Here is a 57,671-nt window from a genome sequence, read left to right on the forward strand (position 1 = left end):
AGGCGGGGGGGGGGGGGTTCCTGGGCTCGTGTTGGGCGAGGAGGCGGTTGGGGGCGGGGGGGGGCCGCGGGGCCCGGGGGGGGGGGGGCGGGGGGCGGCCCCGAACCGCTCGGCCCCTGCGCTTACTTGACCGCTCCCGCCATCACGCCCGAGACGAACTGCCGCTGGAAGGCGAAGAACACGGCCAGCGGGATCACCATGGAGATGAACGCCCCGGGTGCCAGGACGTCGATGTTGTTGCCGAACTGGCGTACCTGCGTCTGGAGGGCGACCGTGATCGGCTGCGTACCGGACTTGGTGAACACCAGCGCGACCAGCATGTCGTTCCACACCCACAGGAACTGGAAGATGCCCAGGCTCGCGATCGCGGGCCCGCCCAGTGGCATCACCACGCGGGCGAACAGCCGCAGTTCACCGGCGCCGTCGAGGCGGGCCGCCTCCAGCAGTTCGCGGGGGATCTCCGCGAAGAAGTTCCGCAGCAGGAACACCGCGAACGGCAGGCCGAACCCCGTGTGGAACAGGATCACCCCGAAGATCGTGCCGAACAGGCCGATGTTGCCGAACAGTTCGGCGATCGGGATGAGCGCGACCTGCACCGGCACGACCAGCAGGCCGACCACGGCCAGGAACCACCAGTCCCGGCCGGGGAACTCCATCCAGGCGAAGGCGTAGCCCGCCAGCGAGCCGACCACGACCACCAGGACCGTCGCCGGCACGGTGATCAGGACCGTGTTCACCAGGGAGTCGGTGATGTCGCCGTTCTCCAGCAGGTTCCGGTAGCTGCCGAAGGTGAGCTGCGCGGGCTTGCTGAAGACGGTCCACCAACCGCTCGCGCTCATGTCCTCCGGCGCGCGCAGCGACGACAGCAGCAGGCCGATCGTCGGGACCAGCCAGAACAGGCCCACCACGATCAGGAAGACCCTCAGCGCGCCACCGCTCACGGCCTCCGCCAGCCGCGACCCCAGGGACGGCTTCGCCTTCACGGCCTCGGGAACGGGCACCGCCTTCGTCGGACTCCCGGTCTGCGCCGTCATCGCCGCACCTCCCGCCGAAGCCTGCGCATGTTGCTGTGCTCGTCCCGGGGGCGACCCCCGGACCCCCGGCGGACAGCCGGACGCGCCGTCATCGCCGCACCTCCCGCCGAAGCCTGCGCATGTTGAACAGCATCACCGGGATGACCAGCAGCAGGAGGAACACCGCGATGGCGCTGGCGATGCCGGGTTGTCCCTCGGAGAAGCCCTTGCGGTACAGCTCCAGGGCCAGGACGTTGGCGTCGTCCTGGGAGGAGCCTGGGGCGATGATGAAGACCAGGTCGAAGATCTTCAGCACGTTGATCATCAGGGTGACCGCGACGACCGCGAGCACGGGTGCCAGCAGCGGCACGGTGACCCGGCGGAACACCTGCCACTCGTTGGCGCCGTCGACCCGGGCCGCCTCCAGCAGTTCCCTGGGCACGCCCGCGAGCCCCGCGGCGATCAGCACCATCGCGAACCCGGCCCACATCCACACGTACGCGCCGATGATGGCCGGAGTGACCAGCGACGGGCCCAGCCAGTCCACCCCGTTGTACGGCGCCTTGAAGTTGCTCGCCGGGAGCCGGAGTTGAGCACCGTCCGCCTGCGCGGGCAGCGTGAACGTGCCGTCGTCGGCGGCCTTCGCCGAGGCGACCACCTTGCCGTCCTTGACCGCCTCGATCCGCATCCCGGCATAGCCGAACTCCGACGGGTCGACCGCGCCGAGCTTCCCGACGCCCTTGCCGCGTGTGAAGTCCTGCCAGGCGGTGCCGGTGATCCTCCCCGGCTGCGGCTCGGCCCGCACGGCCCGCTTCGCACTCTTCGGCATCTGGTCGGGGGCGACGCCGACGAGGGGGAGGGCCACCGACTCGCCGGTGCGGACCGTGGCCGAGGTGATGAAGCCGCCCTGGTCCGGCTTCAGCGGCGAGTCGCGGCCCGGGTGGGCCTTCGGGAACGCCGAGGACTGCGCGAAGGTGTCGTGCACGCCGACCCACACCGCGTTGGCGACGCCCCGGTCCGGGTCCTGGTCGTAGACCAGCCGGAAGATGATCCCGGCCGCCAGCATGGAGATCGCCATCGGCATGAAGACGACCAGCTTGAACGCCGTTCCCCAGCGCACCCGTTCGGTCAGCACCGCGAAGACCAGACCGAGCGCGGTGGCGACGGACGGCGCGAACACCATCCAGATGACGTTGTTCTTCAGCGCGGTGCGGATGCCGTCGTCGGTGAACAGGGCCTTGTAGTTGTCGAACCCGGCGAAGCCGTCGCCCGAGGCGTTGAAGAAGCTGCGGACGACCGAGTACCCGATGGGGTAGACCACGAGCGCGCCGAGCAGCACCAGGGCGGGCAGCAGGAACAGGGCCGCCACGGTCCTGCGGGTGCCGGTCACGCTCTTGCGACGACGGGGCGCGGCGGGACCCGCTGAGGCTCCCGCCGCGGTGGCCGGCGCCATCGCCGGATCAGCTCCCGCCGCCGTACGCCGCCGCCGCGTCCTTCTCCAGCCTCGCCTGGGTGCCCGCGACGTCCGAGGGGTTCTTCAGGAAGTCCTGGAGTTCCTTCCACTCGCCCTTGCCGGGCGTGCCGCCGAAGGCCTGCGGGGCCTGGTCGGACATGTCGAAGCGGAAGTCGTCGCCCGAGTCGATCAACGCCTTGGCGATCTTCCGCTGGACCTCGTTCGGATACGCCGAGTCCGGCACGTTCTTGTTGGGCGACAGGTAGCCGCCGAGCTTCGCCTGGATCGTCGCCGCGTCCGCCGAGGCCAGGAAGGTCACCAGGGCCTGGGCCGCCTTGGAGTCCTTCAGGATCACGGCCGCGTCGCCGCCGGAGACCACCGGCGGGGTGGAGCCCACGGCCGGGAACGGGAACACCTTCGCGTCCGTGCCCACCTCGGCCTTGGTCTCACCGATGTTGACCTGGGCGAAGTCGCCCTCGTAGACCATGCCGGCCTTCGGCTGGTCGCCGCCGGTGAACGTCTGGGTCACCGAGGCCGGGAACTCGGTCTGGAGCGCGCCGTTCGGGCCGCCCGCGATGTAGTCCTTCTTGGACCAGATCTGGGCGAGCGTGGTGAGGGCGTCCTTGACGGACGGGTCCGTCCACTTGATCTTGTGCTGGGCGAGCTGGTCGTACTTCTCCGGGCCCGCCTGGGAGAGGTAGACGTTCTCGAACCAGTCGGTGAGGGTCCAGCCGTCGGCGCCGCCCACGGAGAACGGGGTGACCCCGGAGTCGTAGACCTGCTGCGCGGTGCTCAGGAGGTCCTTCCAGGTCTTGGGCTCGCTCGCGCCCGCGTTCTCGAAGACCTTGGCGTTGTACCAGATCAGCGACTTGTTGGCGGCCTTGTAGTAGGCGCCGTACTGCGTGCCGTCGACCTTGCCGATGTCCTGCCAGCCCTGCGAGTAGTTCCTGGCGAGCTGCGCCTGGGCCTCGGGGCCCAGCGGCGTGGCCCACTTCTTGTCCACGGCCTGCTTGATGGCGCCGGGCTGCGGGAGCAGTGCCACGTCCGGCGGCTGGCCGCCCGCGATCTTGGAGCCTAGGAAGTTGATGATCGGGTCCTGGGCGGGGACGAAGGTGACCTTGGCGCCGGTGCGTTTCTCGAACTCGGCGAGAACCTGTTTGAAGTTCTTCTGCTCGCCGCCGGTCCAGACGGCGGCCACCTCCAGCGTCGCGCCGTCCAGCTTGGGGAGGGTGACGGCGGCGCCGGGCTTCGTGCCCCTGCTGCTCTGGTCGTCGCCGCTCTTCTTGTCGTCGCTTCCGCCGCACGCGGTGAGGGAGAGGGCCAGGGCTCCCGCGGCGACGGCCGCGGCGGTCCTGGCGGCCCTGTGGCTGAGGATGGTGCTGCTCGTGCTGCGCATGACTGCCCCGTTCTCCGTTCCTCGTCGAACGTCCGAGCGCTGTCCCGTGGGCTCTGGTGTACGCCGGGGTCCTGGAGTCGGCAAGGGCGCCCACGGTGTCAACCGGGCGATCGTGACCACGTCGTGACTCCAAGTCAGATCCTGATCACGGCAGCGGGGGCGGACTGCGGCAACGGCAGGCAGCGGGGCCTGATTACAGCAACGAGGGAACGCGGGCCGCCGACACCTCCCGCGCGGCGCGCTCCAACGCGCTTGCCAGCAGGGCGAGATCCGTCGGTCCGTTGCCCAACTCCCGTACCGAGCGCCGGGTGGGCGGGTCGCCCATGCGGTGCCACTCCAGGGGGACGACCGTGGGGCGCTGGGTCGCGGTGCGGGGAATGCGGCCCGTGACGCGGCCGCCCTGGAACGCCGTCACCCGGCCGTCCGCGCAGGCCAGCCGACCGCGTCCGGGCGCCGGCTCGTCCGGCCCCGGGGCCGGTGCGTCCAGTGCGACCCGCAGCGCGGCCCGGCGCGCCGGTTCGGTCTGCGCCGTACGGCCGCCGGGCGTGGTGGCCGCCACCAGGTGCACGCCGAGCCGCTCGCCCTCCCGGGCCACCGCCTCCAGCGCGCGGATCACCGACCCGGCCGAGGGCCGGCCGGGCGAACCGAGCGAGGGCGAGACCAGGGCGTCCAGGTCGTCGACGACCACCACCAGGCGGGGCAGCGGCGGTGCGGCCTCCGCCTGCCGGCGGGCGGAGGCGGGCCGCAGCCGCATGGTCGAACTGGGCGGGCTGTCGAGATCCCCCGTGTCACCGGCGTTGCCGGCGGCGCCCGTTGCGGTGTGCCCCGGGGCGAATGCGCCGTGGGCGGTCGCGGTGCGCTGGGCGGCGCGGGCCGGGTCCGGGCCGGGCGTGCCCGCGCCGGTCGGTGCCGTGTGGGCCGGGCCCGCGCCGATGGGGCCTGTGGGGGTGCGTCCCGGCTCGAACGTGCCGCGGGTCGCCGTCGCTCGCTGCGGGGCGCGGGCGGTGCCCGAGCCGGCCGCGCCCGCGCCGGTCGGAGCCGCGTAGGTCGGGGCGGGGCCGGGCGTGCCGTGCGGCTGCGGTGCGCGTTGGGGGACGATGCGGCCGGAGACCTCGCGCCGGGTGTGCCACTCGGTGAAGTCCGTCAGCCCCACCAGCTCGGCCCGGCGTTTCAGCTCGGCACTCAGCGACTGGGCGAACTCCCGCATGCGGACGGGGTCGTTGGCGGTGAGGTGGGTGGTCACGTGCGGCACGTCCGTGCAGACCCGCAGGCCGTCGCCGTGCCCGCCGCCCGCGCCGGTGCCGTCCCGGCCGTCCACCAGCACGATGCCGAGGCGGTCGGGCCGCTCGGCGGCGGCGAGCGAGGCGACGACGGATCGCAGCAGTTCCGTACGGCCGCTGCCCGCCGGTCCCTCGACCAGCAGGTGCGGTCCTTCGGCCACGAGGTCGGCGCAGACCGGTCCGCGCGGACCGGCGCCCAGTATCGCCCAGGCCCGCCCGCCCAGGGCCGCCGTGTCGTCGGCCGCGTCCGCCCAGCGGGCCTGGAGCGAGGCCGGGGTGGCCCGGGCCAGCCCCAGCTCGTCCAGCAACCGCGCCGACAGGGGCAGCGGCGCCGACACCCGGGCCGGCCGGCCCGCTCCGGACCCGTCCGTCCGCAGGGGCGCCAGGGCCCGCGCGAAACGCTCGGCCCAGGCGAGGGACACCGCGTCGACGACGGCGACGGTGCCGGGGGGTATGGGGGTGCGGTGCGGGGCCCGTGCCGCCGGGGTCCCGGCGGGTGCTTCGGCGCGCGGTGCGCGGAGGGGGTCGTCCGGGTGCCGCCGGATCCGCTCGGGTCCGCTGTCCGGCTGGGCCGCGGCCGGGTGTCCCGCGACGCGCATCAGCCGCAGCGCCGTCGCCACGTCGCCGCTGAGCAGGGCGACGGCTCCGCACTCCCCGAACGCCGGTGACACCGCGCACGCCGCCTCGTAGGTGTCCGTCACCGGGGACGCGGGTGAGGCGGGCGTCGTCTCGGCGAGACACACCACGTGTATCCCGGCCCGGGGACCCTCGTGCGCGAGGCGTGCCACCGCCTCGCGGACCGCCGGGCCGCCCGGGTCGCCGTCCACGACCACCACCGTGTACGGCCCCGCGAAGCCCCGCTCGTCCGCCGGATCGTCGTCCCGCGCCCAGGAGGGCCGCCGGGCGCCGGCGGGCGCGTCCTGCGCCCGGTGGTCGCCGACCGTGGGGTCCGCCCCGGAAGCGGGGTCGCCGCCCGGTTGGTCCGCGGTGTGGTCCTCGACGCGCCGGAGGAGTTCGTCCGTGCGGGCCGCTGCCTGCTCGTGGTCGTGGGCGAGCAGGAGGCGGCAGTCCTGGCCGTGGGCCGGGCGGACGTGCGGCAGCCAGCCGAGCCAGGACCACTCGGCGGTGCGCTCCTCCACCGGGCGGGCGCGGTCGGCGCTGAGCAGCACGATCTCGAGCGTGTCCGGGGAGTGCGCCGCGGCGAGCTGGGCGAGCACCGCGCGGGCCAGTCCCGACAGGCGGGCGCGCGGTCCGGCCAGGCCCAGTGCCCCCACCTCGCGCAGGTCGGCGGTGACCGGGACCGCGGGCAGCAGCCCCGAGCCGTCGGGGGCCGGCCGGTCGGCCGTGCCGAGCCGTACGGTGAGCGCCTCGGGGTGGCCCGCCCCGCGCTCCCACAGCCGCGGTCCCGGACCCAGGGCCGCGAGCAGCAGTGCCGCCGGGTCCGGCCAGGTCTCCGGCTGCTGCGGCGTCGTGCGCCACGCGGGCGCGTCCTGCGCGCGCAGGTCCGCCCCCGTGCCGTCGTACGTCCCACGCCGGTCGGCCGCCTGTTCGCCGCGCCCGCCGGTCAGCCGCCGCGCCCACGCCCCGAGCCCGCCGCGCCGGCGCAGGACCTGCGGCACGCCGGTGCCGCCGTCGGCCGTGATGGCGAAGGGCACGGGCGGCTGCGCCTGCGCGCTGTGGGTGCCCTCGCCGCTCTCGATCCGGGGCGCGCCGGCCTGCGCGGGGACCGCGGGGGGCTCGACGGTTCCCGGCGCCCCGGTTCCCGGCGGGTGCGGTGCGCATGTTCCCCGGTGGGCCACGGTCGGGCCGGTGGCATCGCCGTACGCGCGCGTGGCCGCCCCGTGCGCGCCGCTGCCGTCGCCGTCGCCCACGCCGTCCCGTACGCGCTCGTGTGCGGTGGTCTCGTGTGCGGTGGTGTCCGGTGCGGGCGCGCCCCCGGAGGGGAGCCGCACATGGCCCTCCCCGTCGGGTGTCGTCCGTACGCGGGCGTCCCGTCCCGCGGCCGGTGTCAGGCGCAGGGCCGACTCGCCGATGCGCAGCAGCGCCCCGGGGGCGAAACGGACAGGGCGGGACCCGACGGGCCTGCCGCCCAGCACCGTGCCGTTGGTGGAGCCCAGGTCCGCGACCGAGACGCCGCCGTCGGGGGCGACCGTCACCGCGCAGTGCACGCGCGAGACGTCGGGGTCGTCCAGCGGCACGTCGGCGTCGGCGGAACGGCCCACCGTGATCTGCCCGCCGTGCAGCAGGTGCACCCCGCCCGCGTCCGGCCCCGCGACCACGTGCAGCTGGGTCGGGGCGTCGTCGAGCTCGGGGTGGGGCTCGGGGTCGGCGGGGGAGCCCAGGGACAGCACCGCGCCGTCGAGCAGCGGGGGCTCGCCGAGCGTGCAGCGCTGGGCGTCCAGCCGCTCCGCGCCCGCGTACAGCACCACGGGGCCCGCGCCCGGCTCCCGGCCGCCGGACGCGCCCCGCTCCCGGCCGCCCCGCTCCGACGCCGACGTCCCCTCGCCGGAGACCGCCGCGGCCAGTGCCGCCGCCACCGCGGCCAGAGCGGTGCCGGCGGGCGCCGTGACCAGGACGTCGCAGCTCGCGGCGCGGCTTCGCGCCGGTGGGTGGCCGCCCGGCTCCTGCGAGGCCGGGACCGTGGGGGAGGGCGGGCCCAGCGGATCTACGACGGTCAGCCGGATCTGCATCGCCGTCAGCGGTCCCTTCTGCGCGGGCGCCCGCGACCGGCGTGGGGCGAAACCGCCCCGCGGTCCCCCACCGCGGACTTTCCCCCACCACCGCACGAGCACGTCGGCCAGTTGTGGAGGCATCCTCGCACCTACCACTGACACCGCGCCCGTCGCCCACCGGCAAGTGATCTTGATTGGTCGGCTCTGCCCGCAAAAGTTCCCGGCCGATGCCCGGCGAATGTCCGCTCGATGCCTGCTTGGGATCGTTCATGTCCGTACCGGGCAACCAACCGACCCGAGCCGAGCGTCTTTCCGTCGAACATGTACGGGGCCCCGTGCGTACGTCGCCGTGGAAGGAACCGGCGCGGGCGCGGGCGGCGGCACCGGGCGCGGCAGCTCGACCGCCCGGCACCGCGGAGGACGGCACTAAAGTGGGTCGGAACACCCGCGCGGCGGGTCGCAGCACCCGCGGGACGCCCCAGAAGCGCGGGTTCAGGCAAGCAAGCAACAGGGAGCGCATGACGTGCGGCCGGTAGGCAGCAAGTACCTCCTGGAGGAGCCGCTCGGACGCGGTGCCACCGGGACCGTCTGGCGAGCCCGCCAGAGGGAGGCGGCGGGCGCGGAGGCAGCCGTGCCCGGGCAGCCCGGTGAGACCGTCGCCATCAAGGTCCTCAAGGAGGAGCTGGCGAACGACTCCGACATCGTGATGCGGTTCCTGCGGGAGCGGTCCGTCCTGCTCCGGCTGACCCACCCGAACATCGTGCGGGTGCGCGACCTGGTGGTCGAGGGTGATCTGCTGGCGCTGGTCATGGACCTCGTCGACGGCCCCGACCTGCACCGCTACCTGCGTGAGAACGGCCCCTTCACACCCGTGGCCGCCGCTCTGCTCACCGCGCAGATCGCCGACGCGCTCGCCGCGAGCCACGCCGACGGGGTCGTGCACCGCGACCTGAAGCCGGCCAACGTCCTGCTGAGGCAGGACGGCGGGCAGATGCACCCGATGCTGACCGACTTCGGCATCGCCCGTCTGGCCGATTCGCCCGGACTCACCCGCACCCACGAGTTCGTCGGCACGCCCGCGTACGTCGCGCCCGAGTCCGCCGAGGGCCGCCCGCAGACCTCCGCGGTCGACGTCTACGGCGCCGGAATCCTGCTGTACGAGCTGGTCACCGGCCGTCCGCCGTTCTCCGGCGGATCGGCGCTGGAGGTCCTGCACCAGCATCTGAGCGCCGAACCGCGCCGCCCGTCCACCGTCCCCGAACCGCTGTGGACGGTCATCGAACGCTGCCTGAGCAAGAACCCCGACGGACGGCCCAGCGCCGAGAACCTCGCCCGGGGGCTGCGCGTCGTCGCCGACGGCGTGGGCGTGCACGCGAGCCCCGCGCAGATCGCCGCCGCGGAGGCCGTGGGGGCGCTGCTGGCACCCGACCCGGCGCCCGCGACCGTGCCCGCCCCCGACGTGCCCGGCGCCGCCGACCCCACGCAGGTGCTGCCGCAGGGCGCGGCCTCGTACGACCCGAACGCCGCGACCAGCTTCCTGCCGCACACGGGTGGCGCGTCCGGCGCGGCCGATCCGACCACCGTGCTGCCCGCTCACGGCGGCGACTCCACGCGGGTGATGCCGCCGATGCCGCAGGGGGCGCCGGGCGACATGAACGGCGCCGGCGGCGGGCCGTACGGGGACCAGCAGCCCGAGCAGCCGCACCCCTGGCAGAACCAGCTGCGCGCCGCCCGCGACCGCAACGAGCAGACGCAGGTCCAGTACCTGGACCCCGGCGAGGACCCGCTGCGCCGCCGCCCCCAGCGGCAGGTCGCCCGGCCCCAGCAGCAGCCGCAGCGTCAGCAGGCGCCGCCCGGTCGCGGCTATCAGCAGCAACAGCCGCAGCGGTACGCGCCCCAGCCCCAGCCCCAGCGGTACGCGCCGCCCGCCCAGCCGGAGCCCCGGCGGCCGGTGCGCGAGCCGAGGCCGCCGCGGCAGCGCAGCGCGAACCCGATGAAGATCCCCGGTCTCGGCTGCCTCAAGGGCTGCCTGTTCACGATCATCATCCTGGTGGTGGCCGGCTGGCTCGTCTGGGAACTGACGCCGTTGCAGGACTGGATCGGGACCGGCAAGGGCTACTGGGAGCAGCTGAGCTCCTGGGCCGGCGCGGTGAGCGACTGGGTCAAGAACCTGGGCGGCGACGGCAGCGGCAGTGGCAACTAGGCGCGGGTCTGGGGATTTGTCGACAGTCGGCGGGTGAATTCCGGCTCTGTGGTGAGGGTTGGCTCGCCGGACGCGTAGCTTTGTCGGCAACACGCGTCTGTAGGAGCAGTCTTGGCACGGAAGATCGGTAGCCGGTACACCGCCAACCAGATCCTGGGGCGGGGCAGCGCCGGCACGGTGTGGTTCGGCGAAGGACCCGACGGCCCCGTCGCCGTCAAGCTGCTGCGCGAGGACCTCGCGTCCGACCAGGAACTCGTGGGCCGCTTCGTACAGGAGCGGACCGCGCTGCTGGGCCTGGAGCACCCGAACGTGGTCTCCGTACGGGACCTGGTGGTCGACGGCAACGACCTGGCCCTCGTCATGGACCTGGTCCGCGGTACGGACCTGCGCACCCGGCTGGAGCGGGAGCGACGGCTGGCGCCCGAGGCGGCCGTGGCGATCGTGGCCGATGTGGCGGACGGGCTTGCCGCGGCGCACGCGGCCGGGGTCGTGCACCGGGACGTCAAGCCGGAGAACGTGCTGCTGGACATGGAGGGGCCGCTCGGCCCCGGTGGTGCGCACCCGGCGCTGCTGACCGACTTCGGTGTGGCCAAACTCATCGACTCGCCCAAGCGGACCCGGGCGACGAAGATCATCGGGACGCCGGACTATCTCGCGCCGGAGATCGTGGAGGGGCTCCCCCCGCGGGCCGCCGTGGACATCTACGCGCTCGCCACGGTCCTGTACGAGCTGCTGGCGGGCTTCACGCCGTTCGGCGGCGGGCATCCGGGCGCGGTGCTGCGCCGGCACGTCACGGAGACGGTGGCGCCGCTGCCGGGCATCCCGGACGAGCTGTGGCGGCTGATCGTGCAGTGCCTGGCCAAGGCGCCGGCGTCGCGGCTGCGGGCCTCGGAGCTGGGTGCCCGGCTCAGGGAGCTCCAGCCGATGCTCGCGGGGATGCCGCCGCTGGACGTGGACGAGCCTGGTGCGGAGCCTTCGCAGGAGGCGGGCGAGGAGTCGTCGTCCGACAGGTCGGCGGATCCGGCCGGGGGCGGGGCCGCGGGCGGGGCCGTGGAGCGGGTACGGCGACGGGGAGCGGTCCCGTTGGTGCCCGGGGCGAAGCCGGACTCCAACCGGGACACGCACACGTCGATGCGGGTGCCCGCGCCGGACGAGCTGGCGGGGGGTGCGCGGGGGACGGCGCGGGTGCCGCGGGCGGCGGGTGCGCCGCGGCCCGGTTCCGCCGCGCGTCACCGGGCCGCGGCGCGGCGGCGGCGGGTGACGCTGGGAGTCGCGGGGGTGGTGGTCGCGGGGGTGCTCGGGGCGGGGGTGTGGTGGGCGTCGTCGGGGGACGGGACGGATGTGGCGCCGGGGGCGCCTGGGCAGTCGGCGTCTCCGTGACGCGTTGATTTCGGTTTCCGGGACTTGTGTCCCGGACCCGGGTTCGGGGCTGCGCCCCGCTTCGCCCGCCCGCCCGTCTCGGTGGGTGGGTTCCGTCCGTGGGGCTCCGCCCCAGACCCCGGCGGGGGCTTCGCCCCCTGCGCCCCCGGTTTCCCGCCCGCCCGCCCGTCTCGGTGGGTGAGGAGGGGATCGGGAGGGGTGCGCCGTGGGGATGGGTGGGTCCGGAGGGCGGGGCGTCCGGTTGCGGTGGGTCCCAGTGGGCGGAGGTGCCCGGCAGCGGTGGGTTGCGGAGGAGGGGAGCGCCGGTTGTGGTGGGCCCTGAGGGTCGGGGCGCCCGGTAGTAGTGGGGCCTGAGGGGCCGCGGTGGCCCCAGCGGGCGGGGGTGTGCGGCGTTTGTCGCTTGGCGGAGCCGTTACGCTGGATGCGTGGCAGTCGTCGATGTATCCGAAGAGCTGAAGTCCCTCTCCTCGACCATGGAGTCGATCGAGGCCGTTCTGGACCTCGACAAGATGAGGGCAGACATCGCCGTGCTCGAGGAGCAGGCGGCCGTGCCCTCTCTGTGGGACAACCCCGACGAGGCGCAGAAGATCACCAGCCGGCTCTCCCACCTCCAGGCGGAGGTCAGGAAGGCGGAGGCCCTGCGCGGCAGGATCGACGATCTCGGTGTGCTCTTCGAGCTCGCCGAGGCCGAGGACGACCCGGACACCCGAAACGAGGCCGAGGCCGAGCTCGTCGACGTCAAGAAGGCGTTGGACGAGATGGAGGTCCGGACGCTGCTCTCCGGTGAGTACGACTCCCGCGAGGCGCTCGTGAACATCCGGGCCGAGGCCGGCGGCGTCGACGCCGCCGACTTCGCCGAGCGGCTCCAGCGCATGTACCTGCGCTGGGCCGAGCAGCACGGCTACAAGACCGAGATCTACGAGACGTCGTACGCCGAAGAGGCCGGCATCAAGTCGACCACCTTCGCCGTGCAGGTGCCCTACGCCTACGGCACCCTCTCCGTCGAGCAGGGCACCCACCGCCTGGTGCGCATCTCGCCCTTCGACAACCAGGGGCGCCGGCAGACCTCCTTCGCCGGTGTCGAGATCCTGCCCGTCGTCGAGCAGACCGACCACATCGACATCGACGAGTCCGAGCTGCGTGTCGACGTCTACCGCTCCTCCGGGCCCGGCGGCCAGGGTGTGAACACGACGGACTCCGCGGTCCGCCTCACGCACATCCCGACCGGCATCGTGGTCTCCTGCCAGAACGAGCGCTCGCAGATCCAGAACAAGGCCACGGCCATGAACGTCCTCCAGGCGAAGCTGCTCGAGCGGCGCCGCCAGGAGGAGCAGGCCAAGATGGACGCCCTCAAGGGCGACGGCGGCAACTCCTGGGGCAACCAGATGCGCTCCTACGTCCTGCACCCGTACCAGATGGTCAAGGACCTGCGCACCGAGCACGAGGTCGGCAACCCCGAGGCCGTGTTCAACGGCGAGATCGACGGGTTCCTGGAGGCCGGAATTCGCTGGCGCAAGCAGCAGGAACAGGGCAAGTAGCAGCCCGGGACACCGCAAGCAGACTCTTTGTCGACAAGGCAACTGCCGCTCTTCCAGCGGCAGTTGCCTTTTCTATTGCCCGATGTCCGGGTTTTACGTCACGCTCACATACTTCAACCACGTGCAAACAGCGCACAGTTGGACATCGCGCCCGCAACGACCTTGACGGTCCTTCAAAAAGCGGCAAAGGTGAAACGTGGCATGCGTATTTCTGGGGCGCATGTGAACCGGGGGGATCCGCAATGCGCCAACCACCCCCGTTGATCACTGCCCCGCGCGCCGCTCGAAGACGATTCAGCTACTGGGGGTAGCAACCATATGACGAAGAAGACGCGGGTTCGTGTCGCGCGCATCGCGGCCGGTGCCGTGATCGCCGCCGGCGCCTCGCTGACCGCCGCGGGCGCGGCCTCGGCCCTCGACCTCGGTGTCAGTGCCGGCGTCGGCAGCGGTGGCATCAACGCGAGCGTGACGTTGGACGACGAAGACCCGACCGACCCTTGCGACGTCGTCGGCGTCTGTGAGGGCGAGACCGGCGGTAATGAGACCGGCGGTAATGAGACCGGCGGTAACGGGACCGGCGGTAATGAGACCGGCGGTAATGAGACCGGCGGTAACGGGACCGGGGGTAACGAGACCGGCGGTAACGGGACCGGGGGTAACGAGACCGGCGGTAACGGGACCGGGGGTAACGAGACCGGGGGTAACGAGACCGGCGGCGGCAACGGTGGTTCCACCGGTGGCAACGGTGGCAACAACGGCGGTTCGACTGGCGGCAACGGTGGTTCCACCGGTGGCAACGGTGGCAACAACGGCGGTTCGACTGGCGGCAACGGCGGCTCCACTGGCGGCAACGGTGGCTCCACCGGTGGCAACGGCGGCGGCAACGGCGGTTCCACCGGTGGCACCACCCCCAACGGCGGCGGCAACAACACCGTCCCGCAGGAGCAGGGCTCCTCGGCCCTGACCGAGACCGGCTCGGACAGCAACCCGTCCGCGCAGGGCAACGGCCAGGAGCTCGCCGAGACCGGTGCCGCGGAGACCACGTTCCTGCTGGTCGGCGCGGCCACGATGATCGCCGGCGGCATCGGCTTCCGGTTCCTGCCGCGTCTGATGGAGGGCCGCGGCGGCGCCGCTGCCTGAGCGTGGCGAGCGACGTACGCACGGTAGGTACACGCGCGCGTACGGCTGAGTGAACGACGAGGGGCCCGGAGCGGCAAGCTCCGGGCCCCTTCGCGTCTCGCGTCCTCGGGATGCGTCCTACACCGTCTGGTGGGCCAGCAGCGCCACCGCGGCGATCAGCACCACCAGCAGCGCGATCAGCGCCGTGGGGTTCAGCCCCGCGAAGAAGTTCTCCTGCTGCAGCCGCTCGCGGTTCGCCCGGCACACGGGGCACCGGCCCTCGCTCACGGGCGCCGCGCAGTTCGCGCACACCAGCCGGTCGTACGTCATCCGCTCGCCCTCCTTGCACCGGTTCCACTCTGTCAACGCCCACGCGCGCGCGAACGTTCCCTCCCCACCATGCCAGGTTCGCCGGGACGGCGCGCGGGTCGCTCCGCAAGCACGAACCTTGTGCCAACTCCGCGAGAATATGCCCCGCACAAAAACACACAACCCACACCCAACCCTGACCGGCGACTGCGCACCCCTCCCCGGTTCGCGTAAGGTCACGCTCATCTACCCCCGGCGATCCGTGGTGCATCCGTGATCCGATTCGACAATGTCTCCAAGGTCTACCCCAAGCAGACCCGCCCGGCCCTCAGGGATGTCTCCCTGGAGGTGGAGAAGGGCGAGTTCGTGTTCCTCGTGGGGTCCTCCGGCTCCGGAAAGTCCACCTTCCTGCGGCTGATCCTCCGCGAGGAGCGGTGCAGCCACGGCCAGGTGCACATCCTGGGCAAGGACCTCGCGCGCGTCTCCAACTGGAAGGTCCCGCAGATCCGCCGCCAGCTGGGCACGGTCTTCCAGGACTTCCGCCTCCTGCCCAACAAGACGGTCGCCGAGAACGTCGCCTTCGCTCAGGAGGTCATCGGCAAGTCCAAGGGCGAGATCCGCAAGTCCGTGCCGCAGGTGCTCGACCTCGTCGGGCTCGGCGGCAAGGAGGACCGCAGGCCCGGCGAGCTGTCCGGCGGTGAGCAGCAGCGCGTCGCCATCGCCCGCGCCTTCGTCAACCGGCCCAAGCTGCTCATCTGCGACGAGCCCACCGGCAACCTCGACCCGCAGACCTCCGTCGGCATCATGAAGCTGCTCGACCGCATCAACCGGACGGGCACCACCGTGGTGATGGCGACCCACGACCAGAACATCGTGGACCAGATGCGCAAGCGCGTCATCGAGCTGGAGAAGGGCCGTCTCGTCCGCGACCAGGCGCGCGGCGTCTACGGCTACCAGCACTGACCAGTCCACGACGGAAAGGCTTGACCAGACGCCATGCGCGCCCAGTTCGTCCTGTCGGAGATCGGTGTCGGTCTCCGTCGCAATCTGACGATGACCTTCGCCGTCGTCGTCTCCGTCGCCCTGTCGCTCGCCCTGTTCGGCGGGTCGCTCCTGATGAGCGACCAGGTCAACAACATGAAGGGCTACTGGTACGACAAGATCAACGTCTCGATCTACCTCTGCAACAAGAGCAACGCCCAGAGCGACCCCAACTGCGCCAAGGGCGCGGTCACCGAGGACCAGAAGAAGACGATCCTCACCGACCTGAACAAGATGTCGGTGGTGCAGAAGGTCACCTACGAGTCCCAGGACGAGGCGTACAAGCACTACAAGGAGCAGTTCGGCGACACCCCGCTGGCCAGCACCATCACGCCGGACCAGATGCAGGAGTCGTACCGGATCAAGCTGAAGAACCCCGAGCAGTACAAGGTCATCGCGAGCGCCTTCAACGGGCGTGACGGGGTGCAGTCCGTGCAGGACCAGAAGGGCATCCTGGACAACCTCTTCGGGCTGCTGAACGGCATGAACTGGGCCGCGCGCGCGGTGATGTCGCTGATGCTGGTCGTCGCGCTGATGCTGATCGTCAACACCGTGCGCGTCTCGGCCTTCAGCCGCAGGCGTGAGACCGGGATCATGCGCCTGGTGGGCGCCTCCGGCTTCTACATCCAGGCGCCGTTCATCATGGAGGCGGCGGTCGCCGGGCTGATCGGCGGCGGGGTCGCCTGCGGATTCCTGGTGACCGCGCGGTACTTCATCATCGACCACGGTCTCGCCCTGTCGGAGAAGCTGAATCTGATCAACTTCATCGGCTGGGACGCGGTGCTGACGAAGCTGCCGCTCATCCTCGCGACAAGTGTGCTGATGCCGGCGTTGGCCGCGTTCTTCGCGCTGCGCAAGTACCTGAAGGTGTGACGCACGCCAAAGAGGTCGTACGGTCGAGCAACCGTACGGCCTCGGGGCGTTGTCCTAGACTCACCGCCATGTCGGGCCGTGACCTGTTCCGTCAGCCCCGCCGCGGCCGCGCCGGGGCCGCCCTGACATTGGTCTTCGCGAGCGTGCTGGTGGCGGGCGCGGCGACGGGCTCCCTGCCCGGCCACGACGACCGCAAGTCCCAGGCGGGTGAGGCTGGTTCGGCCGTGCCCGTGGGCCGGCCCGAGGAAGTGACCCGGGCGGCGGCCGAGGCCATGGCCGTCGGCGAGTCCCCCATGCAGGCCGCCGCACGTGCCGTCAGCCGCAGCGGCGACCGCTGGGGAGCCGTCTACTCCCGCGGCGAGTACGAGGAGTTCCAGGAGTCCCTGGACGGCCAGTACACCGGCGTTGGACTGTCGACGCGGCGCCGCCGGGACGGCCGGGTCGAGGTGGCGAAGGTCCGGGCGGGCTCGCCCGCGGCGGCCGCCGGCATCCGCCGGGGCGACCGGCTGCGCAGCGTCGACGGCGAGCGGACCGACGGGCTGCCGGTGACCGACGTGGTCGCGTTGCTGCGGGGCGATGCCGACGACGCGCCCGCCGGCACCGCCGTCACCCTGGGCCTGCAACGCGGCAAGCGCGTGTGGACCCGGACGCTCCGCCGGGCCCGTCTGTCGACGGACCCGGTCACGGTACGGCGCTCGGCGGGCGGCGTGACCGTCATCAAGATCGCCGCATTCACGAAGGGCGTGGGCGACACGGTCCGCACCGCCGTACGCCGCTCCCCGGCCGCCGAGGGGATCGTCCTCGACCTGCGCGGCAACTCCGGCGGCCTGGTCACCGAGGCCGTCACCACCGCCTCCGCCTTGCTCGACGGCGGCCTGGTCGCCACCTACGACGTCGACGGCGACCAGCGCGCCCTGCACGCCGGCTCCGGCGGGGACACCACCCGGCCTCTGGTCGTACTCGTCGACGGCGGCACGATGAGCGCGGCCGAACTGCTCACCGGCGCCCTCCAGGACCGCGGCCGCGCGGTCGTCGTGGGCTCCCGCACCTTCGGCAAGGGGTCGGTGCAGATGCCGAGCAGGCTGCCCGACGGCTCGGTCGCCGAGCTCACGGTCGGGCACTACCGCACCCCTGGCGGGCACGCGGTGGACGGCCACGGCATCACCCCGGACCTGGACGCCGGGCAGGACGCGCTGCGGCGCGCGCAGACGGTTCTGACGGGTCTGGGCGAGGCGTCCTAGCCCGGCCGGGCACGCCCTTTAATACGTTTCCCGCACACCCCCTCCGTAGTGCGAAAATGGGGGGCACTATGGCTAAGGAAAAAGGGCGCAAGCTGATCGCGCAGAACAAGAAGGCGCGGCACGACTACCTCATCATCGACACCTACGAGGCCGGTCTGGTGCTGATGGGGACCGAGGTGAAGTCGCTGCGTCAGGGGCGGGCGTCGCTGGTCGACGGGTTCGTGCAGCTCGACGGGCACGAGGCGTGGCTGCACAACGTGCACGTGCCCGAGTACAGCCAGGGCACCTGGACCAACCACAGCGCCCGCCGCAAGCGGAAGCTGCTGCTGCACCGGGAGGAGATCGACAAGCTGGAGTCGAAGTCCCAGGAGACGGGTCACACGATCGTGCCCCTCGCGCTGTACTTCAAGGACGGCCGGGCCAAGGTCGAGATCGCGCTGGCGAAGGGCAAGAAGGAGTACGACAAGCGGCAGACGCTCCGCGAGAAGCAGGACCGCCGCGAGACGGACCGCGCGGTGGCGGCGGCGCGGCGCAAGCAGCGGGCGTAGCGGCAGGCCCGGGACGCGGGGAATGCGCTGGCACGGACCTGCGTTGGTCACGTACGATGGAACCAGCACCGCGAGGCCGGTGCGGATCTCCTCTCCGGAGGGGTTTTGAAAAAACAACATGGGGATGATCGGTTTCGACAGCGGCTGTCGAAGCAGGGGAAGCGTGTCGAGGAAGCGGCCATGATCTCGTAAACCACAGGCCGAAAAAATAATCGCCAACACCAAGCGCGATTCCTCCCAGCAGGCCTTCGCCCTCGCTGCCTGATCTCAGGTAGCAGAGCGAGCCTCCTACTAAGGGAGTGTCAGCCCGGGGCTGTTCCCGACCCGGATCCTGGCATCAGCTAGGGGACTAAACCTTGATCCCGGTCACGGGGTGAAGAGGGAAACCAAACAGTGACTGAGCCCGTCGGAGACTTGTCCGCGTGATCTTCGGGGCTGAGAAAAGCGAAGCGGACTGCACACGGAGAAGCCCTGATTCTGCACCGTTGGACGCGGGTTCGATTCCCGCCATCTCCACGATCGGGAGGCTCCCGAGCCTCCTTCACCCATGTGGGAAAGGCCCCGTCGCTTTCGAGCGGCGGGGCCTTTCCCGTTGCGTGGGCAGGTCCCTGTCGCTTTCGGCTGACGGGGTTCCTGCCGCCGAGGGCCGTGGTGGTGTCAGAACAGGGGCAGGGTGGCTGTCACGGAGAAGGTCCGGTCCTTCGTGGTGACGTGCAGGGTTCCGCCGAGGGCGATGACTCGGCCTCTGAGGCCGGCCAGGCCCGTGCCGCGGCCGGGCGCCGTGGAGGGTGGGGGCGGGCCGGTGGGGGCACCGTCGTTGCGGACGGTCAGACGGATGTCGTCCGGGTCGGCGTGGAGCTCGATCTCGCAGAACGTGGCACGGCTGTGTTCCAGCAGATTGCCCACCGCCTCGTGGAGCACCGACCGCAGGCACTTCGTCACCGCGTCGTCCAGTTCGAGGCGCGGTGGCAGCGAGGCGTGCACCCCTATCCCGGAGGTGGTCAGCAGCCGCTGTGCCCGGGCCAGCTCGTCGGCCAGGGACCGGGTTGCCCCGGGGCTGCTGATGAGCCGTACGTCCTCCTGCGTCCGCCGGGCCAGCTCGGCGACCTCGGTGAGCGCCGCCCTGGCGGACTCGGCGGAGGCGTCCGCGCGCAGGGTGTTCTCCGCCCGCACCACGATGGCCACCAGTGACGAGCCCACCAGATCGTGCAGGTCCTGGCGCATACGCGCCTGGGCACGCTGCTCGGCGAGCCGGGCCGTCTGTTCCTTGCTGCCGTGCAACCGGGAGGAGAGCAGGGCGAGATGGGTGACCGCGAAGACGGTGCTCGCCGTGATCGCCGCACTGAGCAGAGCGACCAGTGAACCGCGACTGCTGTCGACCACGCCCGTGTGAATGAGCAACGGCCCGCTGGCGACGACCGCCAGGGCGACGGGAACGGAGTTGGCGGGGGGCAGGGTGAGCAGTACGGCGCCGGCGAGGAAGCCGAGCAGAGTGAACCACCGGTGCTGGAAGACCACCAACGGCATGTAGGTGAGCGCGGCCTGCACCAGCAGCAGGCCCCACCTCCAGCGGTACGGCAGTCGGTAGGGCGGGGGTGCGTATTGGCCGAGCAGAACGGCGGGCGTCAGCACCAGCACGGTCAGACCGGCGGCAACGGTGCGTCTGTGGAACGGCGAGGCGGCGACATCCAGCGCCACCAGCCCCAGTGATCCGACCACCAGCACGACCAACGCGCCTAACGCGACCCGTGCTCCCGGTGGAGCCGTCACGCCGCGTACTGTCCCGTTCCGCATACTCGCCCCGTCCTTCCAAGATCATCGACGATTGATTATGGATCGGCCCGACAGGGGCGATCGAACCCACCGAGAGGTCTCACAGAGTCTCTGACCTGCCCATTTGGGCGTCTTCGCAACCTCTTCGCAACTTGTGAACTCTTCACTTCTTCGGCTGCGGCATCCCTGTTTTGATCACATCTGGGTCATGTTCACACCAACAAAGGATGACTGAACGTGTCAGAACGAACACGCCCGACCGGCGAGTGGGAGGGGTCGGCCGTCGCCTCGCAGAGACGCAGACGGCTGTTGCCCCGGATAGCCGTCCTGACGGCCATGGTGCTTGCGGCGGAGACGGCGGTAGTGGTCGCCAATACCGGCCAAGCGGTGGCGGTCAACCGCGAGGAGATACAGCAGACAGCCGCCAAGGCCACATTCAAGAGCCCCGATACCGCTGCGGACATCCCCTCTGCGAAGATTGCGGCTCGGCTCCACGGCAAGCGGGTCGAGGCGCTCTCGGAGCGTACCGAGACCTCGACGACCTGGGTGAACAAGGATGGTTCGCTCACCACTGAACTCGCCGCCGGGCCCGTCCGGTTCATGGACGACGATACGGGAGAGTGGCGCGAGGTCGACCTGGACCTGGTCCAGGTCGCCGACGGGGCCGTCGTGCCCAAGGCCCACCCGGGCGGGCTGCGCCTGTCCGGCAGGTCCGGGACCCCGGCGAAGTCACTGAAAGCCGCTCAGCAGGCCCAAGCCACCGACCTGGTGACCTTGGGCGAAGGCGATCAGCAGATCACGTTGCAATGGAAGGGCGGGCTGCCGCAGCCGAAGCTGGACGGTACGCGGGCGGAGTACGCCGATGCCATACCGGGTGCGGACGTGGTCGTGGAGGCCACCCGGACCGGCTTCGAGCAGTACGTCGAGCTCAAGCAGCGTCCCGGGACCGGTGACGCGGGCGGCTACTCCTACACGCTGCCGTTGAAGGCCAGGGGCCTGAAGGCGAAGCAACTCGCCGACGGCAGCGTGCTGTTCACCGACAAGAAGAACAAGAAGCGGGCTGTCATGCCCGCGCCGGTGATGTGGGACGCCACCGTCGACGAGCGCTCCGGTGAGCACACCCGCACGGCCAGGGTCGGCCTGAAGGTGGTCCAGAAGGGCGCCTCCGTCGACCTGGTGATCACCCCGGACGCCGAGTTCCTCGCCGACCCGGACACCACGTACCCGGTCACCATCGACCCGTCCACCTCCTCGCTGTCCAACGTCTTCGACACCTACGTGCAGCAGGGAGTGACGGTCGACCAGTCGACCGACACCGAACTGGACTGGGGCAACCCGGGCACCAAGAACGCCGACGGCACCCCGCGCACCGCGCAGACCTTCATCTCCTGGAACACCACGCCGATCCAGGACGCGCTGGTCCTGGACGCGAAGCTGTCGCTGTACAACTTCCACTCGGGCAACACCGACTGCAAGGCGTACCCGTGGGAGGTGTGGTCCTCCCCCGCCGCCTCCACCTCCAGCCGGTGGACCAACCGCCCGACGATGACGGCCCTGAAGGCCACCTCCACCGAGACCCGCGGCAACCCGTCGTGCACCAGCACCCAGCCCGCGGGCTGGATCAACGCCAATGTGACCACGCTGGTGCAGGAGTGGGCCTCGGCCAAGGCCACCCGCGGCCACATGGGTATCCAAGCCACGAGCGAAGCGGTCGTGGCCCAGTGGAAGCGCGTCAACTCCGCCAACGCCGCCTCCAACCCGCCGAAGCTGGTGGTGAACTACAACTACCGGCCGCGCACCGGCACGAAGCAGGAGGCCGGCCCGCCGTACTTCTCCTACGGCGGCGACTACGTCGTCAACACCACCACGCCCACCCTGCGGGACACCTTCGTCGACGCCGACGGCGACAAGGTCAACGGCACCTTCCAGATCTTCGACTCCGCCACCAACGCCCAGGTCGGCAACGTCCTGGTGTCCAAGTACGTGCCCTCCGGGCAGGTCGCCTCGGTGACCGTCCCGGCCGGGGTGCTCGCGGACGGCAAGACCTACAAGTTCCGCACCAGCCCCTACGACGGCACGCACTACAACACCGGCTGGTCGGCCTGGAAGACCTTCACGGTCGACACCAAGGCACCGTCCGCCCCGACGAAGATCGTCTCCACGGACTACCCGTCGGACAAGTGGGTCAAGGGCACCGGCCAGGTCGGCACGTTCACCGTCACCCCGCCCGCCGGCGGTGACCACAACTGGCTGGAATGGTCACTGGACGGCGTCACCTGGACCAAGGTGACCACGAGCGGCTCCAGCGCGAACAAGGCGATCAGCATCGCCCCGCCGAAGGACGGCACCCACACGCTGCAGGTGCGGGCCGTGGACAAGGCGGACAACAAGTCCGAGGCGGCCGAGTACACCTTCCACGCGGGCCCCGGCGGCTTCATCCAGCCCAACGACGGCGAACGCACCGCACGCCGGCTCCCGCTCGTCGCGGAGGCCGAAGGCACCAAGTACGACAAGGTGTCCTTCTTCTGGCGGCGCTCCGAGGCCGACAACTGGGTGGAGATCCCCGCCGGTCACGTGACCTCCGGCGGCACCCCGCTGACCGCGTGGCCCGTTGCGCTGACCAACGGCAAGAACGCGCAGCTGGTCTGGAACGCCACCGACACCGTCGACCCCGACGGCACGGTGCAGATCAAGGCCGACTTCACCGGCCCGGGCAACGCCTCCGGCAGCACCGAGCCGCTGACCGTCGTCGTCGACCGCAACGCTGACGGCGCCGCGAGCCAGGGCGTGGGTCCTGGCACGGTGAACATGCTGACCGGCGACTTCGGCCTGTCGGCCACGGATGCCTCCGCGTTCGACATGTCCGTCACGCGTACCGCCTCGTCCCGCACACCGGACAAGGGCGCCACCCAGGAGGGACAGGCGCCGATCTTCGGCAAGGAATGGGTGTCGGGTGCGACCGCCGAGCTGACGGACTCCGACTACTCCCACATCCGCAGGATCTCCGACACGGCCGTGGCCGTGGTCGACTCCGAAGGTGAGGAGACCCACTTCACCGCGAACGCGGCCAAGTCGGGCTGGATTCCGGAGCCGGGTTCGGAGGACCTGACCCTCAAGGGCAGTGTCAGCGGCAGCTTCACGCTCTCCGACACCGAGGGCACGGTCACGGAGTTCACCAAGCCCGATCCGACCGTGCCGACCTGGCAGGTCTCCAGCACCCTGCTGGACGGGCTGACCAACTCCACCACCACGGTGATCTCGCAGAAGACCACCTACAACGGCAAGGCCGTCGCCCGGCCCAAGTGGGTCATCGCACCCACCTCGGCCGCGACCGCCGCGGACTGCACGGCCGATCCGGCCACCAAGGGCTGCCGGGTCCTGGAATACCTGTACCCGCTGACCACCACCGCCACGGACACCGCGTTCGGCGATGTGGTGGGTCAGGTCCAGTCCATCCGCCTGTGGGCCACCGAGCCCGGCGCGGCCACCTCCAAGGTCCTCGCCATCCAGTCGTACGCGTACGACGGGCAGGGGCGGCTGCGCGAGACCTGGAACCCGCGCATCTCTCCCGCACTCAAGACCGAGTACGAGTACGACAGCGCGGGCCGCGTCGTCAAGTTCACCTCGCCCGGCGAACTGCCCTGGACCTTCACCTACGGCAAGGCGGGCAACGCCGCGACCGCCGGTGACGGCATGCTGCTCAAGGCGACCCGTGCGGGGCTGAAGCAGGGCACCGCCGATGTGGGGGAGGGCACGGCCGCCACCAGCATCGTCTACGACGTGCCGCTGACCGGCACCGCCGCCCCGAACAAGATGGGCGCCTCGGATGTGAAGGCATGGGGCCAGCTCGACGCGCCGACGGACGCGACCGCGGTCTTCCCGGCCGACGCCGTGCCGTCCTCGCACTCCGGCGGCTCGCTGACCGCCGCCGCCTACAAGCGGGCCGAGGTGCACTACCTGGGCGTATCCGGCCGTGAGGTCAACTCCGCCACCCCCGGCGGGCACATCTCCACCACCGAATACGACCGCTTCGGCAACACCGTCCGTGAACTGACCGCCACCAATCGGGCCGTCGCCCTGGGACTGAGCACTGACGACAAGGCCACCCAGGCCGATCTCGGCATCACTCAGCTCACCGGCGCCGAGCGCGGCGACCTGCTGGCGACTCGCTCCGTCTACAACGAGAACGGAACCCGAGTACTGGAGGAGTTCGGCCCGCTGCGCAGGACCGACCTCACCGCCGATCTGAAGCAGGGCACCACCTTGCTGGTCTCCGCGGGCACTTCGGTCACCGCCCGGACGTGGACGGTCAACGAGTACGACGCGGGCCGGCCCACAGACGGCACGGCCAAGGTCAAGGACCAGATCACCAAGGTCACCGTCGGCGCCCAGGTGCGCGAACACCCCTCCGTCCAGGGCGAGACCCGGGTCACCCAGACCGTCTACGACTGGGTCAAGGGCCTGCCGACCAAGACGATCAAGGATCCGGGTGGTCTGGCGATCACCGAGACCACGGAGTACGACGCCCAGGGGCGTACCGTCAAGCAGCTCCTGCCCGGCGCGACGGGCACGGACGCGGCAACCCGCGTGACCACGTACTGGTCCGCGACCGGCACCGGCGCCTGCGCCGGCCGCCCGGAGTGGGCCGACCTGGTCTGCTCGGTCGGACCCGCCGGCGCGATCACCGGTGGCGGCTCCAATCCGACAGGGCTGCCGACCACCACCACCGAGTACGACTGGTGGGGCAACGCGGCCAAGGTCACCGAGACCGCCAACGGCGTCACCCGTACGACGACCACGACCTACGACGCCGCGGGCCGGCCGACCAAGACCACCGTCACCGGCGGGCTCGGCCAGGCTGTACCGGACGCCACCACCGAGTACGACCCGAACAACGGCAAGGTGACCAAGACCACCTCGCCCACCGGCGGCACGATCACCAAGGCGTACGACAAGCTCGGCCGCCAGATCGCCTACACCGACGCCGACGGCGGCAGGACCACCACCGAGTACGACCTGCTCGACCGGCCGGTCAAGTCGACGGACACGGTGCCGTCGACGGTCACCTACACCTACGACACGGCCATCGAGCCGCGCGGTCTGGTCACCAAGACCAGCGACTCGATCGCCGGCACCTTCCAGGCGACGTACGACGCCGCCGGGGCCGTGGTGACCGAGAAGCTGCCCGGCGGCTACACCGTCAAGCAGACGAACGATCCCTCGGGTTCCGCCGTCGACCGCACGTACACCCGTGACAGCGACGGCACCATCGTCTACTCGGACACGGTGACCGAGTCCATCCACGGCCAGGTCACCACCCACGCCGGCTGGTCCGACCAGACCTACGGCTACGACGCCACGGGCCGCCTCACCACGGTCGAGGACACCACCGAGACGGTCTGCACGCGCCGCAGCTACGCCTTCGACGCGCGCACCAACCGCAAGTCCCTGACCACGGCGACGGGTACGCCCGGCACCGACTGCCCCACCAGTGGAGGCACCGCCGCCAACTCCACGTACGACAGCGCCGACCGGCTGGTGAACTCCGGGTACACCTACGACGCGTTCGGCCGCACGACCGCTCTGCCGGGCAGCACCATCGGCTACTACGCCAACGACCTCGCGTACCAGCAGGTCTCCGGCGGAAAGCGCCAGACCTGGCAGCTCGACGCGGCCCTGCGGTTCCGCTCGTGGAAGGTGGAGACGGGCAGCGGCTCGACCTGGACACAGAACGCGTCCAAGCTCAACCACTACGACGGCGACGGCGACAGCCCGCGCTGGATCGTGGAGGACACCGCCACGGGAGCCCTGACCCGCAACGTCGACGGGGCCTCCGGCGACCTGGCCGCGACCACCACCAAAACCGGCGACACGGTACTGCAACTCACCACCATCCACGGCGATGTGGCGCTCCAGCTCCCGCTGGACGCGGGCAAGGCGCCGGTCGCCCTGGACTCGGACGAGTACGGCAACCCGCGCCCGGGCCTGGAGCCCACACGCTACAACTGGCTCGGCGCCAAGCAGCGCTCGTCGGAGACCCTGACCGGCCTGACCCTGATGGGCGTACGCCTCTACGACCCCGCCACCGGCCGCTTTCTCTCCCTCGATCCGGTCTACGGCGGCAACGCCAACGCCTACGAGTACACCCACGCCGACCCGCTCAACCGGTACGACCTCGACGGCAAGTTCAGCTGGAAGAAGGCCTGGCGAAAGGGCAAACGGTTCGTCAAGGAGAATCGTGTGATCCTGGCTTCCGTGGGTGCGGGCATCGGCTGCGGATTGGCCATCCCGGCGACCATGGGCGGGGCACTCGCGGGATGCGCCTTCCTGGCTGGCGGGATTGCCGGAGGAGCAGCCAAATGGGCAGGGAATCGTAAAGCATCACGACGCGACATCGCGGTTGCAGCTGTAAAGGGCGGCTTCGGCTATGGCGGTGGTGGAATGGCCATGGGCATGGTCGGGAGAACCGCTGGAAAGAAAGTCATAGGTAAACTCCTTTCTTGGAAGTTTCCAGGAACTGGTACGCGCGCCAAGGTGAAGCCGCATTCTCACCGGCGTCGGTGATGACGTGTTAGCCTGACAGGTAAATTCAGGCGAGGAAGATCGAAATCCGGCGTCCGCACCTCGTGTTGGTCGCCGGATTTCGACCTCTTTGTCTGGTGTGATATCGGGAGGAAATGATGTTCAAAGATGGCTCGATTCTACTTTTTTCCTTTGGGGTCTTGAGTTTTGCTGCAGGAGTAGTGTTCGGCGTGGCAGAGGGTAGGTATGCGGCCATGCCCATTTTCGCCGTCTCGGCAGCGGTGTTTGCGGCAGCTTGGCTTTACGAACGCCGTCGCCAAAGCATTGTCAGCCAGATTGAGTCACATGAGACCGAGCGATAAGAATCTCAGCGGTTGCAACTGAACCTGGATCCACCGTGTAATCCTGGGCCGGGACTGAGGCTGGAACGAGGAAGTGCCGTGTGGCCGGCAGCCCCCGGTGGTGCTGGGCGGCGACGAATTCGGCAACGCCCCCGTCGGCCAGGAGGCGGCCCTGACCCTGATGGGCTCCCGTCCGTACAACCCCGCGACGGGCCGCTTCCTGACAGAACTGGCCGCCCGAGCGGGCGGCCAGTTCTGGGAGCAGGAATTCACATGGCAAATCAAGCAAAGCGTACATCGCGGGCGATGTTCTGGTCCGGCGTCAACGTTTTTGCGCTGGGTATCACGGCAGCCGCTCATCGCCCAAGCGCTGCCGGCCGGCTTCGGAGTCCGGCGGGCGCTCGGTGGCCGAACCCGGCCCCCTGGTACTAGCAGCTCCTCGTCGACCGCGCCTGTCGGCCCGGCACAATTGATCGGTGATCAAAGTGCTGGTGGTCGAGGACCACGCGGTCGTGCGGTCCGGGCTGGTGGCGCTGCTCTCGAGCGAGTTGGGGATGCAGGTCGTCGGTCAGGCCGCCGATGGTGAGGCCGCACTGGTCGAGGCCGAGAGGCTTCGGCCCGATGTGGTCCTCCTCGACATCGACCTGCCTGCCATGGATGGCATCGCCGTTGCCGCAGCGCTCGCCGAACAGCTGCCGGAATGCCGCGTTCTGATGCTCACGGCGCTGGACCGCCCCGGGCATCTGAGTCGTGCCATGAGCGCGGGAGCTTCCGGCTACCTCCTCAAGAGCGCGACCCCCACCGAGACCGCGGACGCGATTCGCCGGGTCGCCGCGGGTGGGCGAGTGATCGACCCGCGGATGCGGGGCGGCCGGGTCGACGAGGTCAGCCCTCTGACCGAGCGGGAGGCCGAGGTGTTGCGGCTGGCGTCCTCGGGTGCGCACGCCCGCGAGATCGCCGCCGACCTCTTCCTGAGCTTGGGCACGGTGCGCAACCGGCTCTCGTCCGCGGTCGGCAAGCTCCACGCGCGTACCCTCGTCGACGCCGTCCGCATCGCCGAAGGCCACGGCTGGCTGTAGGCCTGTGCGGTTCACCTCTCACACAGAAATCGGGAACTCCACTCCATGCTCAGCTACTGGCTCGCGACCGTACGTCGTGCCGCTGTGGCCATCGTCATCCCGGGCGTCGCCCTGGGCGCCTTCATGGCTGGTGTCACGATCTGGGAAGATCCGAGCGCCTGGGCGGACGGGCTGCTCCAGGGGACGCTCGGATGCCTCGTGTTGAGCGCTTTCATGGTCGTCGTGCTCCCCACAACGAACACGTGGCACGCCGCGCGCGCGGTCTCGCGCCATGGCCTGACGCTGTCCGCCGAGGCCGTGCCCTTGCCGTGCACCGCGGAGATCCGCGTGCCGATACGTCCCGGCACCACCGCCTACCAGCTCACCGACAGCGTGCTGCACGCCCTCAAGCAGCTCCCGGCCCCCGAGATCGACGAGGTCAAGGAATTCACCCACGGCAAGCTCACCCTCATCTGCAGGAAATCGCTGAGGCTCCCGGTGAGGTTCCACCTCTCCATCACGACGGACCGGGACACCGCGACCGTGACGATGGACGCCCGCCCCACCGCCACTTGGAAAATCCTTGACGACGCCGCCAGCTGGACCGTCCTCAAGGTCTTCGAGCCGCATGTCAGCAAGGCGGTTCACGACGAGGCGGGCGGCATGAGCGCGACGTGAGCGCGGCCCCTTCTCCCGCAGGTGCGTGAAGATTTCACTTCTCGGGCTCCGCACCGCGTGATGGGATTCAAAGTCGACCGAATCTGCGCCCGCCGCCCATCGGGTGTGGCGCGGCAGGCGTGCACAGGAGTTGGGGAGCGCGCGGGTTCGATGGCGGGGCGGCGGAGTACGGCAGGGCGAGCAAGGGCGGAGATGGTCGCGTTCTACGCCTTGGCCGTACTGGTGCACGGTTCGGCCGTGGCAGGTGTGCTGCGTGGCGGGCCGTGGACGCTCATGTGGTTCCTGCCGGCCATGCTGGGTTCACTGGTGGCGGTCTGGTTCGTCCGTCATGGGATCCGGTGGGGAACGTCGGCGGCAACGTGCGCGGCGGACGAGGAAGAGCAGCGCGAAGACGACGTCGACCAGCGGTGACATCACTTCTCTGCGCTTGCTCCCGCATCGAGTTCGAGCTCGAACCACACCGTCTTGCCGATGCCGCCGGGGCGCGGCTCGGCGCCCCAGTCGTCCGCCAGTGCCTCCACGAGGGCGAGGCCCCGGCCCGACTCGTCCTCCGGTGACGCCTCTCGGGGCATGGGCAGGACGTCGTTGGCGTCCGTGACCGAGATGTGCAGGCGGCCGTCGTCGCTCAGTACGCAGCGCGCCCGGATCTCCCGGCCGGGCGCCTTCGCGTGGCGGTAGGCGTTCGTCATCAGCTCGCTGAGCAGGAGTACCGCCGTCTCCGTCACCCCGTCGGGGAGCTTCCAGGACGTCGCCTGTTCGCGCAGGAGCAGGCGGGCGCGGCCCACGCTGCGGGCGTGGCGGGGGAAGCGGAACTCGATGTCCTGGGGGAGCGCGGTGGGAGAGCGGTGCGGCGTCGGCATACGGGCTGGTTCCTTGCGTGTGATTCTCCGTCGTTCGGCGGGAAAATGCTGCTGGCCTGTGCCTAGCCTCGGAAGTATCGGGTCGGGTACGCAGCGTGGCTGTACACGCTGCGGCGGCGGGAGGCGGGTGAGGGAGCGTGGCACCGGGGGAGTCCCAGCAGGCGCAGCAGAACTGGCGTTACTGCGGTGGGCAGATCAAGCTGTGGCGGGAGGAGGCCCAGGTCACCCGGCAGGCCCTGGCCGAAGAGGCCGGATACGACTACGAGTACGTCAAGTCGATGGAGTGCGGGCGGCGTCGGCCGACGCTGCGGTTGTTGCAAGTCGCTGATCAACTGTGCCGGGCGCGTGGGAAGTTGGTCGCCGCGCATGAGTTCCTGAAACCCGAGCCGTTTCCCCAACGGACGCAGCAGTACGTGCTGGTGGAGGCCGAGGCCATCACCGTCCAGTGGTACGAGCCCCTGTTGATTCCTGGCCTGCTCCAGACTCCCGAGTATGCACGAGCGCTGATCAGCAGCAACTGCCCTCCCCTGGACGAGGAGACGGTGGACGAGCGGGTCGCAGCCCGGCTGAAGCGGCAGGAGAAGCTGACCAGCAAGCCGCCCACGCACTTCAGTTTCGTGGTCCACGAGGCCGCGTTGCGCTCGGCCGTCGGCGGCCGGGACGTCATGCGCAACCAGTGCCAGCACCTGCTGGAGGTCGGCAAGCGGCGTCACCTGTCGATTCAGGTACTCCCGTTCTGCACCGCTCCCACGGCTGCGCTCAGCGGGCCGATGGTGCTGGTGGAGACCGCCGATCACGAGCGCTACGCCTTTGTCGACGGGCAGTCGACGGGCGCCCTTTACTCTGACGGAAACAAGCTCAGTACATTGACTCAGCGCTATGGCATGATCCGCATGCAGGCGCTTAGTGTGGAGGAGTCTGCCCAGTTCACCAGGAAGGTGGCGGAGGAGCTGTGAGCGACGAACTGTCATGGTTCAAGTCGAGTTATAGCGACTCCGAAGGCAGCGCCTGCGTCGAAGTCGCCGCCTCTCCCCGCACCATCCACGTCCGTGACTCCAAACTCGGCGGTGACAGCCCGCGCTTCGCGGTGAACGCCGACGCCTGGTCAGAGTTCCTCGCGTACGCCGCTCACTGAGATCAGCAGCGCGATCGCCGCCGCCGTCACCGGGACCGCGTAACCCGCTGTCGCCGAGACGTGCTCGACCATCCAGCCACCGGTCGCGCTGCCGCAGGCGATGCCGCCGAGCAGGCCCGTCACCGCGAGGGTCATGCCCTCGTTGAGGCGGCCCTCGGGGGAGCGCCGCTGGACCAGGGTCATGTTGGTGACCATGGTGGGCGCCGTCGCCGTACCCGCGACGAGCAGCGCCGCGGACAGCGCGAGCAGGGAACCGGTCAGCGCGGCGGCCAGCAGCGGCAGGGTCATGAGGGCCGTCATCGCCGCCACGCACCACGGCAGTCGCCGTCCGGCCGGGCCCGCCGGTCGCAGGGCCCCGTACACCAGCCCGGCCACGCACGAACCGGCCGCCTGGAGGCCGAGTGCCACGCCTGCCACCGACCGATGACCCTGCTCGTCCGCGAACGCCACGGTGACGACCTCCATCGCGCCGAACACCGCGCCCATGGCGAGGCACACAGCGAGCTGGCCCGGCATACCGGGGGCGCGCAGAGGCGCCCGCGCGGGAGTGCGGGGACTCGGCGGCGGCTCGGTCGAGCGCTGGGCGGTGAACAGAAGGATGCCGGTCAGCAGGAGTACGGCGCCGACCAGCGTGCCGGACTCAGGGAAGAACGTCCCGGTGAGGAAGGCCGCGAGGACCGGGCCGAGCATGAAGCACAACTCGTCCGCGGCCTGTTCGAAGGAGTTGGCGGTATGCAGGGCCTCGGGGTCGGACCGCAGCAGGTGCGCCCAGCGGGCACGGGACATTCCGCCGGTGTTGGGTGTGGTCGCGGTGGCGGCGTACGCGGCGAACAGGGTCCAGTCGGGGGCGTCGTAGCGCACGCACAGCAGGAGGGCCAGGCTGCCCAGGACCGCGCAGACGGTGGCGGGCACGGCGATCCGGGCCTGCCCGTACCGGTCCACCAGCCGGGCGACCCAGGGGGCGGTCGCCGCGGTCGCCGCGAGGCCGGTGGCGGTGACGGCGCCGGCCAGCGCGTACGAGCCGCGCGCACCGGCGATCATGACGACCGCGCTCACGCCGAACATGCCCGACGGCAGCCGGGCTATCAGGTTCCCGGCGGTGAAGGCGCGAGTGCCGGGGAGGGCGAACAGACGGCGGTAGGGGGCGAGTAGGGAGGCGCGACCTTCCCCGGAGGGCGGCGCGGGGGCCGAGGTGGCGGACGGGACAGGGGTTTTCGGCATGCCGTCACCGTCGCCCCTGCGCTGAGCTGCGGTCCAACACCTGATCGGATGCGATTGACGTACCTGCGTTGTAAGTTCGGCCGGTGCCTGCCGAACCCGGACCGCCGTCCCTCTTCGCCGAGGGGATCGCCCCCCGCCTGCTGCGTGCCTTCGTCACCGTCGCCGAGGAACTGCACTTCACGCGCGCCGCCGCACGGCTGTACGTCGCGCAGCAGGCCCTCAGCCGGGATATCCGCCGACTGGAGCGGGAGTTGGGCGCCGTGCTGTTCGTACGGACCACCCGGCAGGTCACGCTGACCGCCGAGGGCGCCCGGCTCCTGCCGTACGCCCGCCGGGTGCTCCAGGCGCAGCGCGCGCTGCTCGACGCCTTCGGCCGGGGTGAGCCGGAACGGCCGCTGCTGGTCGACGTCAACAGCCCGGGGCTGTTCGGGGAGCGGGTGCTGGAGCGGGCGCGGTCCCGGGTCCCGCACCTCGAACTGATGACCCGCTTCGAGAGCGGTCTGACCGGTGCCGCCGCCGAGATCCTGGCCGGCCGTCTCGACGCGTCGTTCGGACGGTTCGCCGGGCTCGATCCCGTGGTCCGGCGGGGACTGCTGCACCAGCCCGTGCGGTACGAGCGGATGGCCGTCATCCTGCCCGAGGGGCACCGGCTCGCGGACCTGGAGCAGGTGCCGCTCGGCGCCCTGGCGGGGGAGACCGTGTACGCGGGCGCGGGCAATCCGCGCACGCTGGAGTGGACCGACCTCGCGCGTGAGCTGTTCGAGGGGCGCGGCATCAGCCTCGCGCCGCCGGCTCCGCTCGCGATCGGCGTGGCCGAGTTCCGGCGGATCATGGCCAAGCACAGGAACCCGATTCTCGCCGTGGTCGACTTTCCGGCGATGCCTCAGACGGTTCTGCGGCCTCTCGTCGAACCCGTTCCGCTGTCGCCGGTGTCGCTGGTGTGGCGAAAAGGCCAGGTTCACCCAGGATTGGATGCGCTCAGGCGTTCTGCCACCGAACTGGCGTACGAGGGAGGATGGTTGCGCAAGCCGGTGGAGGGGTGGATTCCGGCCATGGACGCGGTCGTGATGGGTGCACACATCTGAGACCCATCTCCATGGCATGGCCACATGCGATACATTCGGGGCCCCGGGTGCACTGTGATAAAGGGGGCGCTCGGGCCGGGTGGGGGTCCTGGCCCGACGACAGTACGTAGGCCCGGATTCGTCGCCCACCTGGAAGTCATGCCCCTGGGGGGGAAGCACGTGCGCGTCGACAAATGGCCAGATCACGCCCAACCGAGCGGCTCCGGATTTTCATCCGGGGACGGTCGGCAGACGGCCGGGGCCGCGGACCCGAGCGAGTCGCCCATATCCGGTGATGCCCTTGGCACGGAACCGGATTCAGGCCACCCCGCCGAAACGGCGCCGGGTTCCGGTGACCGGGGTGCGTGGCCGGATGCCGCCGGGCGGACGGCGGCCTGGCCGACGGCCGGTCCTGGCGGTGCGCGGAGACGCCCGCAAGGAGTCGGCGAGGACCGGGGGCAGGGCCCGGCGGCGGGCTCCTGGTTCGACAAGGGCCGCACCGCCGACCCGGAGGCCGCTGCGGAGACCCGGGTACTGCCCGGGTCGGAACCGATGGCGGACACCTGGATGACGGCCGACCCGGAGGCCGCTGCGGAGACGCGGCTGCTCCCCGGATCGACGGCTGCCGCCGAGACGCAGATGCTGTCTGGAACGGCTGCCGCCGCTGAGACGCAGATGCTCTCCGGACCCGCGGCCGCGGCGGAGACCCAGTTGCTGTCCGGTGCGCCGGGCGCCGCGGCACCCGGGGCGCCGGCAGGCGCGGGCACCGGCCCCGCCGGCACCGGCCCCCTGCGGGTGCAGGTCGAGGACCCCTGGGAGACCCACGACCCGCACGAGGTCACCGTGCAGCTCGACGCCGTGAGCCTGCGGCCGGGCGGCACCCTCGGCTCGGCCGGCCCCGCCGGCAAGGAGGCCGACCGGCCCGTCTTCGTCGACGAGTCCGGCCGCCGCAGCCGCCGCTTCCGCCGGCTCGGCATGGCCATCGGCCTCGCCTGCGCGGTCTACGCGGTCGTCATCGTCGTCACCCTGCTGTCCGGCAACGCCGCCGCCCCCTGGGTACCGGTCCCGGTTCCGGGCGCCGACGACCAGCCGGCGAGCAAGGTCAAGGAGTCCCCGCGGCAGTCGGATGCCACGAGCCCGTCCCCGGACTCCAGCGGTTCGCCCGAGGCCACCACCGACCCCTCCGCCCCCACCGTCCCGAGCGCCGGTGTGAACCCGCCCGCGGGATCCACCGCCGTATCGGGAGCCCCGGCCGTGTCCGGCGGGACGCCCGCCGCGCCGAGCAACCCCGCGCCCTCGGTGTCCAGCACGAAGAAGGCCCCGGACGGTCCGTCCGCGTCCGCCGATCCCGGGGACAACACGCCCCCGGACACCAAGACGCCGCCGCCCGACCCGAACTCGCCCGACCCGACCCCGTCCGGTTCCGGCAGGCCGCCCACTTCCGACCCCGGCGGCAGCGGCGTCACCACCAACAACGCCGGGGGAGCCCCCACGGCGAACCCCGTCGCCACCAGCGGCCGGGCCGCCGACCGGCCCGGCGTCACACCCGACCACTCTCCGGAGAACGTCCTCTGATGGCCTCCCGTTCCAACCGTCGCCGCTCCACCAGAGGCGACGGGCGATCACAGCGTGCCCCGGCACACGTCAATCTGCGACGCCGCCGGCTGCCCATGCGCTGGGTGCTCCCCGTCATGCTGCTGGTCGCCATGACCGCGATGCTGATGCTGCGCGGCTATGTGCACAGCGAGATCCTCGCCGACTACCGCATCAGGCCCGAGGTCGCCTACGACAAGGTGCCCGAGGAGATCCTCGAGGGCGGCCCGGTCATCGACACCCGCAGTGGCAAGACCGCCAGCCTGAGCGTGCCCAAGCACCGGCTCGTCCTCACCTTCGACGACGGTCCCGACCCCGAGTGGACCCCCAAGGTGCTCGACGTGCTCAAGAAGCACCACGCGCACGGCGTCTTCTTCATCACCGGCACCATGGCCTCGCAGTACCCGGACCTGGTGAAGCGCATCGTGCGCGAGGGACACGAGATCGGGCTGCACACCTTCAACCACCCCGACCTGTCCTACAAGTCCCCCGGTGGCATCGACTGGCAGCTGTCCCAGAACCAGATGGCCCTGGAGGGCGCCGCCGGCATCCGCACGTCGCTGTTCCGGCCGCCGTACTCGTCCTTCGCCGACGCGATGGACAACGCGTCCTGGCCGGTCACCAAGTACATCGGCTCCCGCGGTTACCTCACGGTCCTCAACAACACCGACAGTGAGGACTGGCAGAAGCCGGGTGTCGACGAGATCATCCGCAGGGCCACCCCGAAGCACGGCGACGGCGCCATCGTCCTGATGCACGACTCCGGTGGCGACCGGCACCAGACCGTCGAGGCGCTCGACAGGTTCCTGCCCGAACTCCAGGCCAGGGGCTACAAGTTCCAGAACCTCACCGAGGCCCTCGGCGCACCCAGCGCGCACACCCCGGTCGCCGGCGCGGAGCTGTGGAAGGGCCGGGCCTGGATCTTCCTGGTCCAGGCCTCGGACGAACTCACCGGCGTGCTGGTCGTCGGCCTCGCCGTCATCGGCTCCCTCGTCCTCGTCCGCTTCGGCCTGATGCTGCTGCTCTCGGGGGCGCACGCCCGCCGGGTGCGCAAGAAGAACTTCCGCTGGGGCCCCGATACGCCGATCACCCGGCCGGTGTCGGTCCTCGTCCCGGCGTACAACGAGGCCAAGTGCATCGAGAACACGGTGCGTTCACTCGTCGCGAGCGACCATCCGATCGAGGTGCTCGTCATCGACGACGGCTCCAGCGACGGCACCGCGCGCATCGTCGAGAACCTGAACCTGCCGGGCGTGCGGGTCATCCGGCAGCTCAACGCGGGCAAGCCGGCCGCGCTCAACCGGGGCCTGGCCAACGCCCGTTACGACATCATCGTGATGATGGACGGCGACACCGTGTTCGAGCCGTCCACCATCAGCGAGCTGGTGCAGCCCTTCGCCGACCCGAAGGTCGGCGCGGTCGCCGGCAACGCCAAGGTGGGCAACAAGGACTCGCTCATCGGGGCCTGGCAGCACATCGAGTACGTGATGGGCTTCAACCTCGACCGCCGGATGTACGACATCCTCGGCTGCATGCCGACCATCCCCGGAGCGGTCGGCGCCTTCCGGCGCAGCGCGCTGGAGCGGGTCGGCGGCATGAGCGAGGACACGCTCGCCGAGGACACCGACGTCACCATGGCACTGCACCGCGACGGCTGGCGGGTGGTGTACGCGGAGAACGCCCGCGCCTGGACCGAGGCCCCGGAGTCCGTGCAGCAGCTGTGGTCCCAGCGCTACCGCTGGTCGTACGGCACCATGCAGGCGATCTGGAAGCACCGCCGGGCCGTCGTGGAGCGCGGCCCCTCGGGCCGCTTCGGCCGCGTCGGACTGCCGTTCGTCTCCCTGTTCATGGTGGTGGCCCCGCTGCTGGCCCCGCTGATCGACGTCTTCCTGCTGTACGGGCTGGTGTTCGGCCCCACGGAGAAGACCGTCGGCGCCTGGCTCGGCGTACTGGCGGTGCAGGCGATCTGCGCCGCGTACGCCTTCCGGCTGGACCGCGAGCGGATGAGCCACCTCATCTCGCTGCCGCTCCAGCAGATTCTCTATCGGCAACTGATGTACGTCGTCCTGCTCCGGTCCTGGATGACGGCGCTCACCGGCGGTCGGCTGCGCTGGCAGAAACTGCGGCGCACCGGCGTGGTGGAGGCGCCGGGTTCGATCCCGCAACAGCGGGCGACGGGCAGCGGCAGTGAACGGAGGCCCGTCGGATGACGGCACACGAGTACGGGACCGCGGACGGCACACCGCCGCCGGGCGTACCGGGGACGCCCTCGGGCCCGGGCCCCGGTTACGGTTCCTCGGCACCCGCCAACTCGGGGCCCGCCCCAGGGAGCTGGCCCTACGGGGACGCGACGGGGACGACGGCCGGTACCGCGGGCGGGTACCCGGCCGGGGCCACGACCGGGACCACGGCCGGGTGGCCGTACGACGGTGCCGGAGACGTGAGGATCCCCGCGCAGAAGACGGCGGACGCGGTGCACGGGGCGGCGCCGGCGAACACCACCGGCGCCGACTCGACCGGCGCGACCGGTGGGGCCGACCCGGCCGGCGCGGAGAAGAAGCCGGCGGTCCCCGGCCGTGACCGCTATCTGGACCTGCTGCGCTCCATCGCCCTGGTGCGTGTGGTGGCGTACCACCTCTTCGGCTGGGCCTGGCTGTCGGTCCTCTTCCCGTCCATGGGCGTGATGTTCGCGCTGGCGGGCTCGCTCATGGCGCGCTCGCTCAACCGTCCCGCCCTGTCCGTGATCAAGAGCAGGGTGCGCAGGCTGCTGCCCCCGCTGTGGGTGTTCAGCGCGCTGATGCTCGGGATCCTGTTCGTGCAGGGCTGGAGCCCGGCGAAGGACCCGGACCTCGGGGGCCATCTCTGGGGACCGGTCAGCGTGTTCAACTACCTGGTGCCGATCGGCGCTCCGCCGTACCCCTTGAGCATCGGCTCCGAGTCCGGGCTGCTGGAGAGCAGTTGGGCGGACCAGGCGGCGGGTCCGCTGTGGTACCTGCGGGCCTACCTCTGGTTCGTGCTCGCCTCCCCGCTGCTGCTGTGGGCGTTCCGCCGGGTGCCGTGGGCGACGCTGCTGTTCCCGCTGGCGCTCACCGCCGTGGTCGGCACCGGGCTGGTGACCATCCCCGGCGAGACCGGCAACGCGGTCCAGGACTTCGCCGTGTACGGCAGCTGCTGGGTGCTCGGCTTCGCCCACAACAACGGCATGCTGAAGCAGATCCCGCGCTATGCGGCCGTGTCCGGCGCGGCGGCGTTGATGGCGTTCGGCCTGTGGTGGGCGTCCGGCCACCTCGGCTCCGAGGGCTGGGACCTGAACGACATCCCGCTCGCTCAGGCGACCTGGTCGTTCGGCATCGTGGTGATCCTGTTGCAGTACTCGCCGTCGTGGCAGACGCTGCCGGGCCGGCTGGCCAAGTGGGACAAGCTCATCACCCTCTCCAACAACCGAGCGGTGACGATCTACCTCTGGCACAACCTGCTCATCATGGTGACGGTGCCGATCCTCGACCTGGCCTACGACCTGCCCTTCATGCAGAGCGACGCGGCCTCGTCGTGGCTGGACTCGACGGAACTCTTCTGGCAGTTCGTGCTCGTCTGGCCGCTGATAGGCCTGGCCATACTGTCCGTCGGCTGGGTCGAGGACCTGGCGGCGAAGCGCAAGCCCCGGCTGTGGCCGAACGGGGCGAAGAAGAAGCGGGCGGCGAGGGCTCACTGAGCCGGGCCCGCTGAGCCGGGTTCGCCGAGCCGGGTTCGCCGAGCCGGGTGCCCCGCGTCCTTCGGGCGCGGGGCACCCGGCTCTGTGCCGGGCATGGAGTCGTCGGAGTGCCGCCGGGCTCTGGCCAACGCGCGTAGACGGGCGCATCATGGGGGTGCTTTGTGCGCACAACCCTCGCACTGAAATTGTCATGCGCGCGTCACTGCAGGCTCATCCGACGTGTGCGTGCACGCCCATTCACGCGCGTCATTCAGCGACAAAGGGAGACGGCACGATGGCTTGCGGATCGACCAGCCTATGGGCCGGTGAAACGAGCTGGTTCTGTTGCGGATCCTCCTGGGGTCCGTGCGGCAGCGCGGGCGGCGGCGCCTGCGGCAACTGCCGGTCCAGCGCGAATCACGGCGCCTGGCCCAACGCGTCACAGGCATGCTGGGACATCACCCGGCCCGACCTGTGCGGCGAGAGCATCCCCAGACGCGGCTGCGGTGCGGTGATGAACATCAAACACCAGTGCTCCGGCGCCACCGTCTGCATCACGATCACCGACTGCGGACCGCGCACCAAGGACTGGTGCGGCGAGGCCACCTGCTGCAACGGCGCCTGCCGCAGCAACCGCGTCCTGGACCTGACCCCGGCCGCCTTCTCGGCGATCGGCAACCTCAGCTCCGGCAAGCTGCCGGTCTACATCTACGAGTGAGGGGGAGTTCGTCATGACGTACCGTCAGAAGGACGACGGCGGCCTGGGACGCCGTCGCTTCCTCACCACGGCCGCCCTCACCGGCGCCACCATCGTCGGCGCGTCCGCCCTCGGCGGCTTCGACGCCGACGCGGCCTTCGCCGCCGAGCCGTCGCTCGACCCGGCGATCCCCAAGTCGACGTTCGTGGAAGGCCGGATCACCGGCATCACCGGCAGTGTCCTGGAAATCGCGGGATCCTACGGTGACCACGCCCGGGTACAGATGACCAACGTCACCAGCGTCTGGAAGGTCCGGCCCACCACCGCGGCCGAGATCGAGATCGGGGACGGGCTGTACGCGCGGGGCGTCCCGATGCCGGACGGCACCGTCGCCGCCGACGCGGTGTGGGTGAACATCGTGAACATCGACACCACGATCCGCGGCATTGCGAAGAACCGCGTGCACTTCTCCCACGGGCAGCACGAAATCGTCGGCCACGTGCGTCAGGACACGACGAACGCCTCCTACGCGGGTCGCGCGCTCACCTCGGACCTGTCCCGGCTGCGCATCGGGCAGAGCGCCCAGGTGCTCGGCGCCTGGCGGCCGTCCGACAACTCGGTGGACGTCGTCCGTATCTCCGTCGGGCACTGACGGCCGGATCCGAGGAGGAGAAGGGGAGGGAAGGATGCTCTCACTGACAACGGGCCTCGTGCCGCTGGTCCTTGCGGGTCTGCTGGGGTGGACCGGCGTGGTCAAGCTCTTCGACCGGGACACCGTGCGCCGGGCACCGAAGACGGCGCTGGCCCGGATGCTGCGCAGCAGCGAGCGGGCGGCGCTGGTGCTGCGCGGCACCGGCGCCGTGGAACTCCTGCTCGCCGCGGGGTTGCTGGCCGTACCGGCGAACCCGGTGCCGGGCGCGGCCACGGCCGTCCTCGGGGCCGGGTTCCTCGGCTATCTCGGCTACGGCCGGGCGCTGGCACCGGAGTCCTCCTGCGGCTGTTCCGCGAACGAGGACACCCCGATCACCTGGCGGGCGTTCGCGCGTGCCGCCCTGGTGCTCGTGGGCGGCGCGACGGCGGCGGTGGCGCACGGGGTCTGGTGGTCCACGCTCACCGAACGGCCCGGTGGATCGGTCGTGTTCCTGGCCGTGGCGGTGGCCGTCCTGGTGGCGCTGTCGGTCGATCTCGACCGGTGGTGGCTGCTGCCGCTGCGCCGGCTGAGGCTGCGTGTCTTCGGGCATCCGCTCTTCGGCAGCGAGCCGGGGGACCGGGTGCCGGTCGCCGCCAGCGTCGAACTGCTGGAGAACTCCCTCGCCTGGCAGACCGCCTTCCCGGTGGTCCGGTCGGGTCTGCTGGACCACTGGGAGGAGGACGGCTGGCGGATCCTTCTGTACTCGGGTGTGCACGGGGCGGGGGCGAACGCGCGGCCGGTGTCGGTGGTCTTCGCCCTGGACGCCACGGCCAGCCGCGACACGCTGGGCGACCCGCTGGTCCGCGTCAGCTTCATCGACGCGAACACCGGCAACCGGGTGGCAGAGGACCTCCTGAACGCGGTCCCTCCGCGCAGGGCTCTGCCCACACTCGGCTGACGGGTTGGCCGTTCACGGCTCACCGCCCTCGCGGGGCCGGTGGGCCGTGAACGGAGGTGCGGGCTCCGTTCGCGTACGTCTCATGTGCAGGCGTGGTGGTTGGGCCTCTCGCTGGTGTGGGTGCGGGTGATCTCGGTAGCGTGTCGGCTGTTTCGTCCCAACCCACCTGCCCCACCAGGAGCCTGCTGTGAACCGCCGTCCAACCCGCCTGCTCACCACAGTCGTCGCCGGCACGGCGGCCGCAGTGCTCCTCGCCGGTTGCGGCGGAGGCGATGGCGACTCGAAGGCCAACGACAAGATCGCGGGCGCGGATACAGGGGGAGAGACTTCGGCTTCGCCGAGCGCGTCGGCCTCTGCGGCGGCGCAACGGCCCAAGATTCAGCTGCCGTCGGATCTGTCGTACACCTTTGACTGGCCGAGGACGGGGAACCAGGACAAGGACGCCGTGCTGGCCGACAGCGAACAGGCGATCAAGTCGGTGGACCTTGCCATCGTGAACCAGAACCCGCTCGACGCGGCGTACCGGTTCTACTACGAGGGTGAGGCCGCGGCGCAGACACAGCAGTTCATCGAGGCGTACGTGAAGGCGGAGGCACGCGCCACCGGCAGCTACCGCTACTACAGCCCGGTAGTCGATGTCAGCGGCGCCGACAGTGCGTCTCTTCTCTACTGTGAGGATCAGGGTAAGGCGTACGACCTGTACCTGAAGTCGAAGAAGGTCGACAAGACTTCCGTTACCAAGAACAGCTATGTCCTGTACAGCTCACGGCTGCACAGGAACGACAAGGGTGTCTGGACCATCGAGAAGCTTGCCTCGCAGAGGGGGAGCGCCAAGTGCCAGCCGTGATGGGGCATCTGCGGGGACTGCTTGTGCTGGCCCTGATCGTCCCGACCTTCGCAGGTGCTACTCCCGCCCTGGCGGACAACAAGATTGGCGGCGGTGCGCAGACGCCGTCCTCGGGGGAGGAGACTTCGGGCGGAGCCGACGGTGACACGATCTCCGCGACCGCCGGAGGCATTGTGTTCGACCGGTCCAAGAACGGCACCGGCAGCTCCGTGGGACCGGTCGCTCCGGTTTCGTCCTGGACCCCGCCCGCCTGCTGGTATGCCCCGAAGTACACGCCGGAGCAACTGCAGAAGTACTTGGAGCCGATCTGGGAGGCCGAGTCCACCGGGCACGAGTGGGACGCCCAGCAGCGTGACCGGTACGTCGACGGCAACCCGTACAAGGACTTCAACAAGGACAAGGCCGGCAAGGGCTACTGGTGGGACTCGTACGTCAACAAGGACTTCCCACCGGGTTGGGACAAGTGCGATGAGCCGATTTTCTGGGTCGACCAGAACGCCGCTCCACCCGCGAACATCGAGAATGCCGTGACTCCACGGATCCTCGCCGAACTCGCCTACAACGAGATCCGTGTCCCCGGTACCGAGGTGACGCTTGCCCCGGCCGGGGTGACCAAGGTGAATCTGCCGACCTGGGCGTGGCTGGACGGGGCGCGGTTCAGGCCGGTTTCCGTGACGGCTTCCGTGCCGGTGCTGGGGATTACCGCGACCACCACCGCCGAGCCGGTCTCGTTGAAGATCGATCCCGGTACGGCGGACGCCGAGACCTACCCCGCGTCAGGGGTCTGCGCGATCAACGGTGGCCGTATCGGTGAGGCGTACGCCAAGGGGAAGGCCGACCGGACACCGCCCTGCGGGGTGAAGTACCTGCGGTCGTCCGGCGACGGCTCGTACCGGTTGAGGGCCACCATCACCTGGAAGATTCACTGGACGGGTACCGGCGGTACCGGCGGGGATCTGCCCGAGGGAACCTTCGGCGACACCCAGGACGTCACGGTTCAGGAGATCCAGGCCGTGAACCGCTGAGCCGGAGTCGGACCACCGAAAACAGGGGGCGCCGCGGTGAACGGGTGGCGGGTTCGGAAGGTGCTCGAGCAGGTGCGCCGCCGGGGCCGCAGGCGGCGGGGCAGGAGTGGCCAGGCGGCCCGTAAGGTCAGGGCCCGTACGGCAACGGGCCCTGCCACCCGCAGTAGGGGGCGGCCCCGAGCCGCCCGGGGTCTACCGGTCCGGCCGGTGGGCGGGCACTGTGGGAGGGAACGGATTTCCGGCCTCCGACGATGCCCCGGCGAGGCCTGCCGGCCGGGGTGAGCCTAGGCGGTGACAGGCGCATGGCACTGGCTGCGGCCACGGCCCCGTACGAGCTGAGGTTCGACGCCGGGCGGGTCTGCCTGGATCTCCTCTCCACCACCCATCCCGTGGAACGGCTGGACTCCGTCGCGCCGCTGCGCGCGTGGATCACCGGATCGGGGCTGGTCCCGCCCGGCTGCCCACTGGCGCACGCCGACGCCTCCTGGCTCACCTGCTTCCGGGAACTGCGGCAAGACATAGGGAAGTTGGTGCGCGGCTGTCTCGCCCAGGAGGTCCGCGCCTACGATCTCGCGCTCGCCCGCGTCAACGACGTCGCCCGTACGGCGCCGCCGGCACCCCGCGCCGTACGAGGCGAAGACGGCACTCTCGTACGCGAGTTGGCGGGTCAACCCCCGTGCGCGGCCCTGCTCGCGGCCGTCGCCCGGGACGCCGTTGAGCTGCTCACCGATCCCGTGGCGCGGGCGGGTCTGCGCCAGTGCGAGGGCGACAACTGCCCGATCGTGTACCTGGACACGTCCCGGGGGCGCCGGAGGCGCTGGTGCTCCAGCGAGGTCTGCGGGAACCGCGAACGGGTGGCCCGCCACCGCCGACGCGCCGCCCTCTCCCGGACGTAGAGGGGTGGGGAGCGACAACTCCCGTATCCCATTTGCCGGTTGTGGGCGTTCCGTGCCAAAGTGATTTCGGTAACACTCCGTTTGGCTCCCGCCGGGAGCGGGCAGCGCCGGCACTCCAGCTCCTGTGTCGGAAATGTAAAGATCAAGCGGGGGGAATGTGCGCCCATGTCCTCCCTCGTCACGTCACCACCCAGAAATCCGTCGGCCGGTTTTGAACACGGCGCGCCCGGGATCCGTACCCGTCGGCGAGCGACCGACTGGGGGGAAGCCCCGGACACCGGAGGTGGGCGTGCGCAAGGATGCGGCCGTGGCCAATGAACGTGGATCGAGGGCCCGACATCGCATGTCCCAGTCCTCGGAACCTGATGAGGAGTTGATGCGTGCGCTCTATCGCGAGCACGCCGGACCTCTCCTCGCGTATGTCCTCCGGCTGGTGGCCGGCGACCGGCAGCGTGCCGAGGACGTGGTGCAGGAGACGCTCATCCGTGCCTGGAAGAACGCCGGTCAGCTCAATCGGGCCACCGGTTCGGTACGCCCCTGGCTGGTGACGGTCGCCCGGCGCATCGTCATCGACGGCCACCGCAGCCGGCAGGCCCGGCCGCAGGAGGTCGATCCGTCGCCGCTGGAGGTCATCCCCGCGGAGGACGAGATCGACAAGGCGCTGTGGCTGATGACGCTGTCGGACGCGCTCGACGACCTGACCCCGGCCCACCGGGAGGTGCTCGTCGAGACGTACTTCAAAGGGCGTACCGTCAATGAGGCAGCCGAGACACTGGGCATACCCAGCGGCACCGTCCGCTCGCGGGTGTTCTACGCCCTGCGGTCGATGAAGCTGGCGCTGGAGGAGCGGGGGGTGACGGCGTGATGAGCGTGTACGGGGGATTCGGAACGGGTGGTGCGGGTATGTCTGGGGCCATGCAGGGAACCCCGGCTCCGAACGAGCACGAGACCGTCGGCGCCTACGCCCTCGGGATTCTCGACGACGCCGAGGCAACCGCTTTCGAGGCGCACCTCGCCACCTGCGAGTGGTGCGCCCAGCAACTCGACGAACTCGCCGGGATGGAGCCGATGCTGGCCGCGCTCGCGGACCTGCCGGGCTCCGGCGCACCCGCGGTCGGCGAGTCCCTGTCGGCCAAGCCCAGCCCGCGCCTGGTGGAGAAGCTCGTCGACGAGGTCGCCGAGCGCCGCGCCCAGAAGCGCCGGCGTGGCTTCTACATGGTCGCGGCGGCGGCAGCGCTGATCATCGGTGGCCCGCTGACCGCGGTCGCGGTGAGCGGCTCGGACGGCGGCAGCACCGCGGTGGCCGCGAGCCCCGCGAAGTCCGCCTTCGAGTCGATGCCCGACAAGGTCACGGCGACGGACTCCACGACGAAGGTCACCGCGACGGTCGCCGTCGAGAAGAAGGACTGGGGCACGAACGCCGTTCTCGAACTGAGCAACGTCACCGGCCGGCAGAAGTGCTCGCTCATCGCCGTCGGCAAGAACGGCGAACGTGAGACGGTCACGTCCTGGTCCGTCCCGGAGTGGGGCTACGGCGTCCCGAACGCCAAGACGGAGGAGGCCAAGAACCCCCTCTACGTCCGCGGCGGCGCGGCCCTGGAGCCGAACCAGATCGACCACTTCGAAGTGATGACCTTCGACGGGAAACGACTCGTCGAGGTGCCCGCCTAGCCTCTGTGTGGCGGACCGCGTCTGCGACACGGTCCGCCGGACGGGCATTGGCTTCCGCGAGCGGGCCCCCTTCGCGTACGGTTGACGGCTGCCCAGCACGTCAGAAGGGGGCCCGGTGGCCGCACAGGCTCAACAGGATTCCGCGGTCGGATCGGTCCACGCCGCAGCGCACGAAGCGGCGCACGATTCCGTACGGGACCGAGAGATCGGTGTGGAACAGCAGCACCTGGACCGGGTGTACCGCCGCCTCGAGGAGAAGATCCACGAGGCCGAGTTCCTCATGCGCGACGCGGCCCAGCGCGGCCAGGTGGGTACACCCGGCGCGCTGGCCGAGCGCGACGCGCAGGTGTTCCGGGCGGGCATCCACCTCAACCGGCTGAACAACGAGTTCGAGGACTTCCTGTTCGGCCGTATCGACCTGCTGCTCGGCAAGGACGGCAGGAAGGGCCCGGACGGCGCGTACACCGCGGTCGAGCCGGCCGAGGGCGCGGTCCGCGAGGACGGCACGGCGGACATCGCCGAGACCCTGCACATCGGCCGCATCGGCGTCCTCGACGCGGACTACTCCCCGCTGGTCATCGACTGGCGGGCACCGGCCGCGGCCCCGTTCTACCGCTCCACCCCGGTCGACCCCGGCCGGGTCGTGCGCCGGCGGGTCATCCGCTCCAAGGGGCGGCGCGTGCTCGGGGTCGAGGACGACCTGATGCGTCCCGAGCTGAAAGCCTTCCTCGACGGCCACGAGCTGCCCGCGATCGGCGACGGCGCGCTGATGGCCGCGCTCGGCCGGGCCCGCAGCCACGCCATGAGGGACATCGTCTCCTCCATCCAGGCCGAGCAGGACCTGGTCATCCGCGCCCCCGCCGCCTCGGTGACGTACGTCGAGGGCGGTCCGGGGACGGGGAAGACGGCGGTCGCCCTGCACCGGGCGGCCTACCTGCTCTACCAGGACCGGCGCCGCTACGCGGGCGGCATCCTGATCGTCTCCCCGACGCCGCTGCTCGTGGCCTACACCGAGGGCGTGCTGCCCTCGCTCGGCGAGGAGGGCCAGGTCGCCATCCGGGCGATCGGCTCGCTCGTCGACGGCGCCGAGGCCACGCTGTACGACTCTCCTGCGGTGGCGCGGGCCAAGGGCTCGTACCGGATGCTGAAGGTGCTGCGCAAGGCGGCGCGGGGCGCGCTGGAGTCGAACGGCTCGCCGGACCGGCTGCGGGTCGTCGCCTTCGGCCGCCGGCTGGAGCTGGAGGCCGAGGAGCTCGACCACGTCCGGCGCACCGCCCTCGGCGGCACGGCGCCGGTCAACCTGCTGCGCCCGCGCGCCCGCAAGCTGCTGCTGGACACCCTGTGGGAGAAGTCGGGCGCCGCCGGCCGGCACACCGACCCGCAACTGGCCGCCGAGCTGCGTTCCTCCTTCGACGAGGACGTGACCGGTGAGGACTCCTTCGTCGCCTTCCTCGACGCGTGGTGGCCCGAGCTGACCCCGCCGGCCGTGCTCACCGCCATGGCCGACGAGCGGCGCCTGGGCCGCTGGGCGCGCCGGATCCTCAACCCGGGGGAGGTGCGCCGGGTGGCCCGCTCGCTGCGGCGGAACGGGTACTCGGTGCACGACATCGCCCTGCTCGACGAGCTCCAGGCGATCCTCGGCACCCCGGCCCGCCCGCGCCGGAAGCGCGAACTGGACCCGCTGGACCAGCTCACCGGTCTGGAGGAGCTGATGCCGGTGCGCGAGGAGTCGCAGCGGGAGCGGGCGGAGCGCCTCGCGCAGGAGCGCACCGAGTACGCGCACGTCATCGTGGACGAGGCACAGGACCTCACGCCCATGCAGTGGCGGATGGTCGGCCGCCGCGGCCGGCACGCCACCTGGACGGTCGTCGGCGACCCCGCCCAGTCCTCCTGGTCCGACCCGGACGAGGCGGCCGAGGCCCGCGACGAGGCCCTGGGCACCCGGCCGCGCCGCCGTTTCCAGCTGACCGTGAACTACCGCAACCCGGCGGAGATCGCCGACCTGTCGTCGAAGGTCCTCGCCCTGGCCATGCCCGGCTCCCTCGCGCCGACGGCCGTGCGCTCCACCGGGGTGGAGCCGCGCTTCGCCGTCGTCCGGGGCTCCGTGGAGAAGAGCGCGCGGGCGGAGGCCGAGCGACTGCTGGACCTGGTGGACGGCACGGTCGGCGTGGTCGTCGCCATGAACCGGCGCGAGGAGGCCAGGCGCTGGCTGGCCGGGCTCGGCGACCGGGTGGTGGCCCTCGGCAGCCTGGAGGCCAAGGGCCTGGAGTACGACGCGACGGTCGTCGTCTCGCCCGCGGAGATCGCGGACGAGTCCCCGGCCGGTCTGCGGGTCCTGTACGTGGCCCTGACCAGGGCCACCCAACAGCTGACGGTGGTCTCCGGGGAGCGGGACGAGCCGGACGGGGCCGGGGTGCCGGATCTGCTGCGGGACTGAACCCGGGGTAACCGCAGCGACGGGAATGGCCACGAGGGATCCGTTTGTTAGCCTGGATACGACACCGGCCCGATCCAAGCCCCCGGGCCCAACCTTCGTCGCTACGAGCGACCACTTGCCGCGAGGCGAGCATGGCGGGTCGGTGTCATACACACCTCCAGGAGGCCCACGTCACTCGTGTGACGTGGGCCTCTTTTGCCGCCTGCGCACCTTCCGTCGCTTCGCCGGTTCTCGTATGGTGGAATTCAGTTTCCGAAATCGACACCTCCAGGTGAACACAACGTCCACAACCCGGGGCGGCTAGCACGTACTCGGGGGTAGGTGCGACGATCGGACGGCAGAACTTCGCGACACGGTGAAAGCAGAGGAAGTCGGCCATGGCAACGGCGCCCAGCGTCTCCTACTCGATGACCATCCGTCTGGAGGTGCCGGCGGGCGGAACCGCCGTATCGCAGCTCACCACGGCCGTGGAGTCCTCCGGAGGCTCGGTGACCGGCCTCGACGTCACCGCGTCGGGCCACGAGAGGCTCCGTATCGACGTCACCATCGCGGCCACCTCGACGGCCCACGCCGAGGAGATCGTCGAGAAGCTGCGGGGCATCGAGGGCGTCACGCTGGGCAAGGTCTCGGATCGCACGTTCCTCATGCACCTCGGCGGCAAGATCGAGATGGCGTCCAAGCACCCCATCCGCAACCGTGACGACCTGTCCATGGTCTACACCCCCGGTGTGGCCCGTGTGTGCATGGCGATCGCGGAGAACCCCGAGGACGCCCGGCGCCTGACCATCAAGCGCAACTCGGTTGCGGTCGTGACGGACGGCTCGGCCGTGCTGGGCCTGGGCAACATCGGCCCGAAGGCCGCACTGCCGGTCATGGAGGGCAAGGCGGCCCTCTTCAAGCGCTTCGCCGGCATCGACGCCTGGCCGATCTGCCTGGACACCCAGGACAGCGACGCGATCGTCGAGATCGTCAAGGCGATCGCCCCCGGCTTCGCGGGCATCAACCTGGAGGACATCTCCGCGCCCCGCTGCTTCGAGATCGAGGCCCGGCTGCGCGAGGCCCTCGACATCCCCGTCTTCCACGACGACCAGCACGGCACCGCGATCGTCGTGCTCTCCGCGCTGACCAACGCGCTGCGCGTGGTCGGCAAGTCGATCGACAGCGTGCGCGTGGTGATGTCCGGCGCCGGCGCGGCCGGCACGGCGATCCTGCGGCTGCTGATCGCCGCGGGCGTGAAGAACGCCGTCGTCGCCGACATCCACGGTGTGGTGCACGCCGAGCGTGAGGACCTCGTCGGGGCCGCCCCGGACTCCCCGCTGCGCTGGATCGCGGACAACACCAACCCGGAGGGCCTGAGCGGCACGCTGAAGGAGGCCGTGCACGGCGCGGACGTCTTCATCGGCGTCTCGGCGCCCAACGTGCTCGACGGTGACGACGTGGCCGCCATGGCGGAGGGCGCGATCGTGTTCGCGCTCGCGAACCCCGACCCCGAGGTGGACCCGGCAATTGCCCGTCAGACGGCGGCAGTTGTGGCCACCGGCCGCTCCGACTTCCCCAACCAGATCAACAACGTGCTGGTCTTCCCGGGTGTTTTCCGCGGCCTGCTGGACGCGCAGTCCCGGACCGTCAACACGGAGATGATGCTGGCCGCCGCGCAGGCCCTCGCCGACGTGGTCACCGGGGACGAGCTGAACCCGAACTACATCATTCCGAGCGTCTTCAACGACAAGGTCGCCGGCGCGGTGGCCGGGGCGGTCCGGGAGGCGGCCGCGAAGACGGCGGCAACGGCGTGACGATTGCCACGGCGCGGCGAAACCGGCGCGTCGTGAAGCACCCCGCCGCCGGTGGAGCCTTATCGTGACGGCCAGGCTCGGGCATCTCTTCGTGTGACTCCCAAGGGTGTTCTCACGACTCCTATGGGTGCCGGATTGGCATTCGCGCCGCAGGTGGGGGCAGGATGCCTCCCTGGGCGCGAGGGTTCGGCGACGGACCCGGGTCCGGGGACTCACCGAGGACCCTGGCAGCATCGGCTTCGCTGTGCCCAACATGCGGCCTCGCCGCAACGGTAAGAAGAACACGGGAGTAACAACATGAACCGCAGTGAGCTGGTGGCCGCGCTGGCCGACCGTGCCGAGGTGACCCGCAAGGACGCCGACGCCGTGCTGGCCGCGTTCGCCGACGTCGTCGGCGACATCGTCTCCAAGGGGGACGAGAAGGTCACCATCCCTGGTTTCCTGACCTTCGAGCGCACCCACCGTGCCGCTCGCACCGCTCGCAACCCGCAGACCGGCGAGCCGATCCAGATCCCGGCCGGCTACAGCGTGAAGGTCTCCGCGGGCAGCAAGCTCAAGGAAGCGGCCAAGGGCAAGTGACCTCGCCGTCTCGTACGCCGTGGGACGGCGTACGAGACGCTGCAGGCCGTCACGACGCCAATGGGGCGGTCCCCCTCACCGGGGGCCGCCCCAAAGTCGTACCCGCGTTCCCCCGGCGCCCGCCGGGGGAACGCGGACCAGCCGAGGGCCCGGCTGGGGGGTTCGGTCAGCCGAGGGCCTGGCCCGGGAGCTCCACCTTGGCGCCCAGCTCCATGAGCTTCTCCATGAAGTTCTCGTAGCCGCGGTTGATCAGGTCGATGCCGTGGACGCGGGAGGTTCCCTGGGCGGCCAGGGCCGCGATCAGGTACGAGAAGCCGCCGCGCAGGTCGGGGATGACCAGGTCGGCGCCCTGGAGCCGGGTCGGGCCGGACACCACCGCGGAGTGCAGGAAGTTGCGCTGGCCGAAGCGGCAGTCGGAGCCGCCCAGGCACTCGCGGTAGAGCTGGATGTGGGCGCCCATCTGGTTGAGCGCGGAGGTGAAGCCCAGACGCGACTCGTACACCGTCTCGTGGATGATCGACAGGCCCGTGGCCTGGGTCAGGGCGACCACCAGCGGCTGCTGCCAGTCGGTCTGGAAACCGGGGTGCACGTCCGTCTCCAGCGCGATGGACTTCAACTGGCCGCCCGGGTGCCAGAAGCGGATGCCCTCGTCGTCGATCTGGAACGCGCCGCCGACCTTCCGGTAGGTGTTCAGGAAGGTCATCATCGACCGCTGCTGGGCGCCGCGGACGTAGATGTCGCCCTCGGTGGCCAGCGCCGCGGACGCCCAGGACGCCGCCTCCAGCCGGTCCGAAAGGGCCCGGTGGTTGTAGCCGCCGAGCTTCTCCACACCCGTGATCCGGATCGTGCGGTCGGTGTCGATCGCGATGATCGCGCCCATCTTCTGCAGGACGCAGATCAGGTCCTCGATCTCCGGCTCCACGGCCGCGTTGGACAGCTCGGTGACCCCCTCGGCCAGCACGGCCGTCAGCAGCACCTGCTCGGTCGCGCCGACGGACGGGTACGGCAGCCGGATCTTCGTCCCGCGGAGCCGCTGCGGGGCCTCCAGGTACTGCCCGTCGGCCCGCTTCTCGATGACCGCGCCGAACTGCCGCAGCACGTCGAAGTGGAAGTCGATGGGCCGGCCGCCGATGTCGCAGCCGCCCAGGCCGGGGATGAACGCGTGCCCCAGCCGGTGCAGCAGCGGCCCGCAGAACAGGATCGGAATGCGCGAGGAGCCCGCGTGCGCATCGATGTCGGCGACATTGGCGCTCTCCACCCGGGTCGGGTCGAGCACCAGCTCACCCGGTTCGTCACCCGGACGGACCGTCACCCCGTGCAGTTGCAGCAGACCGCGCACGACACGCACGTCACGGATGTCCGGAACGTTGCGCAGGCGACTTGGCTCACCGCCCAGCAGGGCGGCGACCATGGCCTTTGGTACGAGGTTCTTCGCACCGCGGACACGGATCTCGCCCTCCAGCGGGGTTCCGCCGTGGACAAGCAGGACGTCATCAGTGCCGTTGACGGTCATGTATCTCGCGTTCCGATGAGGTGGGCAGGATCCGGCCGATCACTTCGGAGGGGGCCGGAGAGACAGGGTAATCGCCGTGCGCCCCCCTGCAGAAAGCCCGTCGGCGGCCCGGGTTGGCTCGGGACCCTGCGCCAACACGCCCCGTTGAGCGTCGGGCACGTGCGGTCACCGCGGCGGCCGTGCGCCGGTGACGCTTCCGTGTCCCCTGAGCTGCGCTCACCCCCGTAGCCGGATTGGCTCCCCATGCGCAGGGAAGATGCGGGATCATGTCTGGCATGACCGAGGTGTCCTCGCTCACAGGGCGGCTGCTCGTGGCTACGCCCGCCCTGGCGGACCCGAACTTCGACCGTGCGGTGGTGCTCCTTCTCGACCACGACGAGGAGGGCTCCCTCGGTGTCGTCCTCAACCGTCCCACCCCCGTGGACGTGAGCGATATCCTGGAGGGCTGGGCGGATCTCACCGGGGAGCCCGGCGTCGTCTTCCAGGGCGGCCCGGTGTCGCTGGACTCCGCACTCGGCGTCGCCGTCATCCCCGGCGGCTCCGGCGGGGGCGCCCCGCTGGGCTGGCGCCGGGTGCACGGCGCGATCGGTCTCGTCGATCTGGAGGCACCTCCCGAGCTGCTGGCCTCCGCCCTCGGCTCGCTGCGGATCTTCGCCGGATACGCCGGCTGGGGCCCCGGCCAGCTCGAGGACGAGCTGGCGGAAGGGGCCTGGTACGTCGTCGAGTCGGAACCCGGCGACGTGTCCTCCCCGTCCCCCGAGAGACTGTGGCGCGAGGTGCTGCGCCGCCAGCGCAACGAACTGGCGATGGTCGCCACATATCCGGACGACCCTTCACTCAACTGATGCCCGGGGCCTTCAGTACCCTTGCCGTATGAGCACTCTCGAGCCCGAGCGCGGCACTGGTACGGGTACCCTCGTCGAGCCGACGCCGCAGGTGTCCCACGGCGACGGCGACCACGAGCGCTTCGCCCACTACGTCCAGAAGGACAAGATCATGGCGAGCGCCCTCGACGGTACGCCCGTCGTGGCGCTGTGCGGCAAGGTGTGGGTGCCGGGCCGCGACCCGAAGAAGTACCCCGTCTGCCCGCTGTGCAAGGAGATCTACGAATCCATGAGCGGCGGCGGCGAAGGCGGCGACGACAAGAAGAAGTAACCGGCTCCCCGCTCGGCAGAGACTCGCAGGGCCCCCGAGGCGCGCTCCGACGTGCCTCGGGGGCCTGTGTCGTCGGACGGCCCGTGCACGATGTGCAACGCTCGTTGCGCCGTGTCGCGGCCGACGCTACCCATGGGTGGCATGACCGACGTGATTCCGGCCCCGCGCGCCGCGGCCGTCTCCCCGGACCGCGCCGTCCCGCTCGACCGGGGCACCACCCTCTGGGCCGCCGAGGGCACCGGCGGCACGGAACGCTGGCTGCGCGGCACACTCGGCGCGGCCCTCGGCCTGCCCTTCCCGCCCGGCGCCGAGGACGACCCGGACTCCGTACGGCTGCGCCTGGACGACTCCCTGGAACCCGAGGCGTACCGGCTCGACGCCGTCGCCGGCCGGGGTGCAGAGATCCGCGGCGGCTCCCCGGCCGGGGTGTTCTGGGGTGCGCAGACCCTGCGTCAGCTGCTCGGCCCCGACGCCTTCCGGCGCGCCCCCGTACGGCCGGACGCCGCCCACGCGGTCCCGGCGGGGGTGATCGAGGACGCCCCCCGCTTCCGCTGGCGCGGCCTGATGCTCGACGTGGCCCGCCACTTCATGCCGAAGGACGGCGTCCTGCGCTACCTCGACCTGATGGCCGCGCACAAACTCAACGTGCTGCACTTCCACCTGACCGACGACCAGGGCTGGCGGATCGAGATCAAGCGGTACCCGAGGCTGACGGAGGTCGGCTCCTGGCGGGCGCGGACGAGATTCGGCCACCGGGCGTCCCCGCTGTGGGAGGACAAACCGCACGGCGGCCACTACACCCAGGACGACATCCGGGAGATCGTCGCCTACGCGGCCGAGCGGCACATCGCCGTCGTCCCCGAGATCGACGTGCCCGGGCACTCGCAGGCCGCCATCGCCGCGTACCCGGAACTCGGCAACACCGACGTCGTCGACACCGCCGCCCTCACCGTCTGGGACGACTGGGGCGTCAACCCGAACGTCCTCGCCCCCACCGACACCACCCTGCGCTTCTACGAGGGCGTCTTCGAGGAACTGCTCGAACTGTTCCCCGCGGACGCCGTGACGTCCAACGGGTCGGGGATCTCGGGGTTCGTCCACATCGGCGGTGACGAGTGCCCCAAGGAGCAGTGGCGGGCCTCGCCGGCCGCGCAGGCGCGGATCGCGGAACTCGCACTGGCCGGCGAGGACGAGCTCCAGGCCTGGTTCGTCGGCCACTTCGACGCCTGGCTCACCGCGCGCGGGCGAAGGCTCATCGGCTGGGACGAGATCCTGGAGGGCGGCCTGGCGGCGGGGGCCGCGGTGTCGTCCTGGCGCGGGTACGAGGGCGGGATCGCCGCCGCGCGGGCCGGCCACGACGTCGTCATGTGCCCCGAGCAGGAGGTGTACCTGGACCACCGCCAGGCCCCGGGCGAGGACGAGCCCGTGCCGATCGGCTTCGTGCGCACCCTGGAGGACGTCTACCGGTTCGAGCCGGTCCCCCCGGAGCTGGACGGGGCCCGGGCCCGCCATGTGCTGGGCGCGCAGGCCAACGTGTGGACCGAGGTGATGGAGGATCAGGCACGTGTGGACTACCAGGCGTTCCCCAGGCTGGCCGCGTTCGCCGAGGTCGCCTGGAGTGCCCTGCCCGCCCCGGCGGAACGGGACTTCGCGGATTTCGAGCGGCGGATGACCGCCCACTACGGGCGTCTGGAGGCCCTGGGCGTCCGCTACCGGCCGCCCACCGGACCGCACCCGTGGCAGCGGCGCCCCGGCATCCTCGGGCGGCCCCTCGACGGTCCGCCGCCGAGGTAGCGGGAGGCGGCGGACCGGCCGGCTCCGCCCGCCGTCTCGAACAGGTGCCGGAAAAAGGTCGCAAGTGTCAGCGAAGAGTGGGAATTCGCTCGCACCGGTGATGGTGTGCCAAATCGGACCATGTCCCCGATGAGGTGGGCGAATGCCACCTAGCGGACCCCTGTCTTCGGGCCCTGCGAAGATGTGCCAGAGTTGCCACGTCCGCCCTGTCGGCACGTACCGTACGGCAGCACAGGTGGGACCAGCGGGGGCAGCGGGAAGGGGCAGCCGGTTTTGACCACGCACGCACCTCAGGCGGCGCAGGCCGTCACGCTGCCCACGACGCTGAACGAGGCGGTGGCGGCACTCACGGCCATGCCCGCCGCGGTGCCCGTGGCGGGCGGCACCGACCTCATGGCCGCCGTCAACTCCGGGCAGCTCAGGCCCACCGCGCTGGTCGGCCTCGGCCGGATCAGCGAGATCCGCGGCTGGCAGTACCAGGACGGCCACGCGCTGCTCGGTGCCGGGCTCACCCACGCGCGCATGGGGCGCCCCGACTTCGCCGCGCTGATCCCGGCGCTGGCCGCCGCCGCGCGCGCCGCGGGCCCGCCGCACATCCGCAACGCGGGCACCCTGGGCGGCAACATCGCCTCCGCCGCCCCCACCGGGGACGCGCTGCCGGTGCTGGCCGCCCTGGAGGCGATCCTGATCATCGCGGGCCCGGGCGGAGCCCGCCGGGAGATCCCGGTGTCGCATCTGCTGGCCGGCGTGGAGATGCTCCGCGCGGGCGAGCTCATCGGCTACGTGCGCGTGCCGCTGCTGCACGCGCCGCAGGTCTTCCTCAAGGCGACCGGCCGCACCGGACCGGGCCGCGCGGTCGCGTCCGTGGCGCTGGTCCTCGACCCGGCCCGGCGCGGGGTGCGGTGCGCGGTGGGCGCCATAGCGCCGATGCCGCTGCGGCCGCTGGACGCCGAACACTGGGTGGCTCAGCTCATCGACTGGGACAACGGCCGCGTGATCGTCCCGGAGGCGCAGAACGCCTTCGGCGAGTACGTGGCCGCGGCCTGCATCCCCGATCCGGTTCCCGCCGAGGACGGCTCCGTGCAGCAGCTTCCGCCCGCCGTACTGCACCTGCGGCGCACTGTCGCCGCGCTGGCCCGACGAGCACTGGGGAGGGCGCTGTCGTGACCGACGACCAGCACGCGGAGGGCACGCCGGGCAGCGGCGGCCGATGGGACCCGCTGCCGCAGGGCGAGTACGACGACGGCGCCACCGCGTTCGTGAAGCTGCCCGAGGGCGGTATCGACGCCCTCCTCGCCGCCCACAGCCCGCTCGCGGCGCCCGGCCACGGGTACGTGCCGCCGCCGATAGCGGTCACACCCGCCCCGCAGGAGGCGACCGACCCGGTGGGGACGGGCGGTTGGGCCGTGCCGGGCGTGCCCGCCCAGGGCGCCCAGTGGCCCGACCCGAACGCCGTGCCGCAGGACGCGGGCGCGGACGACCGGTTCACGTACCGTCCGGAGGCCACCCAGCAGTGGAACTTCGACGAGACCCAGGCGGGCCCGGCCGCTCAGGCCCCTCCCGCGCCCGGACAGGACGTGACCGGGCAGTGGTCGATCCCGGTCGCCGGGGGTGACATCCCGGACGAATCAGGCGAGTTCACCACGTCGTCGCTGGTCCAGCAGTGGGGCGGAACCCCTCCGACCACCCTCCCCGGCGGCGCGGCCGCCCCATGGGCCACGGAGGAGGTCGGCCAGGCCTGGAGCCGCCCCCGCACCGGAGCCGAGGCGCCCGGACAGCCTGGCGAGCCCCCGGCGGGCGACCCGCACGGGAGCGCACCGGCCGCGCACACCTACGAGAACGGACCGACCGGCGCCGCGTTCCCGGCCGGAGGGCCGGCCGCGGGCGGGCAGGGTGCCGGGCCGGCTGAGGCGGCGTACGGCTCGCGCGCGGACGTGCGGTTGCCGGGACCTCCCGCTGCGGGCGATACGACCGGTGGTGGTTCCCCGGTCGGTGGGCCGGGCGGTGGCGGAAACGGTGCCGGGGCGGCGGAAGCCGCGTACGGGACGACGGTGGACGGCTCGCGCGCGGACGTGCGGTTGCCGGGACCTCCCGCTGCGGGCGATACGACCGGTGGTGGTTCCCCGGTCGGTGGGCCGGGCGGTGGCGGAAACGGTGCCGGGGCGGCGGAAGCCGCGTACGGGACGACGGTGGACGGCTCGCGCGCGGACGTGCGGTTGCCGGGACCTCCCGCTGCGGGCGGTGTGGCCGGTGGTGGTTCCCCGGCCGGAGGGCCCGGCGCGGGCGCGCACGGCGCCGGGGCTGTCCAGGACGCGTACAGCGCCGGGACTTCGGCGGGCGGTGCGCGCGAGGGCGAGCCGGCGGCTTCGGGCGCGGGCCGTGCGGACGGCCGTCCGGCGGGGGTCCAGCACGCGGCCGAGGGGCCGGCGTCGGAGGCCGCCCGGCCATTCCCGCCGACCGTGACCGGACCCGGCGCGGACACCGCCGCCGCTCGGGGACCCGAGGCTCCGCATGGGCAGGGCGCGGCCGCCGTACCCGGGCGGGGCGCCACCGGTTCACCGGCGGAGCGGCAAGCCCAACTCCGCGCGGAACAAGGCGCGCAGGCCTCGCGGCCCCGGTCCGAGTCCCCGGCGGAGTCCGACGCGGACTCCCCGCGGCCGGCCTCCGGCGCGACCGAGACCGGCGAAGGCCCCCGAGGGGCCGTGGAGGGCGCCGAGGGGCCCGCCGGGTCGCCCGCACGGCCCGGCTCGCCGCAGGAGGCCCAGCCGTCCTCCCGGGCCGCCGGAGAGCCCGTCACGGGCTCCGGCTCCGCGACCCCGGACGGCGCGGACGCCGGCCCGGACCCGGACGCCGGACAGCCGGACGCCGCCACCCAGGAGGACCCGCCTCCCGCGCCCCCGCAGGACGAGCACCCGCTCGCCTCGTACGTGCTGCGCGTCAACGGCGCCGACCGGCCCGTCACCGACGCCTGGATCGGCGAGTCGCTGCTGTACGTGCTGCGCGAGCGGCTCGGACTCGCGGGCGCCAAGGACGGCTGCTCGCAGGGCGAGTGCGGCGCCTGCAACGTACAGGTCGACGGACGCCTGGTCGCCTCCTGCCTGGTGCCCGGGGTCACCGCGGCCGGCAGCGAGGTGCGCACGATCGAGGGACTGGCCGTGGACGGGCAGCCCTCGGACGTGCAGCGGGCGCTCGCCCGGTGCGGCGCGGTCCAGTGCGGCTTCTGCGTGCCCGGCATGGCGATGACCGTGCACGACCTGCTGGAGGGCAACCCGGACCCGACCGAGCTGGAGACCCGCCAGGCGCTGTGCGGCAACCTGTGCCGCTGCACGGGCTACCGGGGCGTCCTCCAGGCCGTCAAGGAGGTCGTCACCGAACGCGAGGCGCACACGGCGGCGGACGAGGCCGAGCAGGAGGCCGAGGAGCCGCGCATCCCCCACCAGGCGGGTCCGGGCGCCGGCGGGGTCCACCCCTCCGCGTTCGACACCCCGGCACCGCACGACCCCTACGGCCAGGACGGAGGCCAGGCGTGAGCAACGAAGCCGCCACCGCCGCCGCGGAGACCGCCCCCGCGCCCGAACCCCTGCCGCACGGTCTCGGCTCCTCACTGCCGGCCGCCGACGCCCGCGCCAAGACGGAGGGCACCTTCCCGTACGCGGCCGACCTGTGGGCCGAG

At 71.3% G+C, this 57,671-nt stretch carries 44 protein-coding genes and 1 other RNA gene (1 of these 45 only partly in view); 36 read left to right on the top strand and 9 right to left on the bottom strand.

Features of this window, described 5'->3' with window-relative positions; translation table 11 throughout:
- Window positions 1-122: 122 nt before the first annotated feature.
- The 4 genes from ACIQMV_RS11525 to ACIQMV_RS11540 all read right to left on the bottom strand — a co-directional run bounded on the left by ACIQMV_RS11525 (window position 123) and on the right by ACIQMV_RS11540 (window position 7,832).
- Window positions 123-1,034 (bottom strand): carbohydrate ABC transporter permease, encoded by a 912-nt coding sequence (locus ACIQMV_RS11525; protein WP_402592492.1) that lies wholly within the window; start codon window positions 1,032-1,034, stop codon window positions 123-125.
- An 88-nt stretch (window positions 1,035-1,122) separates the two neighbouring features.
- A complete protein-coding gene (locus tag ACIQMV_RS11530) occupies window positions 1,123-2,466 on the bottom strand; it encodes a carbohydrate ABC transporter permease (RefSeq protein WP_402592493.1) in 1,344 nt (447 codons plus the stop codon).
- 7 nt (window positions 2,467-2,473) lie between these two features.
- Entirely contained in the window at window positions 2,474-3,862 is a 1,389-nt protein-coding gene (locus ACIQMV_RS11535) for an ABC transporter substrate-binding protein (protein ID WP_141360494.1), read from the bottom strand.
- Window positions 3,863-4,055: 193 nt separating this feature from the next.
- On the bottom strand, window positions 4,056-7,832 hold the full coding sequence (locus ACIQMV_RS11540; RefSeq protein WP_402592900.1) for an FHA domain-containing protein: 3,777 nt from the start codon (window positions 7,830-7,832) through the stop codon (window positions 4,056-4,058).
- 505 nt (window positions 7,833-8,337) lie between these two features.
- On the opposite strand from ACIQMV_RS11540, the gene ACIQMV_RS11545 reads away from it, so the two are divergent.
- The 4 genes from ACIQMV_RS11545 (at window position 8,338) to ACIQMV_RS11560 (ending at window position 14,075) form a co-directional block, all read left to right on the top strand.
- A complete protein-coding gene (locus ACIQMV_RS11545) occupies window positions 8,338-10,017 on the top strand; it encodes a protein kinase (protein WP_402592494.1) in 1,680 nt (559 codons plus the stop codon).
- Between the two features lie 111 nt (window positions 10,018-10,128).
- Window positions 10,129-11,397: a serine/threonine-protein kinase gene (locus tag ACIQMV_RS11550; protein ID WP_402592495.1), complete on the top strand. Its 1,269-nt coding sequence runs from the start codon at window positions 10,129-10,131 to the stop codon at window positions 11,395-11,397.
- A gap of 425 nt (window positions 11,398-11,822) precedes the next feature.
- Window positions 11,823-12,935 (top strand): peptide chain release factor 2, encoded by a 1,113-nt coding sequence (gene prfB, locus ACIQMV_RS11555; protein WP_402592496.1) that lies wholly within the window; start codon window positions 11,823-11,825, stop codon window positions 12,933-12,935.
- Window positions 12,936-13,253: 318 nt separating this feature from the next.
- Complete coding sequence (locus ACIQMV_RS11560) at window positions 13,254-14,075, top strand: hypothetical protein (protein ID WP_402592497.1); 822 nt, start codon at window positions 13,254-13,256, stop codon at window positions 14,073-14,075.
- A 117-nt stretch (window positions 14,076-14,192) separates the two neighbouring features.
- On the opposite strand, the gene ACIQMV_RS11565 is transcribed toward ACIQMV_RS11560, so the two are convergent.
- Window positions 14,193-14,384 carry a hypothetical protein gene (locus ACIQMV_RS11565; RefSeq protein WP_141360499.1) on the bottom strand — a complete coding sequence of 64 codons (192 nt, stop codon included), beginning with the start codon at window positions 14,382-14,384 and terminating at the stop codon, window positions 14,193-14,195.
- 252 nt (window positions 14,385-14,636) lie between these two features.
- On the opposite strand from ACIQMV_RS11565, the gene ftsE reads away from it, so the two are divergent.
- From ftsE to ssrA, 5 genes are all read left to right on the top strand, one after another.
- Window positions 14,637-15,326, top strand: a complete 690-nt coding sequence (ftsE, locus tag ACIQMV_RS11570; RefSeq protein ID WP_141360500.1) for a cell division ATP-binding protein FtsE — start codon at window positions 14,637-14,639, stop codon at window positions 15,324-15,326.
- A gap of 33 nt (window positions 15,327-15,359) precedes the next feature.
- Window positions 15,360-16,277 (top strand): permease-like cell division protein FtsX, encoded by a 918-nt coding sequence (gene ftsX / locus ACIQMV_RS11575; protein WP_141360501.1) that lies wholly within the window; start codon window positions 15,360-15,362, stop codon window positions 16,275-16,277.
- 68 nt (window positions 16,278-16,345) lie between these two features.
- Window positions 16,346-17,518 (top strand): S41 family peptidase, encoded by a 1,173-nt coding sequence (locus ACIQMV_RS11580; protein ID WP_402592498.1) that lies wholly within the window; start codon window positions 16,346-16,348, stop codon window positions 17,516-17,518.
- A gap of 68 nt (window positions 17,519-17,586) precedes the next feature.
- Window positions 17,587-18,066, top strand: a complete 480-nt coding sequence (smpB, locus tag ACIQMV_RS11585) for an SsrA-binding protein SmpB (protein ID WP_141360503.1) — start codon at window positions 17,587-17,589, stop codon at window positions 18,064-18,066.
- 120 nt (window positions 18,067-18,186) lie between these two features.
- Window positions 18,187-18,585: a transfer-messenger RNA gene (gene ssrA / locus ACIQMV_RS11590) on the top strand.
- Between the two features lie 138 nt (window positions 18,586-18,723).
- Here ssrA and ACIQMV_RS11595 read toward each other — a convergent pair.
- Window positions 18,724-19,791, bottom strand: coding sequence for a sensor histidine kinase (locus ACIQMV_RS11595; protein WP_402592499.1), 1,068 nt, complete (start codon window positions 19,789-19,791; stop codon window positions 18,724-18,726).
- 384 nt (window positions 19,792-20,175) lie between these two features.
- Between ACIQMV_RS11595 and ACIQMV_RS11600 the strand changes: the two genes are divergently transcribed.
- The 4 genes from ACIQMV_RS11600 to ACIQMV_RS11615 all read left to right on the top strand — a co-directional run bounded on the left by ACIQMV_RS11600 (window position 20,176) and on the right by ACIQMV_RS11615 (window position 28,849).
- A complete protein-coding gene (locus ACIQMV_RS11600) occupies window positions 20,176-26,403 on the top strand; it encodes an RHS repeat-associated core domain-containing protein (RefSeq protein WP_402592901.1) in 6,228 nt (2,075 codons plus the stop codon).
- Between the two features lie 775 nt (window positions 26,404-27,178).
- Window positions 27,179-27,781: a response regulator gene (locus ACIQMV_RS11605; protein WP_402592500.1), complete on the top strand. Its 603-nt coding sequence runs from the start codon at window positions 27,179-27,181 to the stop codon at window positions 27,779-27,781.
- 45 nt (window positions 27,782-27,826) lie between these two features.
- Complete coding sequence (locus ACIQMV_RS11610; protein ID WP_402592501.1) at window positions 27,827-28,438, top strand: hypothetical protein; 612 nt, start codon at window positions 27,827-27,829, stop codon at window positions 28,436-28,438.
- 192 nt (window positions 28,439-28,630) lie between these two features.
- Complete coding sequence (locus ACIQMV_RS11615) at window positions 28,631-28,849, top strand: hypothetical protein (RefSeq protein WP_402592502.1); 219 nt, start codon at window positions 28,631-28,633, stop codon at window positions 28,847-28,849.
- A gap of 2 nt (window positions 28,850-28,851) precedes the next feature.
- Here the strand turns inward: ACIQMV_RS11615 and ACIQMV_RS11620 are convergent, their stop codons facing one another.
- Window positions 28,852-29,298, bottom strand: coding sequence for an ATP-binding protein (locus ACIQMV_RS11620; protein WP_402592503.1), 447 nt, complete (start codon window positions 29,296-29,298; stop codon window positions 28,852-28,854).
- A 137-nt stretch (window positions 29,299-29,435) separates the two neighbouring features.
- Here ACIQMV_RS11620 and ACIQMV_RS11625 point away from each other — a divergent pair, with 137 nt between their 5' ends.
- Both ACIQMV_RS11625 and ACIQMV_RS11630 read left to right on the top strand, forming a co-directional pair.
- On the top strand, window positions 29,436-30,254 hold the full coding sequence (locus tag ACIQMV_RS11625; RefSeq protein ID WP_401780159.1) for a helix-turn-helix domain-containing protein: 819 nt from the start codon (window positions 29,436-29,438) through the stop codon (window positions 30,252-30,254).
- The gene (locus ACIQMV_RS11630) at window positions 30,251-30,433 is read left to right on the top strand and encodes a DUF397 domain-containing protein (RefSeq protein ID WP_402592504.1); all 183 of its coding nucleotides are present in this window, start codon (window positions 30,251-30,253) and stop codon (window positions 30,431-30,433) included. Before ACIQMV_RS11625 ends, ACIQMV_RS11630 begins: the two co-directional genes overlap by 4 nt.
- Here the strand turns inward: ACIQMV_RS11630 and ACIQMV_RS11635 are convergent.
- Entirely contained in the window at window positions 30,404-31,654 is a 1,251-nt protein-coding gene (locus ACIQMV_RS11635; RefSeq protein ID WP_402592505.1) for an MFS transporter, read from the bottom strand. The genes ACIQMV_RS11630 and ACIQMV_RS11635 overlap by 30 nt on opposite strands.
- Before the next feature lie 83 nt (window positions 31,655-31,737).
- On the opposite strand from ACIQMV_RS11635, the gene ACIQMV_RS11640 reads away from it, so the two are divergent.
- The 15 genes from ACIQMV_RS11640 (at window position 31,738) to ACIQMV_RS11710 (ending at window position 49,536) form a co-directional block, all read left to right on the top strand.
- On the top strand, window positions 31,738-32,739 hold the full coding sequence (locus ACIQMV_RS11640) for a LysR family transcriptional regulator (protein WP_402592506.1): 1,002 nt from the start codon (window positions 31,738-31,740) through the stop codon (window positions 32,737-32,739).
- Window positions 32,740-33,270: 531 nt separating this feature from the next.
- Window positions 33,271-34,293 (top strand): translation initiation factor IF-2, encoded by a 1,023-nt coding sequence (locus tag ACIQMV_RS11645; RefSeq protein ID WP_402592507.1) that lies wholly within the window; start codon window positions 33,271-33,273, stop codon window positions 34,291-34,293.
- Window positions 34,293-36,521, top strand: coding sequence for a glycosyltransferase (locus ACIQMV_RS11650; protein WP_402592508.1), 2,229 nt, complete (start codon window positions 34,293-34,295; stop codon window positions 36,519-36,521). Before ACIQMV_RS11645 ends, ACIQMV_RS11650 begins: the two co-directional genes overlap by 1 nt.
- The gene (locus ACIQMV_RS11655) at window positions 36,518-38,023 is read left to right on the top strand and encodes an acyltransferase (RefSeq protein WP_402592509.1); all 1,506 of its coding nucleotides are present in this window, start codon (window positions 36,518-36,520) and stop codon (window positions 38,021-38,023) included. Before ACIQMV_RS11650 ends, ACIQMV_RS11655 begins: the two co-directional genes overlap by 4 nt.
- Window positions 38,024-38,516: 493 nt before the next feature.
- On the top strand, window positions 38,517-38,720 hold the full coding sequence (locus ACIQMV_RS11660; RefSeq protein ID WP_402592510.1) for an RlpA-like double-psi beta-barrel domain-containing protein: 204 nt from the start codon (window positions 38,517-38,519) through the stop codon (window positions 38,718-38,720).
- A gap of 13 nt (window positions 38,721-38,733) precedes the next feature.
- Window positions 38,734-39,351 carry a cell wall protein gene (locus tag ACIQMV_RS11665; protein WP_402592511.1) on the top strand — a complete coding sequence of 206 codons (618 nt, stop codon included), beginning with the start codon at window positions 38,734-38,736 and terminating at the stop codon, window positions 39,349-39,351.
- Window positions 39,352-39,385: 34 nt separating this feature from the next.
- Window positions 39,386-40,288, top strand: coding sequence for a MauE/DoxX family redox-associated membrane protein (locus tag ACIQMV_RS11670; RefSeq protein ID WP_402592512.1), 903 nt, complete (start codon window positions 39,386-39,388; stop codon window positions 40,286-40,288).
- Window positions 40,289-40,475: 187 nt separating this feature from the next.
- Complete coding sequence (locus ACIQMV_RS11675; protein WP_402592513.1) at window positions 40,476-41,135, top strand: hypothetical protein; 660 nt, start codon at window positions 40,476-40,478, stop codon at window positions 41,133-41,135.
- Complete coding sequence (locus ACIQMV_RS11680; protein WP_402592514.1) at window positions 41,123-42,160, top strand: hypothetical protein; 1,038 nt, start codon at window positions 41,123-41,125, stop codon at window positions 42,158-42,160. Before ACIQMV_RS11675 ends, ACIQMV_RS11680 begins: the two co-directional genes overlap by 13 nt.
- Window positions 42,161-42,462: 302 nt before the next feature.
- Window positions 42,463-43,056: a CGNR zinc finger domain-containing protein gene (locus ACIQMV_RS11685; RefSeq protein WP_402592515.1), complete on the top strand. Its 594-nt coding sequence runs from the start codon at window positions 42,463-42,465 to the stop codon at window positions 43,054-43,056.
- A 343-nt stretch (window positions 43,057-43,399) separates the two neighbouring features.
- Window positions 43,400-43,921, top strand: coding sequence for a sigma-70 family RNA polymerase sigma factor (locus ACIQMV_RS11690; RefSeq protein WP_019056398.1), 522 nt, complete (start codon window positions 43,400-43,402; stop codon window positions 43,919-43,921).
- Window positions 43,921-44,727 carry an anti-sigma factor gene (locus ACIQMV_RS11695; protein ID WP_373996187.1) on the top strand — a complete coding sequence of 269 codons (807 nt, stop codon included), beginning with the start codon at window positions 43,921-43,923 and terminating at the stop codon, window positions 44,725-44,727. Before ACIQMV_RS11690 ends, ACIQMV_RS11695 begins: the two co-directional genes overlap by 1 nt.
- A gap of 115 nt (window positions 44,728-44,842) precedes the next feature.
- Entirely contained in the window at window positions 44,843-47,164 is a 2,322-nt protein-coding gene (locus ACIQMV_RS11700; RefSeq protein WP_402592516.1) for a HelD family protein, read from the top strand.
- A 377-nt stretch (window positions 47,165-47,541) separates the two neighbouring features.
- The gene (locus tag ACIQMV_RS11705; RefSeq protein ID WP_402592517.1) at window positions 47,542-48,957 is read left to right on the top strand and encodes an NAD-dependent malic enzyme; all 1,416 of its coding nucleotides are present in this window, start codon (window positions 47,542-47,544) and stop codon (window positions 48,955-48,957) included.
- 297 nt (window positions 48,958-49,254) lie between these two features.
- Window positions 49,255-49,536 carry an HU family DNA-binding protein gene (locus tag ACIQMV_RS11710; protein ID WP_003990598.1) on the top strand — a complete coding sequence of 94 codons (282 nt, stop codon included), beginning with the start codon at window positions 49,255-49,257 and terminating at the stop codon, window positions 49,534-49,536.
- A gap of 166 nt (window positions 49,537-49,702) precedes the next feature.
- On the opposite strand, the gene murA is transcribed toward ACIQMV_RS11710, so the two are convergent.
- On the bottom strand, window positions 49,703-51,049 hold the full coding sequence (gene murA, locus ACIQMV_RS11715) for a UDP-N-acetylglucosamine 1-carboxyvinyltransferase (RefSeq protein ID WP_141360524.1): 1,347 nt from the start codon (window positions 51,047-51,049) through the stop codon (window positions 49,703-49,705).
- A 275-nt stretch (window positions 51,050-51,324) separates the two neighbouring features.
- Here murA and ACIQMV_RS11720 point away from each other — a divergent pair, with 275 nt between their 5' ends.
- The 6 genes from ACIQMV_RS11720 to ACIQMV_RS11745 all read left to right on the top strand — a co-directional run.
- Window positions 51,325-51,894, top strand: coding sequence for a YqgE/AlgH family protein (locus ACIQMV_RS11720; RefSeq protein ID WP_402592518.1), 570 nt, complete (start codon window positions 51,325-51,327; stop codon window positions 51,892-51,894).
- A 28-nt stretch (window positions 51,895-51,922) separates the two neighbouring features.
- Entirely contained in the window at window positions 51,923-52,204 is a 282-nt protein-coding gene (locus ACIQMV_RS11725) for a DUF3039 domain-containing protein (protein WP_141360526.1), read from the top strand.
- Window positions 52,205-52,345: 141 nt separating this feature from the next.
- Window positions 52,346-53,998: a beta-N-acetylhexosaminidase gene (locus ACIQMV_RS11730; protein ID WP_402592519.1), complete on the top strand. Its 1,653-nt coding sequence runs from the start codon at window positions 52,346-52,348 to the stop codon at window positions 53,996-53,998.
- Between the two features lie 273 nt (window positions 53,999-54,271).
- The gene (locus ACIQMV_RS11735) at window positions 54,272-55,165 is read left to right on the top strand and encodes a xanthine dehydrogenase family protein subunit M (protein ID WP_141360528.1); all 894 of its coding nucleotides are present in this window, start codon (window positions 54,272-54,274) and stop codon (window positions 55,163-55,165) included.
- Complete coding sequence (locus ACIQMV_RS11740) at window positions 55,162-57,528, top strand: 2Fe-2S iron-sulfur cluster-binding protein (RefSeq protein ID WP_402592520.1); 2,367 nt, start codon at window positions 55,162-55,164, stop codon at window positions 57,526-57,528. The genes ACIQMV_RS11735 and ACIQMV_RS11740 overlap by 4 nt, the downstream gene beginning before the upstream one ends.
- A protein-coding gene (locus tag ACIQMV_RS11745; RefSeq protein WP_402592521.1) for a xanthine dehydrogenase family protein molybdopterin-binding subunit crosses the window boundary here: on the top strand, window positions 57,525-57,671 show its beginning. 2,157 nt of this gene lie beyond the right edge of the window; only the first 147 of its 2,304 coding nucleotides appear in the window; it begins with the start codon at window positions 57,525-57,527; its stop codon lies off the right edge, out of view. The genes ACIQMV_RS11740 and ACIQMV_RS11745 overlap by 4 nt, the downstream gene beginning before the upstream one ends.

The sequence above is a fragment of the Streptomyces sp. NPDC091412 genome, from assembly GCF_044756885.1.
GTDB lineage: Bacteria > Actinomycetota > Actinomycetes > Streptomycetales > Streptomycetaceae > Streptomyces.

What these genes read in the sequence shown, in the direction of transcription:
- ACIQMV_RS11670 (WP_402592512.1), top strand. Translation starts at nt 39,386, where the DNA reads ATGCTCTCACTGACAACGGGCCTCGTGCCGCTGGTCCTTGCGGGTCTG.
- ACIQMV_RS11705 (WP_402592517.1), top strand. Translation starts at nt 47,542, where the DNA reads ATGGCAACGGCGCCCAGCGTCTCCTACTCGATGACCATCCGTCTGGAG.
- ACIQMV_RS11690 (WP_019056398.1), top strand. Translation starts at nt 43,400, where the DNA reads ATGTCCCAGTCCTCGGAACCTGATGAGGAGTTGATGCGTGCGCTCTAT.
- ACIQMV_RS11645 (WP_402592507.1), top strand. Translation starts at nt 33,271, where the DNA reads ATGGCGGACACCTGGATGACGGCCGACCCGGAGGCCGCTGCGGAGACG.
- ACIQMV_RS11560 (WP_402592497.1), top strand. Translation starts at nt 13,254, where the DNA reads ATGACGAAGAAGACGCGGGTTCGTGTCGCGCGCATCGCGGCCGGTGCC.
- ACIQMV_RS11540 (WP_402592900.1), bottom strand. Translation starts at nt 7,832, where the DNA reads ATGCAGATCCGGCTGACCGTCGTAGATCCGCTGGGCCCGCCCTCCCCC.
- ACIQMV_RS11535 (WP_141360494.1), bottom strand. Translation starts at nt 3,862, where the DNA reads ATGCGCAGCACGAGCAGCACCATCCTCAGCCACAGGGCCGCCAGGACC.
- ACIQMV_RS11580 (WP_402592498.1), top strand. Translation starts at nt 16,346, where the DNA reads ATGTCGGGCCGTGACCTGTTCCGTCAGCCCCGCCGCGGCCGCGCCGGG.
- ACIQMV_RS11600 (WP_402592901.1), top strand. Translation starts at nt 20,176, where the DNA reads ATGGTGCTTGCGGCGGAGACGGCGGTAGTGGTCGCCAATACCGGCCAA.
- smpB (WP_141360503.1), top strand. Translation starts at nt 17,587, where the DNA reads ATGGCTAAGGAAAAAGGGCGCAAGCTGATCGCGCAGAACAAGAAGGCG.
- ftsX (WP_141360501.1), top strand. Translation starts at nt 15,360, where the DNA reads ATGCGCGCCCAGTTCGTCCTGTCGGAGATCGGTGTCGGTCTCCGTCGC.
- ACIQMV_RS11635 (WP_402592505.1), bottom strand. Translation starts at nt 31,654, where the DNA reads ATGCCGAAAACCCCTGTCCCGTCCGCCACCTCGGCCCCCGCGCCGCCC.
- ACIQMV_RS11650 (WP_402592508.1), top strand. Translation starts at nt 34,293, where the DNA reads ATGGCCTCCCGTTCCAACCGTCGCCGCTCCACCAGAGGCGACGGGCGA.
- ACIQMV_RS11530 (WP_402592493.1), bottom strand. Translation starts at nt 2,466, where the DNA reads ATGGCGCCGGCCACCGCGGCGGGAGCCTCAGCGGGTCCCGCCGCGCCC.
- ACIQMV_RS11525 (WP_402592492.1), bottom strand. Translation starts at nt 1,034, where the DNA reads ATGACGGCGCAGACCGGGAGTCCGACGAAGGCGGTGCCCGTTCCCGAG.
- ACIQMV_RS11710 (WP_003990598.1), top strand. Translation starts at nt 49,255, where the DNA reads ATGAACCGCAGTGAGCTGGTGGCCGCGCTGGCCGACCGTGCCGAGGTG.
- ACIQMV_RS11565 (WP_141360499.1), bottom strand. Translation starts at nt 14,384, where the DNA reads ATGACGTACGACCGGCTGGTGTGCGCGAACTGCGCGGCGCCCGTGAGC.
- ACIQMV_RS11655 (WP_402592509.1), top strand. Translation starts at nt 36,518, where the DNA reads ATGACGGCACACGAGTACGGGACCGCGGACGGCACACCGCCGCCGGGC.
- ACIQMV_RS11725 (WP_141360526.1), top strand. Translation starts at nt 51,923, where the DNA reads ATGAGCACTCTCGAGCCCGAGCGCGGCACTGGTACGGGTACCCTCGTC.
- ACIQMV_RS11720 (WP_402592518.1), top strand. Translation starts at nt 51,325, where the DNA reads ATGACCGAGGTGTCCTCGCTCACAGGGCGGCTGCTCGTGGCTACGCCC.
- murA (WP_141360524.1), bottom strand. Translation starts at nt 51,049, where the DNA reads ATGACCGTCAACGGCACTGATGACGTCCTGCTTGTCCACGGCGGAACC.
- ACIQMV_RS11660 (WP_402592510.1), top strand. Translation starts at nt 38,517, where the DNA reads ATGAACATCAAACACCAGTGCTCCGGCGCCACCGTCTGCATCACGATC.
- ACIQMV_RS11695 (WP_373996187.1), top strand. Translation starts at nt 43,921, where the DNA reads ATGAGCGTGTACGGGGGATTCGGAACGGGTGGTGCGGGTATGTCTGGG.
- ACIQMV_RS11620 (WP_402592503.1), bottom strand. Translation starts at nt 29,298, where the DNA reads ATGCCGACGCCGCACCGCTCTCCCACCGCGCTCCCCCAGGACATCGAG.
- ACIQMV_RS11615 (WP_402592502.1), top strand. Translation starts at nt 28,631, where the DNA reads ATGGTCGCGTTCTACGCCTTGGCCGTACTGGTGCACGGTTCGGCCGTG.
- ACIQMV_RS11685 (WP_402592515.1), top strand. Translation starts at nt 42,463, where the DNA reads ATGGCACTGGCTGCGGCCACGGCCCCGTACGAGCTGAGGTTCGACGCC.
- ACIQMV_RS11730 (WP_402592519.1), top strand. Translation starts at nt 52,346, where the DNA reads ATGACCGACGTGATTCCGGCCCCGCGCGCCGCGGCCGTCTCCCCGGAC.
- ACIQMV_RS11610 (WP_402592501.1), top strand. Translation starts at nt 27,827, where the DNA reads ATGCTCAGCTACTGGCTCGCGACCGTACGTCGTGCCGCTGTGGCCATC.
- ACIQMV_RS11665 (WP_402592511.1), top strand. Translation starts at nt 38,734, where the DNA reads ATGACGTACCGTCAGAAGGACGACGGCGGCCTGGGACGCCGTCGCTTC.